Origin of the sequence: Roseateles amylovorans (assembly GCF_025398155.2) — a bacterium.
GTDB lineage: Bacteria > Pseudomonadota > Gammaproteobacteria > Burkholderiales > Burkholderiaceae_C > Roseateles > Roseateles amylovorans.
The window spans coordinates 1-57,671 of record NZ_CP104562.2 but is presented as its reverse complement, the minus strand read 5'-3'; the positions used below and the strand labels follow the sequence as shown (position 1 = coordinate 57,671).

Annotated in this window: 40 protein-coding genes and 2 pseudogenes (1 of these 42 running past the window's edge); 23 read left to right on the top strand and 19 right to left on the bottom strand. The window is 66.1% G+C overall.

What is annotated here, in order from left to right:
- Window positions 1-259 carry the final stretch of a CHASE3 domain-containing protein gene (locus N4261_RS00210; protein WP_261758196.1) on the top strand. The gene continues 1,139 nt to the left of window position 1, outside the view, so 259 of the gene's 1,398 nt are visible here — the last part of the coding sequence; its start codon lies beyond the left edge, outside the window; its stop codon occupies window positions 257-259.
- 398 nt (window positions 260-657) lie between these two features.
- Complete coding sequence (locus N4261_RS00205; protein ID WP_261758195.1) at window positions 658-1,104, top strand: BON domain-containing protein; 447 nt, start codon at window positions 658-660, stop codon at window positions 1,102-1,104.
- Window positions 1,105-1,436: 332 nt separating this feature from the next.
- Here the strand turns inward: N4261_RS00205 and N4261_RS00200 are convergent, their stop codons facing one another.
- Window positions 1,437-1,562 carry a hypothetical protein gene (locus tag N4261_RS00200; protein ID WP_261758194.1) on the bottom strand — a complete coding sequence of 42 codons (126 nt, stop codon included), beginning with the start codon at window positions 1,560-1,562 and terminating at the stop codon, window positions 1,437-1,439.
- Here N4261_RS00200 and N4261_RS00195 point away from each other — a divergent pair.
- The 4 genes from N4261_RS00195 to N4261_RS00180 all read left to right on the top strand — a co-directional run bounded on the left by N4261_RS00195 (window position 1,561) and on the right by N4261_RS00180 (window position 10,908).
- The gene (locus tag N4261_RS00195; RefSeq protein ID WP_261758193.1) at window positions 1,561-3,684 is read left to right on the top strand and encodes an esterase-like activity of phytase family protein; all 2,124 of its coding nucleotides are present in this window, start codon (window positions 1,561-1,563) and stop codon (window positions 3,682-3,684) included. The genes N4261_RS00200 and N4261_RS00195 overlap by 2 nt on opposite strands.
- A 680-nt stretch (window positions 3,685-4,364) precedes the next feature.
- Window positions 4,365-6,029: a hypothetical protein gene (locus tag N4261_RS00190; protein ID WP_261758192.1), complete on the top strand. Its 1,665-nt coding sequence runs from the start codon at window positions 4,365-4,367 to the stop codon at window positions 6,027-6,029.
- Between the two features lie 140 nt (window positions 6,030-6,169).
- Window positions 6,170-8,344 (top strand): M13 family metallopeptidase, encoded by a 2,175-nt coding sequence (locus N4261_RS00185; RefSeq protein WP_261758191.1) that lies wholly within the window; start codon window positions 6,170-6,172, stop codon window positions 8,342-8,344.
- Between the two features lie 188 nt (window positions 8,345-8,532).
- Complete coding sequence (locus N4261_RS00180) at window positions 8,533-10,908, top strand: hypothetical protein (protein WP_261758189.1); 2,376 nt, start codon at window positions 8,533-8,535, stop codon at window positions 10,906-10,908.
- Between the two features lie 172 nt (window positions 10,909-11,080).
- Here N4261_RS00180 and N4261_RS00175 read toward each other — a convergent pair whose 3' ends face one another.
- A complete protein-coding gene (locus N4261_RS00175) occupies window positions 11,081-11,464 on the bottom strand; it encodes an H-NS histone family protein (protein ID WP_261758188.1) in 384 nt (127 codons plus the stop codon).
- 227 nt (window positions 11,465-11,691) lie between these two features.
- Here N4261_RS00175 and N4261_RS00170 point away from each other — a divergent pair, with 227 nt between their 5' ends.
- From N4261_RS00170 to N4261_RS00150, 5 genes are all read left to right on the top strand, one after another.
- Window positions 11,692-12,177: an FCD domain-containing protein gene (locus N4261_RS00170; RefSeq protein ID WP_261758187.1), complete on the top strand. Its 486-nt coding sequence runs from the start codon at window positions 11,692-11,694 to the stop codon at window positions 12,175-12,177.
- A 131-nt stretch (window positions 12,178-12,308) separates the two neighbouring features.
- On the top strand, window positions 12,309-12,986 hold the full coding sequence (locus N4261_RS00165; protein ID WP_261758186.1) for a GntR family transcriptional regulator: 678 nt from the start codon (window positions 12,309-12,311) through the stop codon (window positions 12,984-12,986).
- A gap of 153 nt (window positions 12,987-13,139) precedes the next feature.
- Window positions 13,140-15,098 (top strand): UvrD-helicase domain-containing protein, encoded by a 1,959-nt coding sequence (locus tag N4261_RS00160; RefSeq protein ID WP_261758185.1) that lies wholly within the window; start codon window positions 13,140-13,142, stop codon window positions 15,096-15,098.
- 140 nt (window positions 15,099-15,238) lie between these two features.
- Window positions 15,239-15,925 carry a hypothetical protein gene (locus N4261_RS00155; protein ID WP_261758184.1) on the top strand — a complete coding sequence of 229 codons (687 nt, stop codon included), beginning with the start codon at window positions 15,239-15,241 and terminating at the stop codon, window positions 15,923-15,925.
- Window positions 15,926-16,096: 171 nt separating this feature from the next.
- The gene (locus N4261_RS00150; RefSeq protein WP_261758183.1) at window positions 16,097-16,321 is read left to right on the top strand and encodes a hypothetical protein; all 225 of its coding nucleotides are present in this window, start codon (window positions 16,097-16,099) and stop codon (window positions 16,319-16,321) included.
- 425 nt (window positions 16,322-16,746) lie between these two features.
- On the opposite strand, the gene N4261_RS00145 is transcribed toward N4261_RS00150, so the two are convergent.
- The 4 genes from N4261_RS00145 to hmpA form a co-directional block, all read right to left on the bottom strand.
- Window positions 16,747-18,945 carry a patatin-like phospholipase family protein gene (locus N4261_RS00145; RefSeq protein ID WP_261758182.1) on the bottom strand — a complete coding sequence of 733 codons (2,199 nt, stop codon included), beginning with the start codon at window positions 18,943-18,945 and terminating at the stop codon, window positions 16,747-16,749.
- Between the two features lie 164 nt (window positions 18,946-19,109).
- Window positions 19,110-20,591: an acyl-CoA-binding protein gene (locus N4261_RS00140; RefSeq protein WP_261758181.1), complete on the bottom strand. Its 1,482-nt coding sequence runs from the start codon at window positions 20,589-20,591 to the stop codon at window positions 19,110-19,112.
- Entirely contained in the window at window positions 20,584-21,858 is a 1,275-nt protein-coding gene (locus tag N4261_RS00135) for an MASE1 domain-containing protein (RefSeq protein ID WP_261758180.1), read from the bottom strand. The genes N4261_RS00140 and N4261_RS00135 overlap by 8 nt, the downstream gene beginning before the upstream one ends.
- 232 nt (window positions 21,859-22,090) lie before the next feature.
- Window positions 22,091-23,275: an NO-inducible flavohemoprotein gene (hmpA, locus tag N4261_RS00130; protein WP_261758178.1), complete on the bottom strand. Its 1,185-nt coding sequence runs from the start codon at window positions 23,273-23,275 to the stop codon at window positions 22,091-22,093.
- 144 nt (window positions 23,276-23,419) lie between these two features.
- Here hmpA and norR point away from each other — a divergent pair, with 144 nt between their 5' ends.
- Window positions 23,420-24,961 (top strand): nitric oxide reductase transcriptional regulator NorR, encoded by a 1,542-nt coding sequence (norR, locus tag N4261_RS00125; protein WP_261758176.1) that lies wholly within the window; start codon window positions 23,420-23,422, stop codon window positions 24,959-24,961.
- A 207-nt stretch (window positions 24,962-25,168) separates the two neighbouring features.
- Here norR and N4261_RS00120 read toward each other — a convergent pair whose 3' ends face one another.
- The 5 genes from N4261_RS00120 to N4261_RS00100 form a co-directional block, all read right to left on the bottom strand.
- Window positions 25,169-26,941: a glycoside hydrolase family 16 protein gene (locus N4261_RS00120; protein ID WP_261758175.1), complete on the bottom strand. Its 1,773-nt coding sequence runs from the start codon at window positions 26,939-26,941 to the stop codon at window positions 25,169-25,171.
- A gap of 331 nt (window positions 26,942-27,272) precedes the next feature.
- The gene (locus tag N4261_RS00115) at window positions 27,273-28,436 is read right to left on the bottom strand and encodes an alpha/beta hydrolase (protein WP_261758174.1); all 1,164 of its coding nucleotides are present in this window, start codon (window positions 28,434-28,436) and stop codon (window positions 27,273-27,275) included.
- Window positions 28,433-29,869, bottom strand: a complete 1,437-nt coding sequence (locus N4261_RS00110) for a sensor histidine kinase (RefSeq protein ID WP_261758173.1) — start codon at window positions 29,867-29,869, stop codon at window positions 28,433-28,435. The genes N4261_RS00115 and N4261_RS00110 overlap by 4 nt, the downstream gene beginning before the upstream one ends.
- The gene (locus N4261_RS00105; RefSeq protein WP_261758172.1) at window positions 29,835-30,518 is read right to left on the bottom strand and encodes a response regulator transcription factor; all 684 of its coding nucleotides are present in this window, start codon (window positions 30,516-30,518) and stop codon (window positions 29,835-29,837) included. Before N4261_RS00105 ends, N4261_RS00110 begins: the two co-directional genes overlap by 35 nt.
- Window positions 30,519-30,990: 472 nt before the next feature.
- Entirely contained in the window at window positions 30,991-31,737 is a 747-nt protein-coding gene (locus tag N4261_RS00100; RefSeq protein ID WP_261758171.1) for an SH3 domain-containing protein, read from the bottom strand.
- A gap of 321 nt (window positions 31,738-32,058) precedes the next feature.
- Between N4261_RS00100 and N4261_RS00095 the strand changes: the two genes are divergently transcribed.
- Window positions 32,059-34,206: a metallophosphoesterase family protein gene (locus N4261_RS00095; RefSeq protein ID WP_261758170.1), complete on the top strand. Its 2,148-nt coding sequence runs from the start codon at window positions 32,059-32,061 to the stop codon at window positions 34,204-34,206.
- 288 nt (window positions 34,207-34,494) lie between these two features.
- Window positions 34,495-34,704 (top strand): annotated as a pseudogene (locus tag N4261_RS26125) (ABC transporter transmembrane domain-containing protein); the annotation flags it as partial.
- A 56-nt stretch (window positions 34,705-34,760) separates the two neighbouring features.
- Here N4261_RS26125 and N4261_RS00085 read toward each other — a convergent pair.
- Window positions 34,761-34,916 (bottom strand): annotated as a pseudogene (locus tag N4261_RS00085) (transposase); the annotation flags it as partial.
- Window positions 34,917-35,146: 230 nt separating this feature from the next.
- Here N4261_RS00085 and N4261_RS00080 point away from each other — a divergent pair.
- Both N4261_RS00080 and N4261_RS00075 read left to right on the top strand, forming a co-directional pair.
- Entirely contained in the window at window positions 35,147-37,141 is a 1,995-nt protein-coding gene (locus tag N4261_RS00080; RefSeq protein ID WP_261758169.1) for a DUF4832 domain-containing protein, read from the top strand.
- 229 nt (window positions 37,142-37,370) lie between these two features.
- Entirely contained in the window at window positions 37,371-37,652 is a 282-nt protein-coding gene (locus N4261_RS00075; protein WP_261758168.1) for a hypothetical protein, read from the top strand.
- A 364-nt stretch (window positions 37,653-38,016) separates the two neighbouring features.
- Here the strand turns inward: N4261_RS00075 and N4261_RS00070 are convergent, their stop codons facing one another.
- Window positions 38,017-38,673 (bottom strand): response regulator transcription factor, encoded by a 657-nt coding sequence (locus tag N4261_RS00070; RefSeq protein WP_261758167.1) that lies wholly within the window; start codon window positions 38,671-38,673, stop codon window positions 38,017-38,019.
- Window positions 38,674-38,909: 236 nt separating this feature from the next.
- On the opposite strand from N4261_RS00070, the gene N4261_RS00065 reads away from it, so the two are divergent.
- Complete coding sequence (locus N4261_RS00065) at window positions 38,910-41,501, top strand: ATP-binding protein (protein ID WP_261758166.1); 2,592 nt, start codon at window positions 38,910-38,912, stop codon at window positions 41,499-41,501.
- Window positions 41,502-41,536: 35 nt separating this feature from the next.
- On the opposite strand, the gene N4261_RS00060 is transcribed toward N4261_RS00065, so the two are convergent.
- Entirely contained in the window at window positions 41,537-43,282 is a 1,746-nt protein-coding gene (locus N4261_RS00060) for an MFS transporter (protein WP_261758165.1), read from the bottom strand.
- Between the two features lie 222 nt (window positions 43,283-43,504).
- The gene (locus tag N4261_RS00055) at window positions 43,505-43,936 is read right to left on the bottom strand and encodes a cupin domain-containing protein (RefSeq protein ID WP_261758164.1); all 432 of its coding nucleotides are present in this window, start codon (window positions 43,934-43,936) and stop codon (window positions 43,505-43,507) included.
- 281 nt (window positions 43,937-44,217) lie between these two features.
- Between N4261_RS00055 and N4261_RS00050 the strand changes: the two genes are divergently transcribed.
- From N4261_RS00050 to N4261_RS00035, 4 genes are all read left to right on the top strand, one after another.
- The gene (locus N4261_RS00050) at window positions 44,218-45,162 is read left to right on the top strand and encodes an alpha/beta fold hydrolase (protein WP_261758163.1); all 945 of its coding nucleotides are present in this window, start codon (window positions 44,218-44,220) and stop codon (window positions 45,160-45,162) included.
- 35 nt (window positions 45,163-45,197) lie between these two features.
- Complete coding sequence (locus N4261_RS00045) at window positions 45,198-45,869, top strand: hypothetical protein (protein WP_261758162.1); 672 nt, start codon at window positions 45,198-45,200, stop codon at window positions 45,867-45,869.
- A gap of 109 nt (window positions 45,870-45,978) precedes the next feature.
- Window positions 45,979-46,815 carry an alpha/beta fold hydrolase gene (locus N4261_RS00040; RefSeq protein ID WP_261758161.1) on the top strand — a complete coding sequence of 279 codons (837 nt, stop codon included), beginning with the start codon at window positions 45,979-45,981 and terminating at the stop codon, window positions 46,813-46,815.
- Between the two features lie 119 nt (window positions 46,816-46,934).
- A complete protein-coding gene (locus tag N4261_RS00035) occupies window positions 46,935-47,594 on the top strand; it encodes a response regulator transcription factor (protein ID WP_261758160.1) in 660 nt (219 codons plus the stop codon).
- Here the strand turns inward: N4261_RS00035 and N4261_RS00030 are convergent.
- A complete protein-coding gene (locus tag N4261_RS00030; RefSeq protein ID WP_261758159.1) occupies window positions 47,584-50,349 on the bottom strand; it encodes an ATP-binding protein in 2,766 nt (921 codons plus the stop codon). The genes N4261_RS00035 and N4261_RS00030 overlap by 11 nt on opposite strands.
- Before the next feature lie 33 nt (window positions 50,350-50,382).
- On the opposite strand from N4261_RS00030, the gene N4261_RS00025 reads away from it, so the two are divergent.
- A complete protein-coding gene (locus tag N4261_RS00025) occupies window positions 50,383-50,910 on the top strand; it encodes a GNAT family N-acetyltransferase (RefSeq protein ID WP_261758158.1) in 528 nt (175 codons plus the stop codon).
- A gap of 144 nt (window positions 50,911-51,054) precedes the next feature.
- Window positions 51,055-51,606 carry an IS3 family transposase gene (locus N4261_RS00020; RefSeq protein WP_261758157.1) on the top strand — a complete coding sequence of 184 codons (552 nt, stop codon included), beginning with the start codon at window positions 51,055-51,057 and terminating at the stop codon, window positions 51,604-51,606.
- Between the two features lie 451 nt (window positions 51,607-52,057).
- On the opposite strand, the gene gyrB is transcribed toward N4261_RS00020, so the two are convergent.
- The 3 genes from gyrB to dnaA form a co-directional block, all read right to left on the bottom strand.
- The gene (gyrB, locus tag N4261_RS00015; protein ID WP_261758156.1) at window positions 52,058-54,586 is read right to left on the bottom strand and encodes a DNA topoisomerase (ATP-hydrolyzing) subunit B; all 2,529 of its coding nucleotides are present in this window, start codon (window positions 54,584-54,586) and stop codon (window positions 52,058-52,060) included.
- 120 nt (window positions 54,587-54,706) lie between these two features.
- Window positions 54,707-55,831: a DNA polymerase III subunit beta gene (gene dnaN / locus N4261_RS00010; RefSeq protein ID WP_261758155.1), complete on the bottom strand. Its 1,125-nt coding sequence runs from the start codon at window positions 55,829-55,831 to the stop codon at window positions 54,707-54,709.
- 70 nt (window positions 55,832-55,901) lie between these two features.
- Window positions 55,902-57,440, bottom strand: coding sequence for a chromosomal replication initiator protein DnaA (gene dnaA / locus N4261_RS00005; RefSeq protein WP_261758154.1), 1,539 nt, complete (start codon window positions 57,438-57,440; stop codon window positions 55,902-55,904).
- Window positions 57,441-57,671: the final 231 nt, after the last annotated feature.

Below are 57,671 nucleotides of genomic sequence, written 5' to 3'. Positions count from 1 at the left end.
CCAGGCCACTCATGCGAAGGTCATGCTCAAGCGCGAGTACGCGCAGGCGCTGGTCAGCGTGAGCGACAACGGCTGCGGCTTCGATCCGGCGCAGATGAACCTCGGCTCCCACGGTCTGCTGGGCATGCGCTTCCGGGTCGAGGCGGAACGGGGACAGCTGCAGCTGCAAAGCGCGCCGGGGCAGGGCACCGTGATCCGCGCCTGGTTGCCGCTGTCCGAGGATGCACCGCCGGTGCCGGCGGACCTCCCGACCTTCTGACGACGGCGTTCATTGCGCCGGCTACGCTGGCGCGCTCGGCGACGTCGCTCTGAATCTTCGAGCGCTTCCCTCTTCCCGAATCCCGCACTCCGCAATCCGCAATCCGCTCGTCGCTCGTCGCGTTGCGGATCGCGGGCTAGTGGACGGCGAAGAGCGCTTTGCGCTGCCGGTCATCCGCGCGCTGCGGCTGTAGGTGCGGGCCTACAGCCCACCGCGTCGCCGTACGACCTGACATCGTGGCGCGAGCCGACCCCGCGCCGCCGACGGGCTGCCTACAGTGAAGCCATGGCCTCGAGCCATCTCGACTCAGGACCGATGCACGACGTCGCACCGATGTCTGCGCTTCGCGCCGCATCCGGATCCCGGACACACCGTGAAGACCTCCCAAGGAGCCCGACATGAAGCAAGACCGACACGCCCGCCCCGCCCTGATGATCCTGCCCGCCGTCATTGCTGCCGTCGCCCTGGCCGCCTGTGGCCGTGAGGACGATGGCCGCACCGCCGGCCAGCGCCTGGACGACGGCATGGCGAAGATGGAACAGAAGTCCGAGCAGGCCAAGGAAGACACTCGGCAGGCCATGGACAACATGGGCAACAAGATGGACCGGACCGCCGACAAGGTGGGCGCCGCCGTCGATGACGCCCAGATCACCACCACCATCAAGACCGCACTGGCCGGCGATCCGAAGCTCAGCGCCCTTGATGTGAAGGTGGAAACCGAACGGGGTCATGTGGTGCTCGACGGCACCGCACCGGACCTGGCCGCGCGCGACCGTGCCGGTTCCCTGGCGCTGGCCGCCAAGGGCGTGCAGTCGGTCAACAACCGCATCAAGGTCAACGGCTGATCCCTCTCCAGCCGTTGGACCGGGGCCCCGGGACCGCGTCGATGGCGCGCGTTCCCGGGGCTTTCTCGTTGGGGAATGCGATCGTCGCGGGACTCCGCTGGGGCATTGTTTGTCCGCCTTGCTTCCCATCGCTGTGGGGCGCGTTTCGTCGCCGTTGGACGCGGTTGCCTGCTGATGCCTGGCTGATGAATGGCTGATGGCTCGCTGATGCCCCGCTGATGGCTGGGCAATGGCTCGCTGAGAGGCGCGTGGAGGGGCCTGGACGCCTGTCGATCAGGGTTGTTCCGTGTGTCGGTTTTGTTGCGGATTCATGGCGCTGTCATGGGCGTTGCCTAGCGTGCCGGGCTGTTCTGATCATCCGTCCACAGCGCCATGCCCACCACGCCGACCCGCACGCCGACCTCCACCCCCAACGCCTCCGCCGCAGCCGTCACGACCGCCCCGCCAACCACTGGCATGCGCCGCTTCAGCTCGGCCACCGTTCGCACCGCACCGCCGGCACTGCTCGCGTTGAGCGCGGCGCTGCTGGCCGGTTGCGGTGGCGATGGCAACACCAACCAGACGCCCTCTCCTGCGGTGATCCAGGCGCGGCTGCTGGATGGTCCGGTGGAGGGCGTGAGCTTCAGCGCGTCGCCATCGGCCACGGTGGGCAAGACCGCCGCGGGCGGTGTCCTGTCCTGCAAAACCGGGGACACGGTGAGCTTCAGCGTCGGCGGCATTGCGCTGGGGACTGCTGCGTGCACCCCCAACATCGCGGTGTCGGACCTCGCTGGAACCAATACCCTGACCGATGCGCCGCTGCAGAACCGACTCGTGTTCCTGCAAACGCTGGACGAGGACGATGACCCGTCCAACGGCATCCGGATCCCCGCCGCTGTTGCGGACACCTTGGCCGGCAAGACCCTGGACTTCGCGGCCGCCGCGACTGCCTTCGACACCGCTCTCGCCAGCCTGCTGCCCGCCGCACAGACCGACGCCTATGGCCAGCCCTATAGCGCCCGCGCGATGAGCGCCACCCGTCGCGGAGCCGCTGTCGAGCATTACGAGGCCACGCTGGCGGCCTACCTCGGCAAGACCGGCACCAGCAGCAGCGCCCAGGACAGCGCGGGTGGAACCGTCACCATCACCAAATTCCAGGTGCAGGCCACCGACAGCCAGTACGTGCCTTATGAAGGCGGCAATGCCGGGGCGAAGAAGGACTTTCCGAAGGGCTTCTTCCCGGCGGTCGGCTCGGGCCTGGTCTACAAGGGCCGCAATGCCGATGGCGCGATGGAGTTCTGGGGCATCACCGACCGCGGTCCCAACGGCGACAGCCCGATGGCGCCCCGCCCGGACACCGGCGCCGTGGTGGCGACCAAGATGTTCCCGTCGCCCAGCTTCACGCCGTCCATCGGCGTCGTCACGCTGGGCGCGCAAGGGGCGGTGATCTCCAGCCTCACCCCGATCAAGAGCGAGGCCGGCGCACGCATCAGCGGCCGCCCGCTGCCGTTCGGTGCCGTCGGCAGCAGTGCGGAAGTCCCTTTGAATGACAGCCTGAAATACGACGGCGACAAAGCCGGCTTCGATGCCCAGGGCCTGGACAGCGAGACCCTGGTCTATGACGCCGCTGCCAAGGTGTTCTGGACGTCCGACGAATACGGGCCGTTCATCGTCAAGATCGACGCGGCCACCGGCCAGATCCTCAAGCGCTATGCGCCCGGCAGCACCGCCGGCAGCCTGCCCGAAGTGCTCAAGCACCGGCGCCCCAATCGCGGCATGGAAGGCCTCGCGCTGGACACCGCCACCGGCAAGCTGCACGGCTTCCTGCAAAGCCCGATCGACCCGGTGGACACCGCCGGCAAGAGCGTCGAGGTGGTGGACAGCAGTGACCTGGACCAGGACGGCAAGAACACCGACAAGGTCAAGGTGCGCGACTTTGCGCAGTTCGCGCGCTGGATCGAGTTCGATCCCAAGACCGAGACCTCCCGGCTCTACGCCTATCCGCTGAGCTATCCGCTGGCCGCCAAGGGCGAGAAGTGGGACCGCAACCGCACCGGCAGCGCCAAGCTGGGTGACCTGGTGTCGCTGGGCGGCGGCAAGTTCATCGTCATCGAACAAGGTGCGGATGCGTCCGGTGCGGTGCGCAACTTCCTGATGCTGGTGGAGGTGCCGGCCGCGGCGACGGACATCGCGGCCATCGGCATCGATCTGGAGAAGAACAGCATCGACGGCAGCACGGCGGCCGCCACGACCTGGGCCAATGTCGTGAAGCTGAAGAAGACGGTGTTGCTGGACCTGAATGCCGCTGGCTGGAAGGCCGAGAAGGCCGAAGGCCTGGCCTTGGTGGACACGCAGACGCTGGCCCTGATCAACGACAACGACTTCGGCTTGCGTACCAGCCTGGTCGATGCCGCCGGCAAGCCGATCGCCGGCGATCCGACCGAATGCAGCGTGGACGTCAACGGCGTGATCGCCAGCAACGGCGCCTGCACCGCCGGCGCGGTGGGCGTGCGGGTGACGCGTGGCAGCGAGATCGACCGCACCACCCGGCTGTGGCTGCTGAAGTTCCCGAAGGCGCTCACCGGCTTCAGCGTGCCCTGAGTCGTCGTGTGCCGGGCACGCCCGACCCTCCTCGATCGTCATTTCGCTCGATCGATCCAGCGAGCGACGCCAGAGCATCCCACGGGTCGGTGGTCGAGATCGGCGCGGGCACGCGGATGAGCGATCGAACGATTGCGCTGCTCCGATGACTAGGAGGTCACCGCGCTGGCCGGTCCGGTGCCGGCGCGGTGGCTTCAATCGTCAAGGAGAGCCACCTCGTGAACATCGTCGAGCTGACATCGTCCCTCAGCCCTTTGTCGGTGCATGCCCTCGACCCGGCTGGGTCTGGAGGTGCCGAGTCAGCCGCCGCATCGCCCGGTACAGCGTCTCGGCCTGACGCGGCGTCGGTGGCGTCGGCACCGCTCCTTGCCGAGGTGGTCCTCCAAAGCCCCGCGATGGTCGCCCATGTGCAAAGTGCCCTGGTTCGCCCGGGCCATTTCCTCGCGCTCCATCCGCGATACGGCATGACCCTGGAGCCGGAGTTGACGCGCTGGGTCGACGGCGACGCCGCGCGCGCCAATGCGACCCGCATCGCGATCGGCTCGGACCCGGCCGGTCCACACGGCCGCGCGGTGCTGGTCTTCCAACCTCTGGGCGGCCATTCGGAAGGCCTGGCGGCCAAGCGCCCGGACCCGTCGCGCGGCCAGGCCCTTCTGCTGTGCGGATTTCTTCAGGAGGGCGTGCGCGACATCGTGATGGTGCACAGCAGCACGCCCCAGGACCGCGTGTTGAGGATGCTGGATCAGCCGCTCGACCTCAGGCAGGCCGATGCGCCGCTGCCCGTCAGCAGTTGTCCGATCCTGAAGCCGGGCCAGCGCGCGCAGGCGCCGACGGAGGTGCAAGTCGCCGCCTATCGCGCCGATGGCGTTGAGGAGCGGACCGACATGCAGGTGCATCGGCTGCAGTTGACGGAGGACGAGCCCGGCCTGTTCGAGTGCATCAGGACCCTCCATCAGCGCAGTGCCGATGGGGGTACCGTGGCCGTGGGATGTCGCGGTGGCCAGAACCGATCGGGCCTGTTCACTGTGCTGTTGCATCAGCGCGCCCAGGCGCAACGGCTGCACGATCTGGGTGCCCCGGTGGTCGAGCGGGCATTGACCCAAGCGGCACGGGAGATGATCGAACTCGGACAGGCCCGTCGAGGGCCGACGTTCGCTTCTTGCGCGCTCGGGGATCTGCGCGATCTGCCGCGGCGCCATGCCGAAGCGCTGGCGGCGGAATTCAGTCCCTCTCGGCGAGGAATACCGGTCCCGCTGAGGGGCATCGAAAGCCGGCCCCCCCAGGTTCCGCCGCGTCGGCCAGCCCACACCGCACCCGGCGTACCGTCACTTGAACGGACTGACGGCGGGCCCAGGGCCCAGGCGACCGGCATGCCGGCTGGCACCCGCCTGCAGGCGCTGCCGGTGACGGCAGCGAAAGCGCGGCGCTCGTCGCCTCTCCAATCACCCGTCGGGTTGCACACGGCGTCGCTGCCGTTCGGGCCGCCTCCGGCGCTGCCGCCGCGCCCCCGCCCGACGCCGGACCCGGCTGACGTCGCTTCGCTCGGAGCAGCGCTGGCGGCCTCCGGAACTGGGCGAGACGAATCACCCTACAGCGTGCTGAACGCCCAAGTCGAGAGCGCGAGCGAGAACGAGAACGTCTACGAAACCCTGGCCCCTTTCCGCCCGCCCGAGATGCCGCCATTTCAGTCGTTGCCACCCCTTCAACGTTCGATGACGGGTCTCAGGGACTTTGCGAATCGAATCGTCGCCCGCGAGCTGGAGACGATCTTGGAAACAGGCCCGCAAGGGCCTGAGCGGATGTTCCACAGCACCGTCAGGCTTGCTGAACATTGGACGGATCTGCGGCAGCGCGACGGTCTGGACATGGACAGCTTCCTCGCCCAGACCGTCCGGGCATTCACGCAGGCTGAAAGGGGCCTGCGCCAGCTGCTCCCGTCGAGGGGGTCCTCTAGGTCGCAGGTGGCGGTCGCTGACGTTTGTGCCGCCGCCGTGCGAGCGAAACGGGTGGCCGATGGCCTGTTCGGCGACCACAAGCCGCTGTCTGTTCAACAACGCGGCACGGCCGACCGCGCTGTCGACCTGATGAAATTCCTGCTGAAGTCCCACTTTCAAACCCTGCCGCCTCAGGCCCAGAGCAGGTGGCGCAAGCGGGTCGAGTCACGCGGCCAACTTCGCAGGCAGCTTCAGGCATTGCAAAGCGAGGTGCAGCTCCATACGGCAACCGCGCTCCATGGCGCCGCGTCGCGACCCCCTCCTTCGTCGGCGATGAACCGCCGGTTGCTGGCGCTCACGACCCTGGCCGCACTGAAAGAGGTGGCATTGGAAGAGGCCGGTCATCGCTGACCCTGGGTGCCCGCCCGGTGGCCGTGCGGCCGTACGGGTCTGGGCCCGGATACAACGCTTTCCCGGCCGTTGACGCATGGACATGGTCGGGCGAGGGCCGCTGCCGGAGAATGCCGCACAGCATCAACACGCCCTTCAGCATGTCCGCCTCTCACCAACGCCTGCAGCAGGTCCGCGCGTCGCGCGAGCCCGAGTTCTTCCGTCCGCGCCTGGGTGCGCTTGTGTTGGCAGGGCTCGGCGCCCTCGGCGTGTTGGGGACGCTCGGGGTCGGGCCCGCCGTGGCACAGACCGCAGCGGCGGCCTCGGCGCCGGCTTCCGCATCCGTGACGGAGCAGCCGCTGGATCGGCTGCCCTACACGCCCAGCCTCGACACCGCGTCGATGGACCGGACCGCCGATCCTTGCGAAGACCTCTACCAGTTCGCCTGCGGCGGCTGGATGGCCAACAATCCGATCCCCTCGGACCAGGCGCGCTGGTCGGTCTACGCCAAGATGGCCAATGAGAATCAGCGCTACCTCTGGGGCATCCTGGACAAGCTGTCCGCCGCGGATCCCGCGCGAACCGCCAACCAGGCCCGCATGGGCGATTACTTCGCGGCCTGCATGGACGAAGACGCGGCCGAACGTCATGGCGTGGCGCCGTTGCGTCCGCTGTTGTCGCGCATCGACGCGCTCAAGCACCGGTCCGAGCTGCCCGCCCTGCTCGCCGCACTGCATCTCGCAACCAACAACGAACGGCTGTTTTTCCACTTCGCATCCGGACAGGATCTGAAGGCGTCGACCCAGGTGATCGCCTTCGCCTACGCCGGCGGCCTGAGCCTGCCGGACCGCGCGTACTACTTCAAGGACGATGAGAAATCCCGTCGGCTGCGTGAGCAGTTCGTGGCCCATGTGGCCCGGGGCTTCGAGCTGCTGGGGGATGCGCCGAACGCCGCCCGCGAGCAGGCCGCCCAGGTGCTGTCACTGGAGACCGCGCTGGCACGTGCCTCGCTGAGCCGGGTGGACAAGCGAGATCCCTACAAGAGCTTCCATCCCACCCGCGCCGCCGGCCTGCAGGCCCTGACGCCGGGCTTTGACTGGTCCGCCTATCAGCGCGCCTTGGGCCTGGCGCCGCTTGCCACCTTCAACGTCACTGACCCCGCCTTCTTCAAAGCGTTCGCGGCCCAGCTCAAGCGGCGCGATCTCGCGCAGATTCGCCATTACCTGCGCTGGCAGCTGCTGAGCAGCCAGGCGCCGACGCTGTCGGCTGACGTGGTGCGGGCCAACTTCGACTTCTTCGGCCAGACGCTGCAGGGCGTGCCCCAGCTCAAGGCGCGCTGGAAGCGCTGCGTGGAGCTGGTGGATGCGCAACTGGGCGAAGCGCTGGGCCAGGAATTCGTCTCGCGCAACTTCAGCCCCGAGCTGAAAGAGAAGACGCTGATGATGACCCGCCAGATCGAGGACGCGATGGCCGCGCGCATCGAGTCGCTGACCTGGATGAGTGGCGCCACCCGCAAGCGGGCGGCCGAGAAGCTCCATGCCATCGTCAACAAGGTGGGCTACCCGGATCGCTGGCGTGACTACAGCGCGCTGTCGGTCACCCGGGACGACCTCGCCGGCAATGTCATGCGCGGCAATGCCTTCGAGCTGCGTCGGCAACTGGCCAAGATCGGCAAGCCGCTGGACCGCGGCGAGTGGGGCATGACGCCGCAGACCGTCAATGCCTATTACGACGCGCAGATGAACGACATCAACTTCCCGGCCGGCGTGCTGCAGCCGCCGCTGTTCGACCCGAAGATGGATGACGCGCCCAACTACGGCAACACAGGCGGCACCATCGGTCACGAGTTGATCCACGGTTTCGATGACGAAGGCCGCCAGTTCGACGCCCAGGGCAATCTGCGCGACTGGTGGACCCAGAAGGATGGCAAGGCCTTCGAACAGCGCGCGGCCTGCGTCGCCAACCAGTACGCCCGCTATGTGGTGGTGGACGACATCCGCATCAACAGCAAGCTGACGCTGGGCGAAGACCTGGCCGATCTCGGCGGCCTGGTGCTGGCCTATGCGGCCTGGAAGGCCCAGGTGGCGGACCTGTCGCCGGTGTCGGTCGACGGTCTCACCCCCGAGCAGCGCTTCTTCGTGGGCTTTGCCCAGTGGGATTGCAGCCAGGCGCGGCCCGAGTACGAACGCGTCAAGGCGTTGACCGATCCGCACTCGCCGGGGCGCTATCGCATCAACGGCGTCGCGGTGAACATGCCGGAGTTCGAAAAGGCCTTCCAGTGCAAGCCGGGCCAAAAGATGGTCAAGCCAGCGGCGGAGCGCTGCAAGGTCTGGTGAAGGCGCGCTCCTGACGCGGCCATCCAGGCCGGCATCACTTGTTCATGCGAGCTGAACAGAGATTTGGGTGGTAATCGGGTGACAGCTGCTGCTGAACGGTGGGCGGGGAGCGGCGACTACAAGGGCTCACGCCTGGTCGATCCCTGCATCGCACGGGCCGTTCAATCGCAGTTCAGGAGTCTCTGCCCATGCCCCACTCAAGCCTCGCCTTTCGCCCCACGTTGGGCGGCGGCGCGCCAGCCCATGTCGACGCCGGTGATTCGGTCGACTACGCGACTGTCCACAAAACGAGTCGTCCCGCTCCGGGTCCGTCCTTGGCCGCGGAGGTCAGCTTCACGGATCGGAGCCTGGTGCCTTACAGCGGCTGTTCGCCGGTCCGTGCCGAGCACTTGCTGCAGGTGCACGAGCAGTATGGCCAGACCCTGAGCCCGGAGCTGGCGTCGTTGGTCGACAGCCCGAACGCCCGAGCGAATGCCACACGGATTCCACTGGGCACCGACGGCGCGCGCGAGGCCTTGGTGTTCCAGCCCTTGGTGCCCAGTTACTCGAACATGTCGAACGGGACGCCTCGCGGGATGGCGACCCTGCTGGCGGGATTTCTGGAACAGAAGGTCGGCGATGTCGTGATGGTGGAGAACACCGCCAAGAAGGGCCGTCCGCAGCAGATGCTGGACCGGGCCTTTGACCTCCGCAAATTCGATCCCAATGCGAAGGCGTCGTGGCAACCCATGATGACGGACGGCGGGTTGCCTGACCTGGTTCAGGTGTCGGTGGACCGGATCGTGGATGGACCTCAGGTCGCCGAGATGCGGCTGCATCGCGTCGCACTGGGCAGCGATGTCCCGACGCTGACGCAGCAGATCAAGACCATTCACGAGGCCAGCCCCGACGGGACCATCGCCATCGGCTGCAACAGCGGTCAGGACGAGTCCGGCGAGGTGGCGGTGCTGCTGCATCAACGCGAGACGGCCGCGGCGCTGCAGGCACAGGGCAGACCGGTCACAGCCCAGGCGTTGGAACGCGCGGGTCTGGAGATGTTGAAGAACGGGCAGGCCCTGCGGGGCTCCGCGTTTGCGCGAGCGCTCAAGCCCGGCGGCAGTCGCGAAGCCGTGCTGATGGCGCATGCGCAGGCCGTCGCCGAGGAATTCGCGGGCGCCCGTGCCTCGGAAACGTCCGCGGCGGCCCTGCCTGTGCGCGCTCTGGCCCAGAAGTTCGGCGGTGTCGGCTTGCGTCCCTCACAACTTGAGTTGGGCGGCACGAAACCGGTGGGCGGTGGGACGCCCGGCACCAGGCCATCGGGTCCACGCCCCATGCTGGCCGCAAAACCCAAGCTGCAGCCGATCGCCACCGCTGCGCTCCCGGCAGCCGGCGCGCCGCCGGGCTCGCGTCCCGGTTCACCGGTGGGGGAGCCGGGCAGCAAGGAGCTGGTCTACGCCGATCTCGATCTGCAACATCACGCCGAAGCGTCAAAACTCGCGACGCGCCGGCCTGTCCGATTGGCAGACTCGGCAGATTCGGCGGATTCGGCCGATTCGGGCGTCGTCTACACCACCGTTCGCAAAGTCGGCGGCGATCTCAACTACACCACCGTCGACTGGGGAAACTCGGGCGAGGCTTCCCGGGGCGCGGTGGCGTCGCGCGCCAAGGGCGCCGCGCAAGTGGACGAGTCCACCGTGGAATACGCCACCATCAGCGGCTCGCGGCCGCCGCTGCCCACGCGCTCGCCGCCGGTGCGCGAGCGCGTGGGCGTTGAAACGCCGCCATTGCCGAGACGCTCGCCGGTGTCGCCCTCCACACCGATGAGTCCGGGCGTTTCATCGCTCTCTGATTCCACCTTCTCCAGCGGACGGTCGTCCCCCCTGAGCGCGAGCGAAGCGGCAGATGCGGCCCCGGCATTGCCGCCGCGACTCCAGCAGATGCATCGTGCCAGTGTGCGGGTCTCGACGAGGTGGGCCGCACGGGCGCTGGAGGCGGCGCCTGGGTTGCCCGAGCGTTCCACTTCGCCCAGCCCCCAATCCGCCCGGCTGCAGGATCTCAGGTCCAAATGGACCGACCGCAACACCGAGCAGGGCCAACAGATGTCCGAATTCGTGGTGAACGCAGCCCGCGGCTTCGTGGCGGAGGCGAACGCGGGCCCCATGAAGTTGTGGAAGTCGAAGGACTCCTATGGCGCGGGCGCCGGTGCCAAGCGGGTGAACGAGGCGGCTGACAAGGCCTCGGCGCTCGGCCAACAGCTGCTCGGCGCCGGCGGGGATTTGGATCCCGAGGTCACTGGCAACGACCAACTGGCCACTCAGCTGCTGAAGTCGATCCTCGAGGACCACTTCTCCCACCTGGGCGAGGCGCAGCAGCAGAAGTGGCTCAAGCGTTCCGAATCGCGAGGGGAGGTGTCCCGTTCGATCGTGAAGCTGCAGGCCAAGATGGCCGATGCACTCCAGGGGGCACAAAGCCATTCCGAGTCTTATGACGAGATGGCAGCCAAGATGCATTCCGCCTGGTTGGCGATGACGACACTGGTCGCGATGAAGGAAGTGGCGGAGATTCACCGCCCATCAAAAGCCTGAAGGCTTTCGACGGATGGACGTGCCCCGGCGCGTCCATGCCCAGAGCACGGGCGGCAGAACCGGCGATTCGAGCCTGGCCCGGGTCTGCCAAAGGCGCCGGGCTCTGCCAGGCTTCACACGCCGACACGCCCGGGGATCGGGCCCGATCCACCCGGGCGTTTCTTCGTCGGCTTCAGCCCTGGATGAGCAGATCTTCCGCCGTCTTGCCGGAAGCGATGGCTTCCTTGAACCAGTTGGGACGCTTGCCCACACCGGTCCAGGTGCGGCCGGCGCCGTCCTGATATTTCGGCGAGCCGGCAGACTTGCGCACCGCCGGGCCGCGTTTGGCGGCACCACCACGGCGACCCGGTTTCGACGCAGCGGCCTTGGCGCCGACACGGCCCCGCACCGGCGCACGGCCAGTGGATCCGAACAGCTCTTCCGGCGTCAGTCCATAGTGTTCAATGGCCTCGCGGATTCGCGCGACCACGCCCGACACTTCGCGGGCCCGCATGGCGTCCGCTTCTTTTTGAAGTTTTTCGATCTGGTTGAGGACTTGTTTCAGAGACTTTGGCATTCGGCCAACTCCGGAATGAGCGACGGGCGTTTGCCTCTGTGTCGCGATGTCTCCCAGCCGAGAATGTAGCTCGTCCTTGAATGCAAGTGGAATGTGCACCCCGCTTGTGCAAGATCAAGCAACGGCCGATTGTTTGACAGCGAGGCCGCCAAACGACTCGAAACGCTTCGAAATGCCTCGGCGCGCAGATTATCAAATTCAGAATGGCGATCCATTCAGGAGTCTGCATGACGCGCGCCCCACCGCCATTGCCCACCCGGTTGTTGACTGCCGCGATGTCGCCGCAACACAAGCTGGCAGAGGACATTCTGCAAACGCGCGCGGCGCTGACCGAGCTCCTGATTCGCACCGCCTCGCCGGCCGCGGCGCCTGAGGTCTGGGCCGATGCGAAGGCGTTGGCTGCGGCGTTTCAGGCGGCCGTGCGACAGGGCGACCTGGGCGCCATCACTTCGGCGGAGTCAGCGTTTCGGTGGCGTGTCCTGCAAATGGGGCACAACGATCTGGCGTTGGACCTGCTGCGCATCGGGCAGGAATGCCTGGCGCGAATCTGCGGCGGCTCGCCGCTGATTCGGGATGCGGCACGCCGCGGCCTCGACATCGAGCGCCTGATGGCGGCGCTGGAGTGTGGCGATTCGGAAACAGCGGTCCAGGCGGCCATGGCTCACATTGAGATGGACCGCCGGGATTTTCTAGCCATGACAGGTGGGCAATAGCGGAAGTGGGCTTTGTCGTTGATTCAATGCTTGATGAACGGCAAGGACCGAGTCGCGGGTCTGGCGCGCGAGGACATGGGCTGCACTTCGGTGGCTAAAGTGGCCAGCCGATCGCTCAATGCCGAATCTTCATGGCCGCCAAGAAAACGCCGATCAACACCCCCACCTATTTGCGTCTTCGGCAACAGATCAGGGAGGACATCGTGGCCGGCCAATGGGCATTGGGCCGGCATCTGACACTGCGCGAACTCGGCCTTCATTACGAAGTGAGCAATGTGCCGGTGCGTGAGGCGCTGTTGCAGTTGCAAGGCGACGGCATGGTCGAGATGAAGATGAATCGCGGGGCGGTCGTCCGCGACATCGATGAAGCGACGTTGAATCGATTTTTCGACATTCGCCAGGCGCTGCAGACCATGTTGGTGCGCAAGGCCTGCGCGCTGCGCACCGACGAGCAACTGGTGCAGGCCGAGGCGCTTCTCGTCGTGTTCGAGGCGGCCTGCCGACGCAGCGGGAGCACCGACTTCTTCGACGCCGAGCGCGGGCTGTACGAGTTCATCGACACCCTGGGCGACAACCCGCATGCGATTGAACTCATGCATCCACGCAACTGCCTGGTGGAAGCCTTCCGTCGCTCGTTCGGCGAGCATTCGCCACGGGATCCGGATCGGTGGGGACGCCGCGCCCGTCGGCTGGTCCGGGCCTTGATCGCGCGCCATCCGGCCCACGCCGCGGCGGCAATGCAAGAGCATGTGCAGGTCGTGCGGGAACACCTGTTGAGACTGATGACCGAGGCGCCACCGTCGCCTTGACGGCAGCCGGCCAGCGGCGTGGCGGGTCTCGGATCGGACGCGCACCTGGTGCCTGCCTCATGCCTGCCCGGGATGCGCGGACAATGCAGCGCATCACCCCTCGATGGCGGCCACCGCCACCCGCTCGGGGGGCGTTCTCCTGAGCCTGCCGCGATGTCCGATCCGATCTTTGTCCCCGCCTCCCTTCATCCGACGCCGGAGCAGCTCGCCATCCAGACCGCGCGGGTGCGCCACCTCCTGGTGGAAGCCAATGCCGGCGCAGCCAAGACGACCACGCTGGCGCTGCGCATCGGCCAGGCGCTGGTGCGCGGCGCGCGCCCGGACATGATCCTGGCGCTCACCTACACCGAACCGGCGGTGCAGGCGCTGATCGACCAACTGCGGCACATCGGTGTCTCGCCGGACCACATCGCCGCGCTGCGCCTGCACACCTTCGAATCTTTCAGCGCCTGGATCCTGCAGCAGATGGAAGGCACGCCGGTGCTGACGCTGCGCACGCAGGAACAGGTGCGGCCTTACGTGCTCAGGGCGATCGACCATGCACTGACCCAACCGCTGGAGCGGCATCCCGAGCTGCTGGCCACCGGGGCTTCGCCGGCCGCGCTGGTGGAAGGCCTGCTGAAATCCTTCGCGGTGCTCAAGGGCCGCATGCTGATCGAGCAACTGCCCGAGGACCAGCCGATGAGTCCGGACGTGGCGGACGAGTTGGGCGTGGACTACCTGACGCTGCGGGTGCGCAATGCCTTCGAGTCGATCCGCCGCAGTCCGCAAGCCGACCATCCCGCCTTCCGCCATGCGGGCGATGCGAGCTACGACCTGGCCTGCGCGGTGCTGGGCGGTTTGCTGTCCTATGAGGATTCGCCGCTGCAGCTCGGCTTGGCCTTGATCGTGGTGGACGAGATGCACGACACCAACCGGGTGATGTTCACGCTGCTTCAGGCGCTGCTCACGCACAACCGACGCGCGGCCTTTGTCGGCGTGGGTGATCGGGACCAGGTGATCCATTCGCAGGCCGGTGCCGAGGCCGGCTTCATGCGGGAGCATTTCGTGCGCGAGATCGGCCAGCCGGAGCGACTGCCGCTGACCGCCAGCCACCGGTTCGGCCCGTCGCTGGCGCGTGCTGCGGGTGGGCTCGCGCGCAAGCCCTATGCCGCCTTCGGCCATCAGGACACCGAGATCCAGGCGCTGCATGCCGAATCGCCGGCGGTGATGGCGACCCTGGTGGCGCGTCTGGCGCAATCGCACATGGCGCAGCACGAGCTGCATTCGCTGCGCATCCTGCTGCGCCGGCCGGCGCAGTCGGTCCTGCTGGAGCGATCGCTGCTGGCCTTGGGCGTGGACTACGTCAGCGACGGCTTCCAGTCCTTCCTGCGCCGGCGGGAGATCCTGCTGGTGCGCGGCATGCAGGCCTATTGCAGCGGCGACTATTCGGGATTCGAGGATCCCGCACTGCGCGCCGACACCTTGGCGGCCATGCTGCTGTTTGCCGGGGCCTGGATCGAGAGCGATGAACTCCGCCAGGTCGATGCCGTGACGGCGCAGCGCCAGGCCATCCAGGAGGCGGTGGCGCATCCTGATGGCATGCGCATCTTCATCGACGGCCAGATCCTGCGCAACGGCGATCCCACCGCCTTGGAACTGCTCGGCGCTGCTATGGCGGTGCTGGCCCACGGCGACCTGCAGACCTTTGGCGATGCGTTCCTGCGGGCGTTGCAGCCGCGTCGGCTGGCCGGTCTGGTGCTGGTGCGTCAAGATGACATCGCCGAGGTCCGCGATAACCTGGAGGCCCTGGTGCAGATGGCCCTGCTGGAAGCGGACCGCGACCTGCCCGATGTGTTCCGACTGCTGCATGAGCTGGACGGACGCCGATCGCGGATGCGGGCCAATCGGCGCGTGAGCTTGTCCAGCATCGAGGCGTCCAAGGGACTGGAGTTCGACCACGTCGTGATTCCGTATTTGTCGCGTGGCGAGTTCGCCGGTGAGGTGGGCGCCACCGAGAACCGCAACCTGCTGTATGTCGCGATGACCCGCGCACGGCATCGGCTGACCTTGGGCTTCGACCCGGCGCGGCCGTCCAAGTTCCTCGTGGAGGCCGGACTGGTGGCGGGCTGATCCGTCGCCGGTGCGATCGTTACCGCCGGAAACGTCCGGGCGTTGCTGATGTGTCAACTTCATTTCCAGCTGGCCCGTTGAGACGGAGGTGGCGACGTGGAACGACGTCGCCCAAGGTGCTTGCAGAAGGGGAGACCAGGATGTCCAAGGCCGTCGTGCTGCTGTGGGTCGCGTTGGCGGCCAGTCCGGCGTGGGCCGGCGAGGTCTGGAAATGCCGGATCGGCGACAAGATCCGCTATTCGGACCAGCCGTGCGCCACCCAAGGTGAACCGCTGACGGCGCGGGCGCTGCAGGGCAATGTGGTGGACACCTCGGGCGACAACGCCCGGCGCCCGGGACCGAGCGAGCCGGCGCCGATCGGCAGTTCGGAGCCGCCCCGACCGCCCGCCAACGTGTGCCCGTCCGACCGCGACCTCACGTCGATGGAGACCCGGGCCAATTCCAACAGCCTCAGCCCGGAGGCCAAGACCTTCATGCAGGACGAAATCCGTCGTGCCCGGCAATGCCGAAAGGGTCAGGGCAACTACAGCGCGGCGGATTGGGAGATCAGCCGTCAGGCACAGGACGCGCAAAGCAGCCTCAGCGGCGGTGCAGATGCCCGTCGACGTGCCGAATCGATGCACAGCGCCGCGGATGCGAGCGAAGGCGACCGCATTGCCCGCCAGCGGGAGCAGGAACAGGCCCAGCGAGAAGCACAACGCCGGCTGGAACAGCGTCTGCAAAACCAGCAGCCCCCGCAGCCCCCGCAGAACCCGCAGAACCCGCAAAACCCGCAAAACCCGCTCAACCCCCAGAAGCCGCCCCGTCCGGTCAGCGCCGTGCAGTAATCCGAGGCGGTCCGTGGTGCCGGCCTCGCCCTTCGCGCCGCCCCGTCTTGGGGCAATGGCCGCGCTGCGAACGATCGCCAACAGAGGCACGGGGTCTTTGATTTAAATCCACCTGTCGATGCTGCAACGCAGCATAGAGTGCGCTCACGTCAACCTATGCGTGAGGTCCGTATGACGTCGATTGCGATGAATGTCTTCCTCGACTCCTCGCCTGGCGAGTTGGTCGACCTGCCGCATGCCGGCTCCGGCCTGGAACATCCGTTGGTGTTCAACAGCGCGGCCCAGGAGATCCACCGCCTGGCCGCAGAAGGCCGGGCCGTGGTGGTTCAGCAGCGGCTGGATCGCGTGGGCGAGGATCCGTTGATCTGCGACCTGAGGTTCCGTCGACTCGCCTGAAGGGCCGTGGCCCGCCGCCGCGCTGCGCTGAGCCGCGCGGCCCCGCCGTGCATGGTCGCGTCCTCCAACGGGCGTGACGGCGGCCTGACGGGTGAGACCGAACGACAGCGCGACCGAACGAGATCGAACCAGATCGAACGCTGGCTCAATGCCCGCTTGAGCCACACGGCTTCTTGGTTCGGCCTGTGGATAAGCCTGTGTACAGCCAGTGATTTGGCGGTGGATGGGTCGCCCATTTCTGTGGGTGATTGGGTGGATGGCTTGTGAAAAAGCTGTGGGCGAGTTGTGTGTATCTCGTGGTTTGCCGGTGGATGACCAGTGGATGGCCAGTGGATCGACGGTGGATGACCCGGGGTCTTCTGTGGATGAGTGGCCGTGCTTGGCCCCGTCCCAGGGGGCAGGTCCCGGATGAGGCGCCCAGCGGCTCAAGGCACGCCCAGGAACAGGTAGACGGTGCTGTCCTTGGCGCTGGCCCGGCCATAGGCGAGATAAAGCGGTCCGATGGGCGTGTCCACCGCCAGGAAGGCGGCATTGCTGCGCAGGGTCCGTCCGTCGGACAGCAGTCCACGTGAGTCGCTCACCCGACCGACTTCGATCGAGCCGCCCAGGTGGATGCCGTCCAGCAATCCCGGCGAGGCGATCCGGTAGCTGTACACCAGCCGTGCCATGCGCATTTCCGTGCCGAGAAACTGTCCGGTGCGGTAGCCCGACAGCCGCAGGAATCCCCCCAACTGCGCCAGTTCGTAGCCCGGCACCTCCGTGCCGCCGATGCCGTGGCTGGCGAAATAGGCCGCGCGCAGCGAGTGCGCCTGCCAGGACCGTGCGGCTCTCAGCGAGACGTCGAGCTTGCTGTAGGCGTCCTGCGCGCCCAGGGACGGCAGGCTTCGGTACAGCCGGAAATCGGCCGCATAGCCCTGCCGCGGGAACTTCAGGCTGTCCAGGGTGTCCGCCTGCACTCGGGCTTCGACACCGCCGGTGTTCGTGGTGGGAATCAAGTCCCGGCCGGCCACGGGGCCGGTGTCGTTGCCCAGCCGGGTCTTGCCGCGTCGCAGCCCCACACGCAGCTCGCCTGCATCCGAAACCACCCCGCCCAGCTCCAGCCGCAGATCGCCGGACTCCTTGCGAAACCGCGCCACCCGTTCCCGGTCGTTGTAGAGGTCGAACGGCTCTGCCGACGCCTGGGCACTGGCGGACACGAACAGCCGTTGGCTGGTCAGGAGGGGCTGGTACCACTCGGTTCGCACCCGGTCGGAGTGGCCGACCTGCAGGTCGTTGCGCCATTCCGCTCCCCAGGCATTCAGCCAGGTCGCCCGGTGGTCCAGCCGCAGATCAAAGTTGGCGCTGCCCTGGAAGTCCGACGAGAGGCCCAGGCCAAAGCGCAGGTACTGCGGCCCCCAGCTCTTCTCGTTCATGATGACGGTGAGCACCCGACGGCCGTCCGGCACCTCTGCGAAGGCATAGCCCACGCGTTCGAAATCGCCGCGGGCATACAGCCGCTTGATGCTGTCGTCGGCCGTGGCCGCATCGAAGACATCGCCATCGCGAAGGCCCAGGCTGTCACGCACGCTGCGTTCACTGACGCGACTCAGGCCGTCGATCTCGATGGCATCGATCCGACCCGCCAGCGCGGTGCCCTGCACGCGGCGCTGTTCGTAGGCAGCGTAGCGCGGCGCGTCCACCGCCAGCGCCGCCAGCCGGCGCGCTTGTGCCAGGGTTGCGATCTCGCCGGCGGCTTCGGCCTCCATCAGCCGATCGAAATCGGTCACGCTGATGTCGCCGACGTCGGGCGAGATCAGCACATCGGTCTCGCGAAGCTCGCTGAGCGATTGCGCCACATTGCGGGCCGTCAGGATCCGCACCATCTGATCCGAGACCGACAGCAAGGAGGTGAGCGCCTCGCGGGTATGGAGCGGGGCGCCGATGTTCACCGCGATCACCACATCCGCGCCCATGGCGCGCGCCACGTCGACCGGCAGGTTGCGGCTCACCCCGCCGTCCACCAGCAGCCGACCGTCCAGATCCACCGGATTCACCAGCGCGGGCAGCGCCATGCTGGCGCGCACCGCCAGGCTCAAGCTGCCGTGGTCCAGCACCACCATCTCGGCGGTGCTCAGGTCGGTGGCGATGGCGCGAAACGGCAGCGGCAGGTCATCAAACGCGTCGACGCGCTGGCGCGAGGTGAAGCGGCGCAGCACCGCCTCCAGCGACACACCAGCCACCGCGCCCTTGGGCAGAGCCAGTTGATGACGAGGATTGATGCCCAGCTCGGGGCCGATGAAATTGCTGGCCTCATCGCCTTTGAGCCGCATGGGGAGATGGCGGCGGTCCACGTCGTGCAGCAGCACCGCCGTGTTCAGGGGCCGAAGCTCCGCCTCGATGTCCGCCAGCGGCATGCCACTGGCATAGGCGGCGCCCGCAATTGACCCGGCGCTGGTGCCCACCACCAGGTCCACCGGCACCCGAAGTCGCTGCAGGGTCTTGAGCACGCCCAGATGCGCCCCGCCCTTGGCGCCGCCGCCGGACAGCACCAGCGCCACACGCGGCCGCTGGCCATCGGCCCGCTGGGCGATGGGGGCGATGTCTTCATCGTCGGCATGGGCCGCACCGGCCAGTGCCGCCCCCAACCACAGGCTCAGGAACCGGTGCGTCCACCGATTCGGCGGCGGCGGCGTCCTGCCTGGGCACCGCTCAGGGGGGACCATCGATCGGCTGCGGATGCGCCGACGGCCGCTGCGAATGAAGGCCTTACAGACGGCCCAGCCATGTTGGATCGGCGACAGGATCGACCTCATGCGGTCACCGAGGCGTCCTCGTCGGCCTTCAGCTGGCGGACGAGGTCTGCGTAGGCGGCCATCGCCTGCTCACGTGTCTGACCCTGCCGGGCTCGCCAGGCGTCGTACTTGGCGCGTCCCACGACGTCCAGCGGGCCTGGACGGTCGTTCCCGGCATCTCCCTGGCTGGCCTGCTTGTAGAGCGCATAAAGCTCGAGCAGGGTGCGCTCGTCCGGTGTCTTGTGCAGGGTGTGAGACAGCGCGGCCGCGGCCTCGAAGGCCTGTTCCAGCGGCGACGGGCCGTCGGGCACGGGTTCCCCGCCAAAGTGCCGGTCCTCTTCGGCGGGCTCGTCGGGGAACCAGCGTGCTTCCAGCAGCCGGCCGCGGGACAGGCTCAACGACATCACGCCGCGTGAGGTCCAGGCGTCGTCCACCAGCGCGGCGGGAACCACCACCACACCGGTGTTGTGCACCGGCGTTCCCAAGGCAGTGAACCGCAGTCCCCGGCCTGCGTTGGATTGCCAGCGGCCCAGGCCCTTCGGTCCGCGGTAGATGCCGGTGCTCCGATTGCATCCCGGCTGGTACCAGGCAAAGTCAGGCACGCCGCGGTCGTAGAGGGCTGGCCAGTCGCCGCGCATCAGGTCCTCGCAGGCGGCGGTGACCAGTGACCGGATGTCTTCCGGCGTCATTCGGGGGTCGTCGTTTCGGACGCCCAGACCCAGGTCGCTGCTGCCGAAGAACTCGAGGATCCGCTGCGCCACCAGCTCTTTGTCGTTGTCCACGCAGATCAAGTGGTAGCTGTTCTCCAGGATCACCATGCGCGCCTGACCGGCGCGTTCGCCACGGGCCATGTGTTCGATCAGGTAGTGCGCCGAGCGCAGGCTGGTCAGTTCATCGTGTCGGGCATGGATGACCAGGGTGGGACAGGCGATGCGGGGGAGTCCCTGCATGACCCAGTGACGCAGGCGGTCGACCTCGCGGATGCAGGCCAGCGGCACCCAGCTGTAGGCGAAGGCATCGCCGCGTTCGAACTTGGCCCGCACGATCGCTCTCAACTGGTCGTTCTTGATGCCGTAGGGCTCTTCTTCGTCCACGCGCATGCGTTCGGCCACACCGGGCAGGTAATACAGCAGATGCCGCAGGTCGCGGTACCAGGGCGTGGACCAGCCATCGATGAACACTGGCGGCGCCAGAGCGACCAGCCGTCCTTTGCGGTGCTGCTCCCGCTTGCAGGTTTCGATGGCCAGCAGGGAGCCCATGCACATCCCCATCACATGCAGCACCTCATGCTGATCGATGATCTCCCGGTACTTGGCTCGGACCGCATCGAGCCAGTCCTCGGCGCGTACGCCGATCAGGTCCTGCGGCTGGCCGCCATGGCCTGGCAAGGTAATGGAGTAGGTGACGAAGCCGGCGTTCTTCAGTCGCTTGTGCAGCGAGCCGAGGTCATATTGCGTCCCTCCCAGGCCGTGGATCAGGAAGACGGCCGGCTCAGCCATGGATCGGCTCCTGGCGCACGGGCGACAGCAGGGCCACCACCTGTTCGATCTCGCCGTCCCCGCCGCGCACGCTGGCCAGACGCTCGCGCACGCGCAAGGTGCTGCCGGCGGGGCCCCTCACCTGATAGCTCTGCTCGCTGGACGCGCGGCGTCCCTCGCTGACCTCCTGCCAGGTGGCCTGCACCAGCGCGCGGTCTGCGGGATCGATCAGGTCCAGCCAGGCCTGCACCGAGGTCACGCCATCAATGGCCGATCCCAGCACGGCGCGGGCGGCTTCGCCCCAGGTGGCCTGGCCGGTGCGTGCGTCGTACTCCACGCTGGCCACCGCGACGGCCTGCAGGGTGCGTTCATACCTCAGCCGCCATTCCTGCGCCTGTCGGGCGGCCACCCGGCCCGCCTCGGCCAGTGCGTGGCTGACCAGCAGCACCATGGCCCAGGCCAGCACAAAGCCCTGAACCTCCACCACCGCTTCGCCGGGAAAGCTCTCATGCAGCGCAAAGGGGCCGCCACCGTGGGCGGTTCGCTCGATGATCAGCAATGCGCCCAGCAGGGCAGCCAGCGCGCCGCCGCGCGGGCCCCAGAACAACGCCGTGAGCAGCAGGAAAGGCATGGGCACATAGGCCAGCGTGGACGCGGCGGTCCCCCAGCGTTGCGCCGGCTGGTTGGCAAACACCAGCAGCACCGTGCTGCCGAAGATCAGGAAGGTGGCCGCGCCGGCGAGAAAGGGCGGCATGCGCAGTCCACCGGAACGTCGCACCCGAAACCCCCGGAATGCGGTGACCAACGGCACGACCAGCAGCAGCCCGACCGCCGTCGACAAGGCCCAGGTGCGCCATTCCCAACTCAGTTGCGCATCGGGCCGCTGCCAGCTCCAGATTCCGGTGGCCAGGCTGGCGCCCACGACGGCGGTCACCCCCACGCCGGTCAGCAACAGGGCGACACCGTGAGGCGATAAAGGGTCAGGTCGTGACAGCCGCGCCACCCAGACCCCCAGCACCACGCTGAAGGTCTCCGCCACGGCCAGTGCCGCAGCCCCCGCGAGCGGCAGCTCATGCGCGGTCAGGCCCCAGAGCCATGCCGCCAGGACGGCGCCGATCAGCCAGGCGGGCCACTGCCACCGAGCGCTGACCAGCAGCGCAGCGAAGGTGATGCCGCTGCTCAACCAGACGGGGGTGGTCTGCGTCTGGACATGCACCATCGACAACGAAAGCATCGCCGCCGACAGCCACAGCGCGGCCAATCCGATGGCTCTCCAGACCTGTGACATCAAGTGGCTCTCCCGGTCGGTCTTCGGTACGCCCCAGGATAGCCGCGTGACAACGCCGAGGGCAACAGGACCCCGCCGCATGCGGATTGGGGCCGATGGCGCTGCAGCGGCAATGAACATGCCCTCGCGTCGGGTGCCGATGCGACGTCGTGTCCCATTCAGAAGCGGCAAGGCAAGCGCACTGAGGCACGAGGCGTGCGCGACGCACGGACGGTGATGCCGTCATCCCACGTCAGCCGGGCAGCAGCGCTTCGGTGGGCCCGAAGAACTCGTAGCGCAGTTGCGCCACCGGCACACCGAGCGCCAACCCGTGGGCATAGATGGCCTGCATGAATGGCTTGGGACCCAGCAGATAGAGGTCGACATCGCGGTCGTCGGGCATGTGGCGGGCCAGGAGGTCGCGGTCGATGTGGCCCACGGCGTGGGGACGATCACCGACGCGGGGCGAGTCATAGAGGTACACCGCCTCGACATTGCGATGGGCCTGCGCCAGTTGGTCCACCCGCTCGCGGAAGGCGTGGACGCCGCCATGTCGAGCCGCGTGGATGAAGCGAATGGGCCGGCCGCTGGCCGCCGTCTTCTCCAGCATGGCCATCGCGGGCGTGATGCCGACGCCGCCGGTCACCAGCAGCAGGGGCCGCCGGGCCTGATCGTCCAGCGTGAACTCGCCCGCAGGCGGCTGGACCTGCAGGAACGCGCCGACCTCCACCTGATCATGCAGCCAGTTGGACGCCGTGCCGCCGGGCTCCCGCTTGACGCTGATGCGGTACCAGGGCTGATCCGGCGCATCGGACAGCGAATACTGACGACGCAGGGGCTGCCCGGCGATGTTCAGGACGAGGGTCAGGTACTGCCCGGCCAGGAACGGCGCCAACGGCTCGCCGTCGTCAGCCACCAGGTAGAAGGACGTGATGATGTCGCTTTCGGGCACCTTGCGGGCCACACGCAAGCGGCGCTCGCCGCGCCAGCCGCCGGCTTGCGCAGCCGTCTGGACATAGACCGCTTCTTCGGCGTCGATGAGCAACTGCGCCAGACTCCCGTAGGCCTCGGCCCATGCGGCAATGATGGCGTCGGTGGCGACCTCACCCAGCACGTGGCGAATCGCGCGCAGCAGGCAGTCTCCGACGATGGGGTAGTGATCGGGCTGCACCCCCAGGGACACATGCTTTTGCACGATGCGTGGCAATGCCGGGGCCAGTGCCTCCAGCCGGTCGATGTGGCTGGCGTAGGCCAGCACCGCTCCGGCCAGCGCCCGAGCCTGCGTACCGTGGACCTGATGCGCCTCATTGAAGAAAGCCTTCAGCTCGGGGTGCTCGTCCAGCATCGTCCGGTAGAAGTGTTGGGTGATCTCCTCGCCGCGTGCCTTCAGCAGCGGAACGGTGGCCTGGATCAGGGAGATGGTTTCGGGCGAGAACATGCAAGCGCTCCTGGGTGATTGACACCCCTTGCATAGCCAAGAACCGTGCCAAATACCTTCTGGCCCTAAGCCCTTGCTGTACAACAAGTTTTTAGAGAGAAGGTCAAATCGACCTGTGCGAAACCCAGGTCGTAAAGACAACACATGGTCACTTTGACAACGGAAGCGCCCTACGGCGAGTGGCTCTCGGCGGTGCGCAGCCTGGTGGCCTGCGACGCGGTGGCCCTGTTGCGCCTGCTGCCCGAACCTGCCGGCGAAGCGGTGCTGCAGCCGGTGGCCGTCGACGGGCTGGCCGAGGAGGCGCTGGGACGGCGGTTTTCCGCCGCCGCGCACCCGCGTCTGGCGCGCCTGTTGGCCAGTGGTCCGTGTGGCCTGAGATTCTCCGCAGATGCCGGGCTGCCCGATCCTTACGACGGCCTGCTTGATGGTCAGCAGGAACTGAAGGCGGTGCACGATTGCATGGGCGTGCCGCTGAGATGCGAGGGACAGCTGTGGGGATTGGTGACCCTGGACGCGTTGGATCCGCATGCGTTCGACGCCATCGAGCCGGCGCGCCGGCAGGCCATCGCCCGCCTGCTGGAAGCGGGCATTGCTGCCCAGCACACCATCCAGGCCTTGGCTGATCATGCGGCGCAGGCGCAAGCCGTCGCGCAGGCGCAATGGCAGTCGGGGCGGCCACGGGAGCTGCTGGGCAAAAGCGCGGCGATGATGCAGCTCAAGCGCGAGATCGACACGGTGGCGGGCTCGGACCTGACGGTGCTCATCCTCGGCGAGACCGGCGTGGGCAAGGAGCTGGTCGCACAACGTCTTCATGCCCGCTCAGCGCGCCAGGCGCGGCCCTTGGTGCAAATCAACTGCGCGGCGCTGCCGGAAACGCTGGCCGACAGCGAGCTGTTCGGCCACAAGCGCGGCGCCTTCACCGGCGCGGTGGCCGATCGCGTCGGCAAGTTCGAACTGGCCGACGGCGGCACCCTGTTCCTGGATGAGGTCGGTGAGCTGCCGCTGTCGGTGCAGGCCAAGTTGCTGCGGGTGCTGCAGAGCGGCGAACTGCAGCGCCCCGGCAGTGATCGGTTGCAGCGGGTGGATGTGCGCGTGCTGGCCGCGACCAACCGCGACCTGGGCCAGGAAGTCGCGCGCGGGCGTTTCCGCGCCGACCTCTATCACCGGCTGTCGGTCTTTCCGCTGCAGGTGCCGGCGTTGCGGGAGCGCGGTCGCGATGTCTTGACGCTGGCCGGTGGCTTTCTGGAGGAGAACCAACACCGGCTGGGCGCGCGCAATCTTCGACTGGAACCGGCCGCATCGGCGGCGCTGCTGACTCAGCGATGGCCGGGCAATGTCCGTGAACTGGAGCACCTCATCAGCCGCGCGGCGTTGCGCGCCTGGTCAGAGCCTTCTCGCGGCGGGCGCTGGACGGCGATCGAACTGAGGCATCTCGGGCTGGAGGCTCGGGAAGCGACTGGGGTCGGGGCGCTCGCTGCGCCTGTGAGCAGCGCTGCGCTGCCGGCTCTGACGCCAGGCCAGGGGCTGCGCGAGGCCACCGAGGCCTTTCAGCGGCAATGGATCGAGGCGGCGATGAGCCGCCATGGCGGCAGTCTGGCCGCCGCGGCGCGCGACGCGGGCATGGACCGCAGCAATCTGCTGCGGTTGGCCAAGCGGCTGGGTGTGAGGCCTGCGGCGGTGGATTGAACGCGACGTCCGGCGGCGGCTCGCCATCTTCCTGACGTCCGGTCGCCATCCGTCCGCCACCCGCCCGTTGATCCTTGCTGCGCCCGCAGCGCCGAGCGCGAGGCATCGTTCACCGATCCGGCGATCCGGCGATCCAATGAAAAAGGGCCTCGCATGTCGCGAGGCCCTTGGCTCAGTCACACCGCAGTGACTGCAGCGACCTGAGGGTCACTTCAGCGTGTAGCTCTGCTGCGCGGTGTCATACGCCCCGTTGCGCGCCGGATCCCAGTAGGTGAAGTTGTAGCGCACGACGTCGCCCTTCTTCAGGCCGGACACCGTGTAGGCGTTGCCGCTGCCTTCCTTGAGCATGCGCACGTTCAACTGGCCACCGCCGTTGACCGTGTAATGCACATCGGCCCAGCTGCCGGTGGCTTGCGTGAACTTCACCGTCGTGGCCGTCGGTTGGGTGATGCCGTCCGGCGTGGTGGCCGGGGGCGGGTCCTGCGGCGTCGTCGTGCCGGATTCCCACACCACATCATCGATCGCGAACTGGAAGGTCTGCGTCGGCAGCTGGTTGTTGTCGCCCGAGAACATGAAGATGTCCGCGATCGACTGCAGCGCCACCTTCGGTCCGATCAGCGTCGACACCGGCACCGTGGCCGTGGCCCAGTCGCCATTGCGGACCAGGCCGAAGGCCGTCGTGTTCGCCGGGAAGTTCACCCAGTTCTGGTTGGTGTAGCTGTCGCCGATGCCGATGTTGAACGACACGTTCGCCGGGATCTTGATCTTGAACTTCAGATTACCATTGCGGTAGTTGGTCAGGTCACGCAGCTGACGCGACTGGATGCCGCCGCCGAACCACTGTCCCGGCGTGTTGTAGCTCCACGCGATGACGTTGCTGCCCTCGGCCGGCGCGGTGTTGCCCGCACCGGTCGATGCGCCGTTCCACAGGAAGATGTCGGACGTGCTGCCCGCCACCAGCTTGTTGCTGATCGAGGTGTTGTCGGTGAACACGCCGAACTTGCCACCGGCTTCCGGCAGGGTCTGGTTGCCCAGCTTCACTTCGCCCTTGCCGTCGAGTTCATACACGCGGACGTAGTCCACGTACATCGTGCTCGGCAGCGGTGCGGTGACCTGGGAGGGATTCGCGGCGTCGGTGAAGTTGCCGCCGACCGCCAGGTTCAGCAGGAAGTAGAACGGCGCCCGCAGGGCGTCCGTGTTCACCGGCAGCGGCTGGTTGTACATGTCGTGCTCGCCGTCGGTGTCGACGACGGTGAACCGCATCTGGCTTTCCGTCCAATAGAAGCGGTACTTCACGAAGCGGTTGGCCAGCGAGTTGGCCGGGCGGTACCAGTTCTTGGTCTGCCACGCCGTGGAGGCGGCGCACGATTCATTGCCCGGCACGCAGGCGGCCTGGGCCCAGGTGATCACGTTGGCGCCGACGTAGTAATCCGGCCCCGGTGCGCCCGCAGCGGACCAGGCCGCCGACTTGTGGCCCAACTCGGCGATGTCGATCTCGCCCTTGCGCGGCCAGACCTGCGGGCTGGTGCCCAGCATCCAGGCGGCCGGCCACAGACCGGTCTGCAGATGCGGCGTCGCCATACGGATTTCAATCATTCCGTACTTCACCTGCACCTTGTTGAGGGTGTCGATCTTGCCGGAGGTGAACTGGTTGCTGCCGATGGTCTGCCGCGCCGCGCGGATCGCCAGCGCCCGGGTGCCCCCTTCAAAGGGCACATCGGCGATGGAGAGATTGTTCGGGCTGTAGTACTGGAGCTCGGCATTGCCGTAGCCGCAGAGGTTGATCTGGCAGCCGTTGCCGTCGAAGGTGTTCCAGAGCGAGGTGTTCAACGAGGCGCCGTTGAACTCTTCCGACCACAGCAGGCGGCCGATCGTCGGATTGGTGACGCTGGCGTTGGACTGCGCGGCGGCAGTGACCAACAAGCCCAGCGCGGTAGCGCGCAGGAGGCCCTGCGCATCGAAGCGGTTCTGCAATCCCATTCAAGTCTCCAAGAGGTTTCGATGGTGTGCTGCAGGGCACCGATGGGCGCGGGCCGGCCAGCGCTCTGGTGGCGCTCGTCCGGGTCCGTGACTTGTCTCCTGCGACCACCATCCTAGGCAAGAAAGCCGGATTCTGAAAGCGCTTTCAGCATTTGGGGGTTTTGGATTGCAACGGCTTGCAAGCGTTCTCACCGATCACCCGGGTGAGCCCGACTCCTGCAACAGTTCGTTGTGCAACCGCGCGTGACACGCCCTCACCCGTCCGCGCCGCAGTACCTCGGACGGAGATCCACCGGGGGCAACCGGACCGAGTCAGGGTGTGGCTGGGGCGTCAGCTTCCGCCGCCGACGGCGAGCACGTCGGCCATGGTGCGGGTCAACTGCTCGAAGTAGGGGTTGAAGGTCAGCCTGGCGTGGACCTTGCCTGGTTCGGCATAGCCCCAATCCGAATACCAGACCTCGGCGCCTTCCAGGCAGGCCGCGATGGCCTGCTCATCCCGACTGTTGCGGCACAGCTTGAGGGCGCCGTGCTGACCGTAGAGCGGGTTGTCCGGCGAGAAGAGGATGCCCATGTGGGAGAACTGGCTGATGCGCCAGGCGGGCAAGGCATCCGGCAAAGCGGTGAGGCGCGAGGCTGGCCCTCCCTGCGGCGGATGGCTCCCGTACCACACGAGGCGGCTGGCCGGATGAGTGAACTGACGGTGAAACGCGTCGGCGGCATGAGCCACGTCCACCACCGAGTCCCCTTCGGCCAGCACCATCAGCACCGGCTGGTGAAAGGCGCCCGATGCCAGATGCGCCTGTGCCAGGAGGCTGCTGCGATGGAACTGGGCAAAGCCGTTGGTGGGCACCATGCCATAGCGAACCGGCAAGGCCTGCGCAGCGGGCTCGGGATCGATCAGCCAGGGCCTGACGTGCCGCAGCACCGGCGCCAGCCAGCCCAGCGGAACGGACGACCGGAACGCCGGCGAGAACAGCAGCAGCCCCGCCACATCCTGGCGACGATAGGCGTGATCCAGCACCAGGTTGGCGCCGGTGGAGAAACCACCGAGATAGAGCGTGCCTGCATCCCGGCGCAGCAGGTCCGCCTGCTCGTCCACTACGTCGCGCCATTGTTCGAGCGTCACGTCCAGCATGTCGCCGGCTTGGGTGCCATGCCCTGGCAATAGCACCGTCCGGGCGACAAAGCCCTGTCGTGCCAGCGCGGGCCCGAGGTCGTGGAACGACCACGGCGAATCGCCCAGCCCATGCACCAGCAGCACGCCACCACGGATCGCACCGGCCGGCCGCCACTCCTGCGGCGCGTTGAGGGCCGCTTCGGCCGGGTCCGCCCGGCCCACCTCGGCACGGCGGCGGGTCAGCCAGGCCAGGGTCTGCTGCTGGTAGTCCTCGAAGCGCTGATAGTTGGCCGGTGGGGGCACCTTGCCGGGCGAAGAACAGCCGCTTGCGAGGAGACCCATCACCAGCAGACAGGCAATAAGGAGGAGGGACTTCATGCGAACCTTTGGGCGTGGGCGGCAGGGGGCCGTTGTGAGGCGGCCGCCTCCGATTTTGACGTCAGCGCCTCGCCCATTTCGACGCCGACCCACAAGCCCCGGGGCAGCGCGCGGGCGTTGATCCGCCAACCATGCGCACTCGCGATGGCGCCGCAGATCGAAAGGCCCAGCCCGGCACCCTCGTCGCGGCGCCCCGGGCCGCGCCAGAAGCGCTCGAAGATGCGCGACAGGTGCTGCGGCGCCACGCCGGGTCCCTGGTCTTGGACGCCGAATCCGTCGACCGCTGCCCGCAGGGTCACCACATCGCCAGGCGAGCTGTGCTGAATCGCGTTCTCCAGAAGGTTCTTGAGCAGCGTGAACAGCGCACCGCGATCGGCGTTCCAGGTCTGCAGCGCCGGGTCCACCTGCAGCTGCAGGATGACCGAACGCCGGTCCGCCACGCGGGCCATCACATCGCAGACCTCCTCGAGGATCGGATGGGGATCGATCCGGTCGCGCTGGTAGTTCAGCGGCTCGCTGGTTTCCGCCAGCAGCAGCAGTTGCTGTACCTGCCGCGCCATGCGGTCGATGTCGGCCAGCACCCGAGCACGGCCCTCGGGACGGTGGCCCAGCTCAACCTGGGCCCGCACCAGTGCCAACGGCGTCTTGAGCTCATGGGCGGCATTGGCCAGGAACTGCTGCTGTGCTTCAAAGCCGTGCTGCAGACGATCAAGGGCCTGGTTGAAGGCCTCCACCAACGGTTGGATTTCAGCCGGTTGCGCCGTCGCATCCAGACGCTCGCCCAAGGCGCTGGGTGAGATGCGCTGCGCCGCCTGCGAGGCCGCATGCAGGGGCGCCAGGCTGCGTCGCAACAGCCACTGAAAGGACAGGAGAAACACGGCGAGGAAGACCGCCGACATCGCCAGCACCCCGCGTCGCATGCCCGGCGCGCCGAAGGCGTCGCGCATCAGGCCGACAAGGCGGTCGCTGGCGGCGACCTGCACCGTCCACCGTCGCCCACCCTGCTCGGTGACGCGGGTGGTGAGGTACATGGCCGCGCCGTTGTGAAGGAAATCGCCCGAGGCGGCGGGCGCAGCACGGCCGGGCGGGCCTTTCACCAGCAGGTGCGGCTCGCCGTTGGTGTAGTGGATACGGCCCTGGTCGTCGGCCACCCGTACCGGGATCTCGGCGGCCAGGCTCGACAGGATCCAGGGCTTGATGACCTGGGGATCGAAGCCCGTCAGCCTGCCCTGCGCATCGACGAGCATGTGAGACGACAAGGCATCGGCAAGCTCATCGGTCTTCTTGGCCAGCAGGTCTCGCCGGTAGAGGTCGCCGACCACCGCGACCACCAGCACCACGATCAGCGCACTCGCGCCCATGCCCAGCAGGAAGAAGAGACGCAGCCGGCCTTGCAGGCTAAGACGATGGATGTTCACGGAGGGCAAAGCCATAGTTGCGGATGTTCTCGATCGACTGCCTGGAGCCGATGGCCAGCAGCTTGCGACGGATGCGGTGCAGCGCCACATCCAGGGCATTGGGCGTGACGGCCTCGCCCAGCCCCCAGGCCGCCAGCTCCAACGTCGCGCGGCGCACCGGCTGGCCCGCTGCGCGGAGCAGGGAGATCACGATCTGCAGTTCGGTCGGCGCCAGGGACACCGATTCCGTGGCGCAGTGCAGCCTCCCCGAATCCAGCTCCAGCCGCAGGTCGGCATGCCGGGCCGTGCGCTCGAGCAGCGTGGCCGGGCGGCGCATGAGGGCCCGCACCCGAGCGACCAGTTCTTCCATCGAGAAGGGTTTGGTGAGGTAGTCGTCAGCGCCCGAGTCCAGTCCGGCGACACGGTCGTGCAGCGCGTCGCGGGCGGTCAGCATCAGGCAGGGCGTGGTCTTGCCGTCGGCGCGCAGCCGGCGCACGAGCTCAAGTCCGTCGCCGTCGGGCAGTCCCCGGTCGATGATCCAGACGGCGAAATCCATCTGCTGCGCCGCCTCGCAGGCCTGGGCCAGGGTGGCAAAGGTGTCGACCGCGATGTGGGACGCCAGCAGCGCCTCCCGGACCAGCTCGGCCATCCGTTCAAGATCCTCGACGATCGCGATCCGGTTCATGGTGTCATCTTAGAAGCGAGAGAGCGGAGACATCAGTGGCATCGGCGGGCGCCGCGAGAGGCACCGGGGGACCCGCACGCGGCGCGGAAAAGGGGGCGACGCGGTCGGGTTCGCGGCGCATGGAGGCGGACCCGCAGGCTTGAATCCGGTGCGGGGACATGGCAGCGTCGCCGTCGTGCGCCCGCCAGCAACGGCAAACAACACCCAGGAACGGCGCTGCGCGACGGTGCAGTCTCCCGTCGGCTGAATTACCGAATCCTTTCCGGGTCAGCGGCGGCGGGGCGACAACGGCTCGCCGCCTGCCGGCCAACTGGGCTCGGCGGAGGGTGATGCCATCGGTGCGAGCGGCCGAAGCGAGCGCGCCGATGAAGCGCTCGACGAGCCTGGTTGTTGCGGAGGGGGGGCGTCGAACGCGGCCGACACCGGCTCTACCCACCCAGGCCCTGTTGCGCTGATCCGTGTGGCAGCGCGGTCAGGGCTGGGTGTCGACGTCGCTGTCGCTGGCGAGGCCGTCGCAGCTGGTTTCCTGGATCGCGCAGATCCGGTTTACCCAGGCCCGGAAGCGGCCGGCCGGCAGACCGGCGCGCGCGCCGGCGTCGACCTTCAGCGAGCTTCGATGCTTGGAGGGGACGCGCTGATCGACGAACTCCACCTGAGCCCACTTGCCGGTGCAGTCGGCGAGGCGTCCGGCCTCGATGAGGACGTCGCTGTCGAAGGTCTCGTTGTCGCCGACCCGCAGCACGGCTTTTGCTTTCAGGTTCGGCTGCGCACGACCGACGTCGGCCTGTGACTTCACGGTCAGCTTGTTGCCGCTGACCCAGCCTTCGCCCGCGTACATCGGACGCGCGGGGCGGTCGGTCAAGACCTCGTTGTCTGTGGCGTTGCGGATCAGGAACCAGCCGTTGCGCGCGCCGAGGACCTCGACCTCGACGCGCACGCCGTCGTTCATCGACGGCTCGACGAAGGTGGGGGGCAGCTTGCCGATGACCTTGGCGGTGGCGTTCGGCGCTGCGCGGACATTGAGTCCGGCGGGATCGGTCTCAGCGACGAAGGCACCGAAGCTGCAGGTGCTGGCGACCGGTTCGGCAGCCGCAGTGGGCGATGACGGCTGCACTTGGTCGCTGAGGCCTGCGCAGCTTGCCAGCGTGGCGAAGCTGGCGGTCGCGAGCAGCAGGGCGGCGTTGCGCAGGCGGTGGTCAGTAGCCATCGACGAGGACATGGTGGAACGACGAGATCCGGCCCATGGAAGCGAGGAGGCGCGGATAGATATCGTTGGGGATGGTCTGGCAGCCGGCGGATCAGGTGTTGCCCGACGCCTGCGTGCCGCCGCGGTGAATGTACATCGTCGTGCCGACGGTGGTTGGGTCGATGCGGTTGGGGTCGAGGGCGTTGAAGCGGCCGTCGCCGTCGGCAAAGTAGCAGCGCCGATGCCGAACTGGCAGCGCAGGGTATGGGTGTCATGTGGGCGACGCCGCATTGTCACGGCCACGTCACCCCGGCCGCCGACCATGCGCGCTTTCCATTCGGTAAGCGTTTTCCTATGCTCTCCACCCCTCGCCTGGCCGCACTGACGGCCCTGGCTGCTGCCTCGCTGGCCGGCTGCAACAGTGACACCAAGAGCAGCGAGCCGAGTGCCCCGCCCGCCGCGTTTTCGACGCCCGTGGCGTTCATGACCGATGTGCATTTCGAAGACGTCTACGGTGATTTCAAGACCACCGCCTACACCGGCATCCCGACTGCGGACGGCAAGAACGCGACCATCCGCACGATGTATGCGCAGCTGACCTCGACGCGCCTGTTCAACGAGAACTACTTTGCCTTCCGTGCCGCGCTGGACGACGCCTTCGCCAAGGGCGTGCGGCTGGTCGCGCTGCCGGGCGACTTCTCGGACGATGCGCAGCCGGTCAACATCGACGGCATTGCGGCGATCCTCAAGGAGTACCAGGCCAAAGGCATGCGCTTTTTCATTGCGCCGGGCAATCACGATCCCAACGAGCCGTATGACGACGACGAAGCCGGCAAGAACGATTTCCTGACCCGCGAGGGCAAGGAGCAGAAGGTTTATGCGACCGGCAATGCCGGCTGCAAGTCGGGTGATCCGGCGGTGGCTTGCACCGATCAGCTCAAGGAACTGGGCTATGACGCCCTGATCGCCAAACTGGCAGACTTCGGCTACATGCCGCAGGCCGGCGACCTGCATTGGGAAACGCCGTTCAGCCGTTATCCGGATGGCAAGTACTCATTGGCCGAGGCCCAGAAGAGCGCCACCGCCGCCAACCGCCAGTTCGAGCTTTGCGCCGAAGGTGAAGGCGGCGCGTACAAGGCGGCCGGTGAGTCGGCGCTGGGCAAGCCCTACACGAAGTGCAGCACCGTGATGGACGCCAGCTACCTGGTGGAGCCGGTCAAGGGTGTGTGGCTGCTGAGCATCGACGCCAACGTCTACCTGCCCAATGCCCGGTTCGATCCGTCCAATCCCAAGAACTTCAAGGGATTCGACGGCGCCGGCAATGCGGGCTGGAACAAGGTGCTGACACACAAGCGCCACCTGATGGAATGGATCCAGTCGGTCAGCGCGCGGGCGAAGGCCCAGGGCAAACAGCTCATGGCGTTCTCGCATTACCCGACCATGGACTTCTACGCCAACCAGACGAATGCGATGAAGGCGGTCTTCAAGTCGGGCGCCTTCCAGACGGCGCGTGTGCCCGAGGCGGCCACGGCGGCGGCAGTGGCGGCCACCGGCCTGCGTCTGCACATCGGCGGCCATATGCATTTCAACGGGACGAACGACATCACCGATGCGTCGGGCAATTACCTGGTGAATGTGCAGTCGCCGTCGCTGGCGGTGTATGGCGCGGCGTACAAGATCGTCACCTACCAGGCGGCCGACACGGTCGATGTGCAGACCATTGCCGTCAACAACGTGCCGCGGTTCAAGGAGCTGTTCCCCCATTACGAGACGGAATACAAGTACCTGCAATCGAGCGCCGTCCCGGCCGACGTGGCCAAGCGCTGGAACCGCGCGGTGCTGGACACCACCAGCTACGGTGACTTCACGCGCTTTTATTTCGGTGAACTTTCGCGGCTGCGCTTCATGGACGAATACTGGCCGTGCGAGATGAAGGAAGCCGCCACCAGCCTGAACCTGGCGCAGATGCTGACGATGTCGCAGCTGCAGACGTCGGTCACCATCGCGCAGCTCAAGGACCAGACGGGCGTGATCCCGCTGACAGCCACCTGCTATGCCGCCGACGCGTCCGCGGGTGCGCCTGCGCCGGCTGGACAACTCGCGGCCGACTGGGCCACGGCCACCGCCAAGGCACGGCAACTCGCCACGGCAGCCGGCGTGGATTTCGACGCCATGGCCAAGGTCAGCGCCTATGAGTTCCACGGTGATTTCCACCGCACGGTCTACGCGGGCGAGCTTTCCCTGCGCGACATGGGTGCCGAGCGCGTCAAGCAGTACAAGCTGCTGATGAGCGCCTTCCCGGCCGCTCCGGTCAAGCCGGTCAAGATCGGCGACAAGCTGTCTGACCAGAACGCCGTGCAGGTGGCGTTCCAGGATCAGTTCAAGCAGGTGTTCTCGATCCTGAAGGGGCTGGGCTCGGGCAAGCCGAGTGGCCACTTCGTGATTGATTTCAAGGCCAAGACGCTGACCAACGCGGAGAGCGGATCGCCGAGCTTTAACTGAGCGGCGGTGGAGCCGCCGCCGGGTGCGTGGGGCCGCGTCCTTGCAAGGATGGCGGTTCCCCACCCTGGACTGCGCGATGGCTGCTTCCATCGCGAGCGCGAACGCTGCCTCGGGAGGGGCCGCGTTCCGCGCTGGCTTCATCGCATAGGGCGGTTGCTCAAGGCGAGCGGGAGGTCGGTGAAAGAACCTGCATCTCGCAGACGCGTTGACCGCTAGGGCTCAGTCTCGCCCTAGGGGCAGCGCCCTCCCCGAATCGATAGCCGGCAAGCCCATCGCCACAGAGACCTGATGTCGCGCCGCCGTTGTGGCCACCAGAAATGCAAGCGCGTGGAGCACGGCGTAAGCGACCGTAACGTCCTCACGCTGGTGCTCGACGTGCAGTTCTCGGTGGTTTTCATTGCCGTGATGTTCAGCTACAGGGCCACATTGACGTGGATCGTCCTGATCGCCCTGCCGCTGTACGTACTGCTCAGCCTGCTGATCGGGCCGGTGCTGCGGGGCCGCCTGGACGAAAAATCTGCGCGCGGGGCCGAAAACCAGAGCCTGCTGGTGGAGACCCACTTGTACAGGCTGTGTGCCGACACCCGGATCCGGGCTGCGACCTCTGCGACCGAGTACCCACCCTCGGTCACCTGCTTGACTGCTTCTTCCTTGAGTTCCGGGGTAAACCTCGGTGTGCCTACTGACTGCCTCCGATGCTCAAAGGACAGGGACAGGTTGTCTGCCCGACTAAGGGCAGTCCAACCGTCGCCGCGGCAGCCTGACTTAAACCAACTGGCCCCCGCGGAATCCCGGGGCGGTTCATAACAAACATCACGCCGTGTTACCTCGCTGCGTCGTAAGCCGCATTGCACCGCCGACCTAGACTCCACGGAACTAAAAGCGCGGCGCCCACCCGGCCCGTGCGCTGAAACACTCCAGCCACCTTCCAGGATCCGCGATGCGCATCACCACCCCTTGCCCCTTGCCGCCGAACGTATCACCGGCCAAGCGCACGCTCCCGTTCGTCGCAGGATGCCTCAGCGCCGGCCTGCTCGCGCTCTCACCGGCCTTCGCGACCGCCGCGCCCCTCGTCTCCCAACCTTCAGCCACTTGCCTGGAAGCAAAGATCGACACCTGGGACATCCGCCTGTCGAAATGCAGCGCAAGCTCCCTGCAGGACTTCGCCTTCGTCCCGACCAGCACCAACAGCAGCACGTTCACGCTCAAGAACACCCAAGCCGGGCTGTGCGTCGCCGCGACGGCCGCCCGGAACAACGCGTTCGTCGAGCTCGCCGAATGCAAGTCCAGCCAGTCGCTGCAGCGCTTCCAGCGCACCCCGCTCTCAGGCGGCGCCACAGCGCAATTCAAACTGGCTGGCAACAACCTTTGCCTGACCGCGCCAGCGCAAGTCGGCGCCGTGGGCTTCGCACTTGCCACGTGCAGTACCACCAACGCACGTCAAGCTTGGCGGTTGAACGCCCCCACACCGGCTCCTGGGCCTGCTCCAACTCCGGCGCCCGCGCCATCCCCGGCACCAACGCCCGCGCCGGCACCAACCCCAACGCCAGCGCCGGCACCAGCACCAGCACCAACGCCAGCCCCAGCCCCAGCCCCAGCCCCGACACCAGCACCCTCGGCCGTCGAAACCGACTTCACCGTCAGCACCGCCGAGATCCCCAACCCGGACCGCGGCATGTACGTGTGGGCCGCTGACAACCTGCTGCAGTGGACTCAGGACGACGCCAATGCGCAGTTCAAGGCAGGCTACCGCCTCATATATGCACCGGTGAGGCTGGACGCCTACGCCAGCACCACCTTGCCGGCATCCCTGCTCACGCAGCTCAGTGACGGCTTCGCCAAGGCAAGGCGCGCGGGCCTGAAGCTCGTGCCGCGCTTCCTCTATAACTACCCGGCAAACGAAACCGAGTACCGCAACGTGAAGGACGCCCCTCTCGACCGCGTGCTCGGCCACATTGACCAGCTCAAACCGGTGTTGGCCGCCAACGCCGACGTGATCGCCTACCTGCAGGCCGGATTCGTCGGCGCCTGGGGCGAATGGCACACCTCGTCCAACAACCTCACAGCCACCGGCCCACGTACGCAGATCCGCGATGCCCTGCTGGCCGCTCTGCCAGCCGACAAGTTCCTGCAGCTCCGCTACCCCGCCTACCTGATGCAGTGGGCGCCGCAGACGCCCAGCTGGCGCGATGGCTCCTCAGCCTCCCGCGTCGGCGTACACAACGACTGCTTCCTCGCCTCGACGACCGACGTCGGCACCTACAGCGAGAACGCCACCACGCGCCAGAAGGAGCGCGACTACGTCGCCGCCCTCGGCACCGTGGCGCCGTTCGGAGGCGAAACCTGCAACCCCGCGGATGAGAACAACCCCACGCCGCGCACCACGTGTGACGACATCCTGCGCGAAGGCCAGCAGTACGGGCTGACCTACCTCAACAACAGCTACTACCGCGAGCTGTTCCACTCCCGCTGGGAGGCACAAGGCTGCATGGCCGAGGTGAAGCGCCGGATGGGCTATCGCTTCGAGCTGGCGACCCTGCGGCACACCAATGCGCTGTCCTCAGGCCAGTCCGGCGACCTTGTGATCACCGTCCGGAACACTGGCTGGGCACGCGCCTTCAACCCGCGTTCGGTCGAACTGGTGCTCAAGCACCGCACGACCGGCGCCGTGATCCGCATCGCGCTGCCGACCATCGATCCGCGCACCTGGCTGCCCAACAACATCAGCAGAGCATCGGCCCGGTTCACGGTGCCGACCGGCACGCCGACAGGTGCTTACGACGTTTTGCTCGCACTCCCGGATAGTGCGGCATCGCTGCGCAGCGACGTGCGCTACAGCGTGCGGCCGGCCAACGCGGATAACGCCGCGAAGGCGCAGTCCTGGGACGCGAGCCTCGGAGCCTTTCGTTCTGGAACGGTCCTCACGGTGCGCTGATGGCCGTCTGCGCGTCCGGCCGTCGTCTCTTGACGCCTGTAGCCAGCCGCCGCTTGGCACCCATTGATGAGGCAGCCGTTCGCCAACCCGGCTGGCCTTGTGCGGGGGCCACTGTGTGAGCGGCTTTCGAGTGCGCGTGGCTCGAATCCGTTCGACTTGGTCGACTGGACAAGCCTCATGATCGCGGCCGCACGTTCTGGTTCTCGATCCAGTTGTCATCGATGGTCAGGTGTCGGTCATCGACATACCGTGTGAGGGCCGCCCGCCGTTTGGGGCGCTGAGATGTCCAACCAACCCGTGGCGAATCAAGCGGCGCGACGCGTCACTGCAGGCGCTGCAGGCGCTGCAGGAGATGCTCGACGAAGTCGATGGGGAGCTGCTGGTTTCCGTCGACATCCCCATCTCGCCAGTAGCAAAAAAGCCCTTGATTCGTGATGAATCAAGGGCTTATTCCATGTGCGCTGGTAGACGGTCCAGCGATATCGAGGCTTTGCAGACAGGTTTTTCGTGAGCTGTCCGACTAAAACCGTGCCCTTACAACCGTGAGGGGTCACGAATATAGCTGGACGGCCCATTCATGTGGATCAAGCGCTGTCCAGCTATTTATTGGTGACCATTCGCCACAGTTTGACGAATTGCCTCGACATTCTTCGCCTATTGAGCGGAGAACGCTGGACGATCTCTGACAGCACGATCCGTCTCTCTTGCACGCTACCAGCCTTACCCAGGAATGTTCGACGAATTCGCGCTGTGTGTATTGACCCAGCAAGCCCTGCTCTGGTCAAGCTGCTAATGCAAACGCCTCACCCGGGGGCTCATGTTCAGCGCCTAGTGCGGACCCCGTTGGTTGTAAAAGTGAATCCACCGAGACAGGCTCAGTCCCGGTGGTGGGGTGCACCAATCAGGCCGCGCTCCCGGCCGATGCTGGCCGCCTGCGTGCGGGTCCGCGCCCCGAGCTTGCTGAGGATGGACTTCATATGGGCCTTCACGGTGCCGGCGGTGATCTTGAGGACCAGCGCCGCCGCCTTGTTGCTTCTTCCGAATGCAACAAGTGTGAGCACTTCGCGTTCGCGCTCGGTCAGACGGCAGCGCCCCATGCTGGCTGCCACCCGCTGCGCCGCCAGGGCGCTGAGGTAGCAAGATCCCCCTGCGAGTTGCCGCACGCCGGTCAACAGTTCCTGCGGGTCGCAGCCCATTTCCAGGTAGCCTTCCACCCCGGCCTCCAAGGCGCTGCGCACGTCGTGTTCACGGTCATTGCCGGTCAGCACGAGCACCCGCGCCCCGTCTGAACCGCGCTTGCCGTACGGGCGCACCAGAGCGCCGCCGCGGCGCTGTGCGAGGTGCAGCCCGCGGTCGTAATCGGTCACCACCACCTCGGCCTCAGTGATTTTCACCGTGGGGGCACTGGTGCTTGATTCGTCAAGTACTTCAATGTCCGGATGGCGGGAGAACACCGTCTTCAGGCCGATCGCAACGACGGGGTCTCGATGGGCGACGCGAACGCGGATGCGGTGGAACTGGTCGGAAAACATGGCGCCTCTCTTTGCACAAACTTCATTGCGGTCATGTCGCGATGTAGCCCAAAGCTTAGAGGTAGCCCACCCGCCGGACCATCGTGCCTTGGTATAGGGGGCCACCTGCCTGCCCCATTTGGTGATTTGCGCGCAGGCGCCGCCCTGAATCTGGCTCAGACACGTGGTGGATGCCCAGTTCGCCGGTGCCGACCATGCTTGTAGGAAAATGCATCTTTGCAAGGCGGCACAGAGGTATGCACGAAAGTCCAACGGGCGCGCCCGCGCCCGCCAGTATCGAACCGGCAGGAAACCGCATCTGTTTCGGCGCCCACGAGTTGCGCCTCGATACCCGCCAACTACTGAGCGCAGGTCAGGCGGTGAGCCTTGGTACCCGGTCGTTTGATCTCCTGGTAGCCCTGATCGAGCGCCGGGGGCGAGTGGTGTCCAAGCGCGAGTTGATGTCGCTCGTCTGGCCCAGCACGGTGGTGGAGGAAGCCAACCTGCGCGTTTGCATGAGCGCGGTCCGAAAGATCCTGGGGCCCGACGTCATCGCCACCATTCCTGGGCGTGGCTACCAGTTCACCGCCCGTGTCGCGAACGCCACGGCCCACAACGCCCAAGAGGTAGAACCGGGCCCGGCGCCCGCGTCGGCGCTTCAACTGCTGGGCCGGGAGGCCTTGTTTGCGCAACTGCATGCGGCCTTCGAAGAAGCGCGATTGCTCACGCTCATTGGCCCGGCAGGAGCCGGGAAGACAAGTCTCGCGCGCGAACTTCAGGCCGGCGGCATGCATCGGAACGGCGTCCCTCGGCCCATCTACTGGGTGGAACTTGCAGCACTCGCCGACGGGGAATTGCTTGCCGCCAGCATCGCTCAGGCTTGCGGAGTGACGCTGGGCGACGATGGTGGACACAGGGATCTGACAGCGGCGCTCCGGTCCTCGCACGCCCTGGTGATCCTGGACAACGCAGAGCACCTGGTGGACGCTGTTGCGACGGTGGCTCATGCGCTGCTTGATGCCTGTTCGCATCTCCGTCTGTTGGTCACGAGCCAGGTGCGCCTGAAGCTGTCGGGGGAAGTGGCGCTGCAGGTGCCGGCGCTGGAAGTGGCAAGTGCCGGTACGCCGTTCGAGGAAGCCTTGAAAACTCCGGCACAAGCGCTGTTCATGCGTCATTGCTGGCAGGCGGGCCGATCCCTGGTAGCCGATCAGCAGACGCTTGATCTGGTGGCAGACATCTGCAGCCGGCTTGATGGCCTGCCGTTGGCTATCGAATACGCGGCAGCTGCGGTTCCCGTTCTCGGCTTGCGGGGCGTGGCCTCGTCGCTGGAGTCGCGGCGTTTGTCTTTGAGCGCCAATCGGCGGGACGCACCGCAGCGTCACCGCAATCTCCGCACCGCGCTGTCCTGGAGCGTCTCCCTGCTCTCGCCACTGGAACAGTTGGTTTTCCGCCGTCTGGGTGTGTTTGCCGGCAGCTGCTCCGCCGAACTGTTTGATGCAGTGGTCAACCTCGAAGGGGCCGATCCGTGGAGCTTGATGGAAGCGCTGTCGGAGCTGATTGACCGGTCGTTGGTTGTGGCTCCCGGCGACTTGTCGCCCCGGTATCGGCTGCTCGAGACCTCGCGCTCCTTCGCGATGGAGCAACTCCAGGAGCGTAACGAAATGACGGACCTGCGTGCAAGACACGCACTTGCCGTGGAACGCATGTTCACTAGGGCCAGGGCCGCCGCCCTTGCGGGCCACATCGCCGTGGATGAAGCCATCGACTCGATGCAGCCTGACATCGACAACGCACGCGCAGCGCTTCAATGGGCATTGGCGCGCGACGACGATATGGCGTTGAGTCTGAGTGCCAGCCTGGCCTTCGTGCTCCGGCGTGCTGGCGGGGACCCAGAAGCCAGACGGCATCTGCTGCTCACCGAGCCACTGGCGGAGCGCTGTCCAGAGGCGGCGCTCCGAAGCGGTTGGTTACGTGAAGCGATCTACCACTGGACCATGACCGACCTTTCCAGGGCCAGCCGCTGGATCAACGTCGCCGAGCTCGGCTACCGGGAACTCGGGGACGAAGCAGGCTTGATGGAGACCTTGGCTCTACGCGCGTTTGTCCTCAATCGTGCTCAAGGTGACGAGCTGCTGATCAACGCCCTGCTGGACGAGATCCTCAGGTTGGATGGGCCGCAGTTTCCGGCTCAGCTGCGTGTGTTCTGTGCCGCTGCAGTGATGTATTGCTCCCTCCGCCTGGGTCGCACTCAGGACTTCGCCTGGGCGGCGGGTCTGGCCGGCCGATGCTCGGCAGGCGACACCTTTGGGCATGCGAGCCTTGTTTGCGCGCTGATGGGCACCTACCTGACACAGGGACAGGCCGCCCAAGCCGTTGAACTGGGAGAAACGCTCTATGCGCAGCTGAGCCAGAGCCGCTTCAAGCGCGCGATCTATTGGGCGCCCATCAGTCTCGTGCGGGCGTACCTTGCGGCGGACAGGCTTGATTGCGCGCTTGCCCTGGCGAGCGACTGCTTCAAGGAAGACGCCTGCAGTGACACGTTGCATGCTTGGGTAGATGCCCTGGCCTACCTCGCCTGCCTTGCCGGACAACATGAATGCGGCGCCCGCATGATCGGCTATGGGGATGCCCACTACCAGGCGACCGGGGGGCACCGGCTGACCGCACAGATGTACTTCCGAGAAAAGGCCATCGCACTTGCTCGGGAGCAGATGGGCCAAGCGCACTACGCGCAGGCCCATGAGGCCGGCGGATGGTGGGCCGACCTCGACATGCAACGCGCGGGCCTGCAAGTCATTGCGACTCCGCGCACAGGCGCTGACTGTGCTGCGACCGGTGTGTCTGAGTAGACCCCGATGCAAACGGGCTGGGCAAGCGCCCTAACTCAGGCGTCGGCCCCCACGCTCACCGGGCGTTGACCACGACCTTGCGTTAGTTGCGGCCGGCGCGTGAGCGCCGACAGCCATCCTGCTGCCAGGAGCGGAACCGCGTAGAGATAGACGTCCAGCGCCAAACCTGGAACACCTGCAAGGCCTTGCATCCCACCGGCACTGCTACCTGCGAAGCGGCGCAGCTCCATGGCCAGCAGTGCCAGCCCCAGCCAGCGCGACCTTCGCAATACGGTGCTGTCGCCGAGCAGCGGCGTACCCGCGAACAGAAACAGTGCCGCGCAGACGAAGACCAAACTGAAGAAGGTATTGGCGATGGGCAGCAGCGCGCCGAGCTGAGCACTCGCGTGCCACGCCGGCAGCCACGCCAGGCACCCGACTCCCAGCGCCAGCGCCAGCTTGCGCGCCCGTCCGGCTGCCCCGCCATCGCCAGTCACCTCTGCATCGATGGTCCGGGGCGTGCTCACGAACGCCAGCGGCAGCAGACACAGCAGGCCGGCGACGACGTCGACGGTCATGGTGACCGGATAGCCCCACGCTTCAATGGCCACACCCTGCCATGTGGCGCTCAGCGCAGTCGCAACGTTCGCCAGGGCCGCATACGCGGCGAACTGGGTGGCGGCGGTCCTTGGATCGGTGACGTCCATGAAGATCGCGGACCGAGTGCTCAGCACCAGCCCTTGGAACGCCGCATAGAAGAAACAGGCCACCAGGAACGCGGCGATGAGGGACGCGGGCGCAGCCGAGGTGCCCGCCGGGCGCGGCATGACCCATCCATAGCCCTGCATCTCCCAGGCGAGCCAGCCGACCGGCAGACTCGTCAGCGCAATGAAGGTGGCCATGGCGCGGCGCCGCCCCCAGCGGTCGGACAACCACCCGCCCAGCACGCACGTGGCCACGCTCACGACGGTGCCCAAGATCTGAAGCAGGCCGATCTGGTCGTCCTTCAGGCCAAATTCGACTGCAAGATTGGACTGCAGCGTCAGCCCCAGGCACATCGCACCCATAGGCAGCAGCGCGAAGAGCATGCCGGCGAACGCGCCTCGTGTGCTGAGCAGGGAACGAAACGACATCACCGCACTGTCATGCAGCGCGGTGACCGCCGCGCTCAAGCGGGAGCCGGCCAGCGCGGCCGGCGCATCGGCCGGCGCCTCCTTCATCGGCAACGCGATGAAGAGGGTGACCAGGAGGATCGCTGCGGCAACGAAGAGGAAAGTCGGCTGAAACCCCGTAAAGCCGCTCAGGAACAGCACGCCGCCCCCGCCAATCGCCTGACCGAGCGTCGCACCAGCCAGCATCGCTCCGCTCGCCACTCCGCGCTCGCTCTGCGCAAGCGTGGAACAGGCCAAGGCGTCTATCGCGACGTCCTGCAGGGCGCCGAAGCAGTTATGAATCAGCAGGACGGCGCTGAACAGGCTCAGCTGCGTCGGCAAATCGATGAACATCAGCGGGATCAGCGTCAAGGCCATCATCACCTGCGAGGCCAGTATCCAGCCTCGGCGCCGCCCCAGGCCCTTGATCGCGAAGGTATCGATGAGGGGACCAAACGCCCACTTGAGCGCCCACGGCAGCAGCAACGCACCGACGAAGGCGCCGATCTCGGCGGCCCCTGCTCCTTGCCGCCGCAGCTGGGTGACCACAGCGGTCACGGCGAAGCCCAGTGGCAAGCCCTCCGCGAGGTAGAGGAAGAAGAAGGCACTCACGCGGCCGTTTCGCGTGGCCAGCCAGTTCAGGGATCGCATGTGCAGGAAATTCCAGCGGCACGCTATGGTGGGGGTGCCGATCAGCTTCGTTTCGTGGCCGACGACCGATCGCCGGTCAAGGCAGGCGAGTGTCGAAACGACGAGCGTTTTACGCCAGTAAAGCGTTGAAAATACTTGCAGGCTGCGTGCCGAGCTGCGGATCCCGCACTCTCTGTAACCTTCGTTGGGGGGCCATGGTCACTTGGCCAGCCCCCCAAGCCCTCATTTCTCGATCTTGACGAGCGGGGCGCCGGTCTTCACGACGTAGGTGGCCAGTTCGGAAGCGCGTCCGGCCCCAATGTTGCGTGCCACATGCGCCGTGCCGGCCGGAATGACGAGTGAGCTTCCGGCTTTGAGCACCACTGGCGGCCGACCCGCCAACTGGTACTCCATCACGCCTTCGATCACGAAGGCGACCTCCTCCCCGGGGTGGGAATGCCTGGGCGACACCACCCCTGGCTCGAAGTCCACGCGAGATTGAATGAGTTCGAAACCGGGCGCTGACAGGGCTTGCTGTGCAAGATCCGTGCGGGACAGGCCCTTTTGCCACTTCTGCATGCTGGGCGCTTGGGGGGGACGGGAGTCGGCGGCATGCACGGCGCCGGCAAGGCCCGTCACCAGGGCCAGCACAAGCGCGGCGGACAGTTGATTCATGAGTCAGTTCTCCATAACGGTTGATCGAGTCGATGGCGCGCCCCTTTTGATCTCGGTGGCTCGCCGTCAGCACGGATCAGATCCTTTAGATGGCGTTGGCGCCATTGAACGCGAGCCGTATGCGACCGACGCCTTGGTATGACATGGGGCTCGGCCGGCGCTGGCGCCGAAGGATTTTCATCGCTTAACTGGTGTTAACGGGACTGCGCTTCGAGACTTCATCCCAGCCGCCGACCCGGTGCGGCCTTGCCAACAGTCCCGCTTACTCAGGAGCACCCTTCATGACTTCCCTTTCTCGCCTCGCCGTGACCACCACACTGGCAGCCAGCCTGGCCGCGCAGGCCGGCGCCCAAGCGGCGCCTCAGACCCCGGCATCTTCGCCGGCTGCACTGACCGCCCAGTACGTCGCAGCCGCCGATGGCACGGCGCTGTACGTGAAGGACTGGGGCCCTCGCGATGGCCAGGTGGTGGTGTTCAGCCATGGATGGCCGCTGAATGCCGACAGCTGGGAGTCCCAGATGCAGTTCCTGGCAGAGAAGGGCTACCGGGTCGTGGCGCACGACCGGCGCGGCCACGGGCGGTCCGGCCAGCCCTGGGCGGGCAACAACATCGACCAGTACGCTGACGATCTGGACGTAGTACTCAAGGCCCTGGGCATCAAGCGTGCAACGCTGGTGGGCTTTTCCACCGGCGGGGGCGAAGTTGCCCGCTACATCGGCCGTCACGGGACGGGCCGCGTGGAAAAGGCGGTCCTCGTGAGCGCCATCACCCCGATCATGGGCCAGACGCCCACCAATCCGAACGGTGTTCCCAAGGCCGTCTTCGACAGCCTGCGCCAGGGATCGCTCGACAACCGGGCACAGCTGTACAAGGACATCGCCTCGGGCCCCTTCTTCGGCTTCAACCGTGAAGGTGCCAAGCTGTCCTCCGGCCTCGTCGACACTTTCTACGTGCAGGGCATGCAAGCCAGCAGCAAGGCCACTTATGACTGCATCGACGCCTTCTTCTATTCGGACTTCCGTGAGGACTTGAAGAAGTTCACCGTCCCGACGCTTGTGGTGCATGGCGTCGAAGACCAGATCGTCCCCATCGAGACGACCGGTCGTGCAACCGCCCGCCTGGTGAAGGGCGCCCGCCTCATTGAGTACCCCGGTGGCCCGCACGGCATTACCGACACCCACAAGGACCGCTTGAATCAGGACCTGCTGGCGTTCCTGCGTAGCTGAGCCATCCCTGTGCCTTCACTACAACGGAAATTCACATGACGTTCAATCCACTTGCCCCCGCCGCGCGCACTGCCAGTTCGCGGCTGCTCTTCACCCTGGTGCTCGGAGGTTCGCTGTTGTCGGGGCTCACAACAGCCGCGCTGGCTGCGCCTGACCAAGCCTCAGTGCCCACCACCCGCGCGTCGGTCCTGATGGATCTGAAGGATTACCAGGACTCCGGCCTTGCCGCGCTGGAGCGGGACGACTCCCGCTCGCAGATTGGTTCCCCCCAGTGGACGGCAGCACGAGATCGTTACCTGATGCTGCGGATGATCTCCACCCAGCCTGACAGCATGACGGGCACGACCCGCGCGCAGGTGCTTGCAGACCTCATGCGCTATCGCGACTCCGGCCTGGCGGCCATCGAACGTCGCGATGGTGAGGCATCGCACGAATCAAGCGAGCGCGAAGCCGCGCTGGCCCGGTACGAGGCCCTCAGCGGAATCCGCGCGATGTCCGGGCGCTCTTTGTCGCGGGCCGAGGTGCTGGCTGACCTGCACATCTACCAGGAGTCGGGGCTCGTCGACCTTGACCGCGCTGACGCCGGCCCTGCCGTGGAAACTGCCGCCTATCAGGCCGCTCTGGCCAAGTACGAATCGCTGCGCAGCGGTAGCCGCTACCAGACGCTGCTGACGCGGTTTCAGGACGCCAGCCGCAAGCCAGGCTGACTGCTTGGCATGAGGAGCCCCCGGCCGTGCGCTGCGGCCGGGGAATGGCCGGTCATGCCGTGGGCCCTCAAGGCCCGCGCATACGCGCCTGAACACCCGGAGTTTCCCCGTGACGTACTACATCACCGCCCGAGATGGCGCTCGAATCTTCTACAAGGATTGGGGCAGTGGTCCGCCCGTGGTCTTCAGCCATGGTTGGCCCACGAACGCTGACAGCTGGGAATCCCAGATGATGTTCCTGTCCTCCAGAGGCCTGCGGACCATCGCCCATGACCGCCGTGGTCATGGACGCTCGACCCAGACCTGGGACGGCAACGATCTGGACTCCTATGCGGACGACCTCAGCACCCTGCTCGAGGTTCTGGATCTTCGCCAAGCCGTTCTGGTGGGATTCGCGGCCGGTGCGGCAGAGGTGGTCCGGTGTGTGGCGCGCCACGGTCTTCGCCGGGTGGCCAAGCTCGTGCTGATAAGCGGCCTGTTGCCCCTGGCCGTGAGCGCTGACGCAGACACGGCCGCTCCACTGCGCAGTGTCCTGCTGGACCTGCAGGATCGTGAACGGGACAACAGGGCAGCGCTATATGCGGAACTGGCGGCAGGGCCTCAATATGGTTTGAACCGGGAGGGTGCGGTTCGCCCGAAAGGTCTGGTTGAGAAGTTCCTTGCACAAGGTCTGCAGGCCAGCCATCGAAGCGCCCACGCTTGCCTGGGAGCGCTCACAGACACCGATCTCAGTGCTGATCTGAAGATGTTGACAGTGCCCACCCTGCTGGTGCAGGGGGACGACGATCAGATCGTCCCTGCGGGCGCTGGCTGCGCGGACGCGGCACCCCTGCTGCGCTGTGCGTCACTGCGACGATACGCGCAGGCTCCCCATGGACTCATCGACACGCATAAGGACCGCCTCAATGTTGAGCTCCTGGCCTTCATCAGTGGAAACGACAAATGACCGACTCTTCAATGCCTGCCTCCATGGTTCGAGATGCATTCGTCGCTGACGGGCACGTAATGAATGCAAGCGCGTTGCGAGCGTATGAATCAGGGCGGCGCACGAGCACGAGCGCCTCGATGCCCAGCCGCACCGTCTTTCTCCTGGATCAGGACCCATCGCTGCGTCTTGGTCTGGCCAGTGCCCTTCGCAGCATGATGATCGATGTGCGGGAGTTCGCCTCCGTCCCGGAGTTCCTGGCGGGGCCTGCGCCAAAGGTGCCTTCTTGCCTGGTGGCCGAGATCCGTCCGCACGGGGGCAGCGGGTTGCTGCTTCAGCAGACGCTCAAGAGCACCGCCCTGGCCAGTATGCCGCTGATCTTCGTCAGTGGACACTGCGACGTGTCAACGACCGTCAAGGCCATGAAAGCAGGCGCTTGGGACTTCCTCGAGAAGCCCCTGCGCACCCAGGAGATGATCGACTCGGTGGTCGGTGCGCTTGAGCATGACGAACGGCGGAGAAACACTGAGCGTTCTCGTGAAGTCGTGGTCGCGCGCTGGTACTCGCTCACCCGCAGGGAGAAGGAAGTGCTGGCCGCGGTGGCCAAAGGCCGCCTGAGCAAACAGATCGCGGCCGACCTCGGGATTGCCGAGATCACGGCGAAGATTCATCGCAGCAATGGCATGCGCAAGATGGCCTGCCGAACGGTGGCGGAGCTGATGACTCAGCTCTACGCCTTTGATCTGCTTCAGGCGGAGGCACCTGTCAGCGATCGCCGGTCCTTCTCACTCACGTCTTGAGGTCGTCCAGTGGTCTGACAGGGTCGATTGCGAGCAGCACCGCCTCCGCTGCCGCCTGCATGGCGTTGACATCCCATAGCCCGCCAGCTTCGCATGCCGCTTGATACTGTTCGGGTGGCAGGGCTGTTAATGCGGTCTGGATGGAATCGGCTCGAAGGTTCGCTTCCACGGCGGGACGCTGAATGCCTGCGGCAGCATAAATGCGGTCGCCGTATGCGGTGAGGCTCGCTGCCAGCGCATGGTTATTGGTCAGGCATGCCAGCTGCGCGAGCACATCTGTCCAGGCATAGAGCAGTTCGTTGCCCACGTCCACCTCGAGGCGCTCCTTGGCCATGTGGGCGGCCATGAGCGGCTCGCCGATGCTGAGATAGGCGGCCGCGAGACTGATCGGCAGCCAGTGCAGGGCCTGACGGTACTGGCCGTTCTTGTGTTCGTCGAACAGCGGTTGCCCCAGCGCGATAGCTTGTGCGGCGCGGCCGCTCGAAATCTGAATGCTCATCAGGCGGGTGACCAGGCCCATTCGTCCATGAGCGTCCCCGTCAGGAACCACGGCCGCCCAACGCTCAGCGGTCTGGACCTCCTGGGTCCGTCCCAGGCGGTGGGCCGCCATGACCAGCCCAGAGGCGCAGAAGGTGAGCAGTCGGTCGGGCAAGCCGGATTTGTCCATGGCGGCAATCTCGTCCAGCACGGCGGCCAGGGCGTCGTCGTTGTTGCGGGCCAGGTCGAGGCAATTGGCCTTCAGGACGAGAAGGTCGATGAGCGCGACGCTGTTGGCCGCGGCCCTGTAGGCGGGGTCGGCCAGGCCAAGCCAATGCACGGCCTTGGCGCGATTGCCGTAGGTCCAGTGGATGATGGCCTCGCGGACCCAGCCGCAGGAGATTGCATGGTCAACGTGTTCAGTCGCGAAGCACTCCGTTTTCGCGAGGTATTGTCCGGATTCCCAGATGCCGCCCGACCTTCGCAACACGAACGCGAGGCTGGAGGCCAGGCCGAGGGCCAGCAGGCCGTCATGGTCCATCGCCCATTGCAGGGCGGGACGGGCATTGTGCAGCTCGGCCTGAAGCTCGCGGACGCCGTCGTCCAGCCGCATGGTTCCGTCCAGGGCAGCTTTGCGAACGCGGGAGAAGAACGCTTCCATCACCTGAGCGTGACGCTGTCGCATCGGCGAAAGCTCACGGGTTGAACCCAGCACTTCCAGCGCAAACGCGCGTGTGCTTTCCAGCAATCTGTAGCGCGTGACGATGCCGTCGTCCTCGGGAACCACCAAGGAACGATCAATGAGCTCGGAGAGCGCCTCCATGACACGCCAAGGATCTTCGCCTTCAATATTCACGACCGGCTCGAGCAGCTGCATCGAGGTGCTGCCAAGGAAGACGCCCATGCGCCGAACAACGGACTGCTCGTACGGCCCCAGCAAAGACACGCTCCAGGACAGTGCGGCGCGCAACGTGCGCTGGCGATCAGGGGCGTCTCGCCGGCCGGCGCTCATCGCCAGTCGGCGTGCATCAAGCGCGTCCGCCACGCCCTTGAGCCCCAGCAGCGGCACGGCCGCGGCGGCGTATTCAATGGCCAGTGGTACGCCGTCGACCCGCAGGCAGATGTCGGAGACAAGGTCCAGGTTCTGCTGGGTGATGGGCAGCGGGCGGCCGAACTGTCTGCAGTGCCGCAGAAACAGAGCCTGTGCGGGCCATTGCTGCGCCTGACCATGATCCATGCCCGTCTGCGCCACCTCCAAAGGAGGCACGAGAACCACCAGCTCGCCGGCAATCTTGAGGCGAACCTGGCTCGTGACCAACAAGTGAACCTGGGGACACCCTTCCAGAAGTTGGTGGGCCATGGACGCCACGGCGTCGACCATGTGCTCCGCATTGTCGAGAATGAGCAGCGCCTGCGAGCTGCGCAGCGCCGCCACCAAGGCTTTGGCGCTCGCGTGGTCCGTGACCGCCACATCAGAAGCCTGGGCGATGGCGGCAACCAGATGCTGGTCGCTGCTGAGCGCTGCGAGATCGATCCAGTACACCGGCGCGGCTTCCTGAGCGCCCATGCCATGCGCGTGGCCAGAGCGGAGCGCCCGAGCGAGGGCGGTCTTGCCGGTGCCGGGATGGCCCGTCAACGTCACGAGTCGGCCAAGACCAAATGCTTCACGGATCTGTTCGAGCAAGGCATCCCGGCCCAGCAGTCTGCGGGTTTCATCGGTAGCCGCGCGCTGGCCGGCGGGCCCGGTGACGCTGATCTGGCCACAGCTTGCCGACGATTCATCCGCCTGCAATTGGGCGGTGAACTGGTAGCCCCGCCCGGGGACAGTCGCAATGAGCTCCGGCCCCAGTTCCTTTCGCAGGGCGCTCATGGCAACCCGCACGCTGCCCTCGTCAACGACCGTGGTCGGCCAGACGATCGTCATCAGCTCGTGTTTGGACACGACGCGCCCGTGCCGCTCCACAAGCGCCACAAGGATATCGAATGCGCGCGCGCCCAGCGAGACGGCTTGTCCGTCCCTGGACAACAGCCGCAGAGCGGGGGACAGCTCATAGGCGCCGAACCTGACGCTGCGCACCGCGGGGGCTCCTATGGAGTCATGCTCAGACAAGAAACTACCTTTTACTGGCGCAGTAAAGAGGGCAACGAGACAGCCGCCGTTCTTCAGGACCATTCCCTCCGGCCCTTGTCCGCGCAAGCGGCGCTGCCTCATGAATACAGAAGAGCGCAATTCTACGGGGCAGAACCGCAGCGGCAGCGTGTACGCGGCTTTGGACATGCTGGCATACCAGCACTCACACGGAGATAGCCGATGCAAGTTGAATGGGTGACGGCCACGGACGAGATCAAATCCGACCTGGCGGGCGTGCTGTTGCGGGCTATGCGGCAGAGCCTGGAGGACAGCGCCCTCGATCCTCTTCGGACGCGTGACCATTTTCTTCAGACGCTGCGCCCGCATGACGCAACGGTCATGCAGCTGAGCGGGAGGATCGCTGGGTTCTACGTCCTGCGGCGTCGGGATACCGACCTCTATCTGGACCACCTGTACGTGGATCCGGATCTTCAGAGGCAAGGGCTTGGCGCTTGCGCACTGGCGCGGGTGCTGGCGCTCTCGGATGCACATCAGCTCGACGTGCGGCTTCGGGCGCTTCGGCTCAGCGACGCCACTCGGTTCTACGAGCGGCATGGCTTCACGCGGGAATATGAAGGCGAGACGGACATTCAGTACGTCCGCCGATGTAGTTTGGCCGCACCGGGGGGCTTAAAGGGATCAGCAGCGTGCTGTCCAGCCCGCAGTGAGGGAGCCGAACCGTGGTGGGGTCGTATCGTGCGCACCTAACGGTGGTCGCTGGCCCGGCCGGTGCCTTGGATATTCGACAGTCGGCGACGACCACACAGTGAAATGACCGAATCTTGCCCATGGACGCCGTGAAGACAAAAAAACCTGACGCCGTCCGCGAAGCGGCAGGTGATCGAGGTCTTGGTGACCGAGCACAGCCTGTCGATCTTACGAGCCTGCAGGGCCGCAGGCTTGTTGCGGGCGGCGTATTACAAAGTGCCGCTGCAGCCGATGGAAAGGGACGCCGAGGTCACTGATGCGCTTAACGGCGTCGTTGAGCGCAATGGCCGTTGGGGCTTCTGGAAGTGCTTTGACCGGCTACGCCTGGACGGCCGGCCATGGAACCACAAGCGGGTTTGGCGGGTGTACTGCGAGCTGGGGCTGAACATCCGCCGCCGAATGAACCGCCGCATTCCCAATCGAGAACCCGTGCCGCTGGCTGCGGGTTCGTACGTCAATCAGGGGTGGGCCTTGGACTTCATGAATGACGTGCTTTACGACGGTCGCCGGTTCCGAACGTTCAACGTGATCGACGAGGCCGACCGCGAGGCGCTTACCATCCAGGTGGGCCAATCGCTGCCGGCCTCGATGCTGATTCGCACTATGGACCGGCTGGTGGACTGGTACGGCCCGCCGCTGTCGATTCGCATGGACAACAGAGACCGAACAGTATGTGGACTACGTCTTCTTTGCTGACGTCAGAGCGAAGGACCCCAGGTTCAGCAATCGATGGATTGCTCATTGGAGAGCACAGAGGCTTGTTCCGCGTTGACAAGGAATCGATGGCCGTGTCCTTGCTGCGAGCTATGAACGGCGATAACGAAGACGCCAGGTTTAAGAAGGCTGCAGGCAAAGTGCTCAGTGAGTGGCGGCGTCTCGGTACACCTCCAAAGGCTACGCAGTTCGCAAGCGGCTAAGGTCCGCTGGCAGCCTGAAGCGCCCACCCGCGGGCGCCAGCTCACCCAGCGCGAGTGGAGTCAAGCACATGGACATCCCCTCCGCCATCATCAAAGAAAAAAGCCCCTGACTCTTTACGAATCAGAGGCTTGTGCGCGTCATCAGACGGAAAGTCCGGCGCTATCCAGCATCTCCGTCCAGCGAATTCAAGACCTGTCCGGCTAAAACCGTCATCTAACAAACCGGCAGATCAAACGTCAATATTCGCCGCCCTCAGCGCATTCTGCTCAATGAACTCACGCCGCGGCTCGACCTCATCACCCATCAGCATCGTGAACACGCGATCGGCCTCGATCGCATCCTCGATCTGCACGCGCAACAGGCGACGAACCGTCGGATCCATCGTCGTCTCCCACAGCTGTTCCGGGTTCATCTCACCCAGGCCCTTGTAGCGCTGGCGGCCGACGCTGGATTCCGCCTGCGTCATCAGCCAAGCCATCGCGGCGCGGAAGTCGCCGACCTTGGATTCCTTGGCCTTCTCGCCCTCGCCCTTGCGGATCACAGCCTCTTCGGTGACCAGACCCTTGAAGGTCTTGCCCGCCGTGGCCAGCACCTCGTAGTCCGCGCCGTGCACGAAGTCCGCGGTGATGATGCTCGATCGCACATTGCCGTGATGGCGGCGCGAGATGCGCAGCAGCAGCTTGTCGGTGCGAGGATCGGTCTCTGCCGTCACGGTGGCGTCGTGCAGTTGGGACTGCAGCGCGGTGGCGGCGATGTCGGCTGCATCCTTGGTGTCGAGGTTGATCGCCAGGCCGGAGGCCAGCAGGTGCAGCGCTTCGCCGTCCATCCAGGCGGAAAGGCGCTGGATCACGTTCTGCGCGGCGACGTACTGGCGCGCCTTGCCTTCCAGGTCTTCACCCTTGAGCACTGGCCCATTGCCCACGCCCGCGGTGTGCAGCTCGGCATCGTTGAGCGCGACCTTCAACAGGAAGCCATCGAGCTCATGGCCGTCCTTCAGGTACTGCTCCTGCTTGCCGACCTTCACCTTGTAGAGCGGCGGCTGCGCAATGTAGATGTGGCCGCGCTCGACCAGCTCCGGCATCTGCCGGTAGAAGAAGGTCAGCAGCAGCGTGCGGATGTGGGCACCGTCCACGTCCGCGTCGGTCATGATGATGATGCGGTGGTAGCGAAGCTTGTCCGGATTGAAGTCGTCGCTGCCGGCGCCGCGGCCGATGCCGGTGCCCAGCGCCGTGATCAGCGTGATGATTTCGTTGCTGGTCAGCAGCTTCTCGTAGCGCGCTTTCTCGACGTTCAGGATCTTGCCGCGCAGCGGCAGGATCGCCTGGAACTTGCGGTCGCGGCCCTGCTTGGCGGATCCGCCGGCGGAGTCACCCTCCACGATGTAGATCTCGCACAGGGCGGGATCCTTCTCCTGGCAGTCGGCGAGCTTGCCGGGCAGGCCCAGGCCGTCCAGCACGCCCTTGCGACGCGTCATTTCGCGGGCCTTGCGGGCCGCCTCGCGGGCGCGGGCGGCGTCCAGGATCTTGCCGCAGATGGTCTTGGCATCCAGCGGGTTCTCGAGCAGGTAGTCGGTCAGCAGGCGCGAGACGATGTCTTCCACCGGCGCGCGCACTTCGCTCGACACCAGCTTGTCCTTGGTCTGCGAGCTGAACTTCGGCTCCGGCACCTTGACGCTGACCACGCAGGCCAGGCCTTCGCGCATGTCGTCGCCGGCGACCTCGACCTTGGCCTTCTTGGCCAGCTCGTTGTCTTCGATGTACTTGTTGATCACCCGTGTCATCGCCGCGCGCAGGCCGGTCAGATGGGTGCCGCCGTCACGCTGCGGAATGTTGTTGGTGAAGCACAGGACGTTTTCATTGAACCCGTCGTTCCACTGCATCGAGACCTCCACACCAATGTTGGTGCCCTGGTCCGAGAGCTTGTCGCCCTGCGCATGGAAGATGTTGGGATGCAGCGTCGTCTTGCCCTTGTTGATGAACTCGACGAAGCCCTTCACGCCGCCCGCGTAGGCGAAGTTGTCTTCCTTGTTGTTGCGCTCGTCGACCAGGCGGATCTTCACGCCGTTGTTCAGGAACGAGAGCTCACGCAGGCGCTTGGCCAGGATGTCGTAGTGGAACTCGCTGTTCTGGGTGAAGATCTCGGTGTCGGGCAGGAAGTGGACTTCCGTGCCGCGCTTGTCGGTCTCGCCGACCACGCGCATCGGGCTGGTCTCGAAGCCGTCGCGGACTTCGATCAGGCGATCCTGCGGGATGCCCTTCTTGAATTCGATCTGATGGACCTTGCCCTCGCGGCGCACCGTCAGGCGCAGCGTCTTGGACAGCGCATTCACGCAGGACACGCCCACGCCGTGCAGACCGCCCGAGACCTTGTAGCTGTTCTGGTTGAACTTGCCGCCGGCATGCAGCTCGGTCAGCGCGATCTCGGCGGCCGAGCGCTTGGGCTCGTGCTTGTCGTCCATCTTCACGCCGGTCGGGATGCCGCGGCCGTTGTCGATGACGGAGATCGAATTGTCGGTGTGGATCGTGACGACGATGTCGTCGCAGTAGCCCGCGAGCGCCTCGTCGATGGAGTTGTCGACGACCTCGAAGACCAGGTGATGCAGGCCTGTGCCGTCGGACGTGTCGCCGATGTACATGCCGGGGCGCTTGCGGACCGCCTCCAGGCCTTCCAGGATCTGGATGCTGGACTCGCCGTAACCCGTGCCGTCGCCTTGCGGTGCGGGCACGGGGGTGTTCTCGGTATTCGGAGTGTCGCTCATCAGGGGGTACTCGAGGCCGCCACGCGGCCGTTTGTCAATCTGGCTAGAACCCCCGCCTGGCGGGGGCAGGGGATGCGCGACCCACCGCTCCCGACGAGGAGCGACCGGTGCGCAACGACCTTAAATCCTCATCGGCATGACCACGTACTTGAAGCCGGCGTGATCCGGGATGCTCAGCAGCGCGCTGGACGAACTGTCGTTCAGATCGATGCGCACCATGTCCTGGCTCATGTTGGCCAGCACGTCCATCAGGTAGGTCACATTGAAACCGGTTTCGATCTGGTCGCCGCCGTAGTCAATCTCGATCTCTTCCTTGGCCTCTTCCTGCTCGGCATTGCTGGAGGCAATCGACAGCAGACCCGGATCGAAGGCTAGGCGCACCGCCTTGAACTTCTCGCTGGTCAGGATGGCGGCGCGTTGCAACGCGGCCAGCAGTTGCTGACGGCCCAGGATGACGTGGAACTTGTGGTTCTTCGGGATGACACGGTTGTAGTCGGGGAACTTGCCCTCGACCAGCTTGGTCACGAATTCCATGCCGCTGAAGCTGAACTTGGCCTGATTGCCGGCAAAGCGCATCTCGATGGGCGCGTTTTCTTCCTCGCCCTTGCCGCCGTCCTTCAGCAGGCGCATCAGCTCCAGCACCGTCTTGCGGGGCAGGATCACTTCCTGCTTGGGCATTTCGGTGTCGGTTTCGGCCTGGGCCAGGCCCAGGCGGTGGCCGTCGGTGGCGACCAGCGTCAGCGTCTTGCCTTCGGCGACGAACAGGATGCCGTTCAGGTAGTAGCGGATGTCATGCACCGCCATCGCGAAGTGGACCTGGTTGATCAGTCCCTTGAGCGTCTTCTGCGGCACGCTGAACGCCGGGCCGAAGTCGGCGGCTTCCTGCACCAGCGGGAAGTCGTCGGCCGGCAGCGTCTGCAGCGTGAAGCGGCTCTTGCCGCCCTGCAGGGTCATCTTGCTCTGGTTGGAGGTCAGGCTGACGGTCTGGTCCGAGGGCATCGAACGCAGGATGTCGATCAGCTTGCGTGCGCCCACTGTGGTCGAGAAGTCGCCCGCGTCGCCATCGAACTCGACGGTCGTGCGGACCTGGATCTCCAGATCGCTGGTGGTCAGCTCCACCTGCGGGCCTTGCTTGCGGATCAGCACATTGGCCAGGATAGGCAGGGTGTGGCGCCTCTCCACAATGCCGGACACGGCCTGCAGTGCGGCAAGCACTTTGTCCTGGCTGGCTTTCAACACGATCATGTCAACCTCTCTCCACTGTTGGCTGTTCGGGCGAACGCGGCATTTTCGCTGATGGCCGAGTGATTTTTCGTCATCCCTTCAGCGTCTGCTCCAGCACGTGCAACTGCTGGTTCAGTTCGGTGTTCTTCTGGCGCTCACCGCCGATCTTGCGAACCGCATGCAACACCGTGGTGTGGTCGCGGCCGCCAAACAGCTCGCCGATCTCCGGCAGGCTCTTCTGGGTCAGTTCCTTGGCCAGGTACATCGCGATCTGGCGCGGGCGGGCAATGCTGGCCGGGCGCTTCTTCGAATACATGTCCGCGACCTTGATCTTGTAGAAATCGGCCACGGTCTTCTGGATGTTCTCCACCGAGATCTGCCGGTTCTGGATCGACAGCAGGTCCTTCAGCGCCTCGCGGGCCAGCTGAATGTTGATTTCCTTGTGCGAGAAGCGGCTGTAGGCCAGCACCTTTCGCAGGGCACCTTCCAGTTCCCGGACGTTGGCGCGCACATTCTTGGCGATGAAGAACGCCACATCCTCAGGCATCGGCGCGCCCTCGGCGTCAGCCTTCTTGATCAGGATGGCGACCCGCATTTCCAACTCGGGCGGCTCGATGGCCACCGTCAGACCGGCGTCGAAGCGGCTGGTCAGGCGCTCGTCGATGTCGACCAGCCCCTTGGGGTAGGTGTCGCTGGTCATGATGATGTGGGCCCGCTTGGCCAGCAGCGCCTCAAAGGCGTTGAAGAATTCTTCCTGCGTGCGGTCCTTGCCGGCGAAGAACTGCACATCATCGATCAGCAGCAGGTCCAGCGAGTGGTACTTGGCCTTGAGCTCGTCGAAGGTCTTGCGCTGGTAGTTCTTGACGACGTCCGAGATGAACTGCTCCGCATGCAGATACAGCACGCGCGCATCCGGGCGATCCTTCAGCAGCGCATTGCCGACCGCATGGATCAGGTGGGTCTTGCCCAGGCCGACGCCGCCATAGATGAACAGCGGGTTGTACATCTGGCCGGGCGCGCCGGCCACGTGCAGGGCCGCCGTGCGGGCCATCTGGTTGGCGCGGCCAGGCACCAGCGTGTCGAAGGTCAGGCTGGAGTTGATGCGGTGACGGGTGGCGCTGGGCGGCAGATTCTGCGGCGCCATCGGCGCCATGTTGCTGATCAGGCCGGCCGCAGTGGGCGGATTCATGGGCGCGGCCGCTGGCGTGGGACGTGCGCGGGCGGCGGATGAGGCCGTCTCGGCGCCGGGGGCCGCGTTCGGGCCGCTGCGCAGGCCGTGCTGCTGCAGCACCTGGCCCATGCCCAGGGCTGGCGCGCTGTTGCGCGGCAGCGGGACGATCGGTTCGCGCGGGGCGAGCGCCAGTTCCAGCCGGGCGGGCTTGCCGGCGAGTTCGCTCAGGATGGTTTCGATGCGGCTGGCGTACTGGCTGCGGATCCAGTCCAGCTTGAAGCGATTGGGCACGCGCAGCGACACCAGGACGGCGTCATCGCCGTTCTTTTCTTGCATGTGGACCACTTCCGCTGCGGGCAGCGGGCGGATCCAGGTGTTGAATTGCTGTTCAGGCAGTTCGGCGGCCAGCCGTTCGCAGCCGCGCTGCCACAGGGCCGCCCCTGACAAGTCTGCGCTCATTGTGGAAAACTTATTCTTCGAGCGGCCAGATTGTACTGACCCGAGGCCGCGGAACCAAGGTTATCCACAGATTTTTTGGCGGGGTCAAGCCCAGGTATTCCCCCGCCGATGCCGGGCTTGTGCCGCGCCTGCATTGACCGACCAACGAATCTTTGCTGTAATCGCGGGTTTTCCGGACGCCCGGACGTCAATGCGTGGGCCTCCGATTCGCTTCCAAGAGTCGTGCCCTCC

Excerpts from the sequence above, each read along its gene's own strand:
- N4261_RS00105 (WP_261758172.1), bottom strand. The coding sequence starts at position 30,518 with ATGAACCGGATCGCGATCGTCGAGGATCTTGAACGGATGGCCGAGCTG.
- N4261_RS00170 (WP_261758187.1), top strand. The coding sequence starts at position 11,692 with ATGACGCGCGCCCCACCGCCATTGCCCACCCGGTTGTTGACTGCCGCG.
- N4261_RS00160 (WP_261758185.1), top strand. The coding sequence starts at position 13,140 with ATGTCCGATCCGATCTTTGTCCCCGCCTCCCTTCATCCGACGCCGGAG.
- dnaN (WP_261758155.1), bottom strand. The coding sequence starts at position 55,831 with ATGATCGTGTTGAAAGCCAGCCAGGACAAAGTGCTTGCCGCACTGCAG.
- N4261_RS00060 (WP_261758165.1), bottom strand. The coding sequence starts at position 43,282 with ATGCGATCCCTGAACTGGCTGGCCACGCGAAACGGCCGCGTGAGTGCC.
- norR (WP_261758176.1), top strand. The coding sequence starts at position 23,420 with ATGGTCACTTTGACAACGGAAGCGCCCTACGGCGAGTGGCTCTCGGCG.
- N4261_RS00140 (WP_261758181.1), bottom strand. The coding sequence starts at position 20,591 with ATGGCTGAGCCGGCCGTCTTCCTGATCCACGGCCTGGGAGGGACGCAA.
- N4261_RS00080 (WP_261758169.1), top strand. The coding sequence starts at position 35,147 with ATGCGCATCACCACCCCTTGCCCCTTGCCGCCGAACGTATCACCGGCC.
- N4261_RS00175 (WP_261758188.1), bottom strand. The coding sequence starts at position 11,464 with ATGCCAAAGTCTCTGAAACAAGTCCTCAACCAGATCGAAAAACTTCAA.
- N4261_RS00200 (WP_261758194.1), bottom strand. The coding sequence starts at position 1,562 with ATGCCAGTGGTTGGCGGGGCGGTCGTGACGGCTGCGGCGGAGGCGTTG.
- N4261_RS00025 (WP_261758158.1), top strand. The coding sequence starts at position 50,383 with ATGCAAGTTGAATGGGTGACGGCCACGGACGAGATCAAATCCGACCTG.
- N4261_RS00065 (WP_261758166.1), top strand. The coding sequence starts at position 38,910 with ATGCACGAAAGTCCAACGGGCGCGCCCGCGCCCGCCAGTATCGAACCG.
- dnaA (WP_261758154.1), bottom strand. The coding sequence starts at position 57,440 with ATGAGCGCAGACTTGTCAGGGGCGGCCCTGTGGCAGCGCGGCTGCGAA.
- N4261_RS00155 (WP_261758184.1), top strand. The coding sequence starts at position 15,239 with ATGTCCAAGGCCGTCGTGCTGCTGTGGGTCGCGTTGGCGGCCAGTCCG.
- N4261_RS00165 (WP_261758186.1), top strand. The coding sequence starts at position 12,309 with ATGGCCGCCAAGAAAACGCCGATCAACACCCCCACCTATTTGCGTCTT.
- hmpA (WP_261758178.1), bottom strand. The coding sequence starts at position 23,275 with ATGTTCTCGCCCGAAACCATCTCCCTGATCCAGGCCACCGTTCCGCTG.
- gyrB (WP_261758156.1), bottom strand. The coding sequence starts at position 54,586 with ATGAGCGACACTCCGAATACCGAGAACACCCCCGTGCCCGCACCGCAA.
- N4261_RS00120 (WP_261758175.1), bottom strand. The coding sequence starts at position 26,941 with ATGGGATTGCAGAACCGCTTCGATGCGCAGGGCCTCCTGCGCGCTACC.
- N4261_RS00050 (WP_261758163.1), top strand. The coding sequence starts at position 44,218 with ATGACTTCCCTTTCTCGCCTCGCCGTGACCACCACACTGGCAGCCAGC.
- N4261_RS00055 (WP_261758164.1), bottom strand. The coding sequence starts at position 43,936 with ATGAATCAACTGTCCGCCGCGCTTGTGCTGGCCCTGGTGACGGGCCTT.
- N4261_RS00195 (WP_261758193.1), top strand. The coding sequence starts at position 1,561 with ATGCGCCGCTTCAGCTCGGCCACCGTTCGCACCGCACCGCCGGCACTG.
- N4261_RS00030 (WP_261758159.1), bottom strand. The coding sequence starts at position 50,349 with ATGTCCAAAGCCGCGTACACGCTGCCGCTGCGGTTCTGCCCCGTAGAA.
- N4261_RS00150 (WP_261758183.1), top strand. The coding sequence starts at position 16,097 with ATGACGTCGATTGCGATGAATGTCTTCCTCGACTCCTCGCCTGGCGAG.
- N4261_RS00135 (WP_261758180.1), bottom strand. The coding sequence starts at position 21,858 with ATGTCACAGGTCTGGAGAGCCATCGGATTGGCCGCGCTGTGGCTGTCG.
- N4261_RS00205 (WP_261758195.1), top strand. The coding sequence starts at position 658 with ATGAAGCAAGACCGACACGCCCGCCCCGCCCTGATGATCCTGCCCGCC.
- N4261_RS00100 (WP_261758171.1), bottom strand. The coding sequence starts at position 31,737 with ATGTCCTCGTCGATGGCTACTGACCACCGCCTGCGCAACGCCGCCCTG.
- N4261_RS00045 (WP_261758162.1), top strand. The coding sequence starts at position 45,198 with ATGACGTTCAATCCACTTGCCCCCGCCGCGCGCACTGCCAGTTCGCGG.
- N4261_RS00115 (WP_261758174.1), bottom strand. The coding sequence starts at position 28,436 with ATGAAGTCCCTCCTCCTTATTGCCTGTCTGCTGGTGATGGGTCTCCTC.
- N4261_RS00070 (WP_261758167.1), bottom strand. The coding sequence starts at position 38,673 with ATGTTTTCCGACCAGTTCCACCGCATCCGCGTTCGCGTCGCCCATCGA.
- N4261_RS00110 (WP_261758173.1), bottom strand. The coding sequence starts at position 29,869 with ATGGCTTTGCCCTCCGTGAACATCCATCGTCTTAGCCTGCAAGGCCGG.
- N4261_RS00180 (WP_261758189.1), top strand. The coding sequence starts at position 8,533 with ATGCCCCACTCAAGCCTCGCCTTTCGCCCCACGTTGGGCGGCGGCGCG.
- N4261_RS00095 (WP_261758170.1), top strand. The coding sequence starts at position 32,059 with ATGCTCTCCACCCCTCGCCTGGCCGCACTGACGGCCCTGGCTGCTGCC.
- N4261_RS00035 (WP_261758160.1), top strand. The coding sequence starts at position 46,935 with ATGCCCAGCCGCACCGTCTTTCTCCTGGATCAGGACCCATCGCTGCGT.
- N4261_RS00185 (WP_261758191.1), top strand. The coding sequence starts at position 6,170 with ATGTCCGCCTCTCACCAACGCCTGCAGCAGGTCCGCGCGTCGCGCGAG.